Source organism: Luteimonas sp. e5 (assembly GCF_054031035.1).
Genome location: NZ_JBSTRX010000001.1, coordinates 449938 through 505603, shown reverse-complemented (window position 1 = coordinate 505603; position 55666 = coordinate 449938). Strand labels below are relative to the sequence as shown.

The window sequence follows — 55666 nt, the reverse complement described above, 5'->3', positions numbered from 1 at the left end:
GTACTGGTGTTCGGTGCCGGCTCGGTGGTTGCCGCCAGCCAGGGCCTCGACCCCAGTGGCGCACTGCTGTGGCTGGGCGCGGGACTGGCCGCGGCGCTGGTCCTGGCGCCGCCGACCACCGCGACCGCCCTGCGCATCGCCCACAGTGGCGGCTGAGGCGGGAAATCGTCGTTCTCTTGAGCCAAATCAACCAATTCCTAACATCCGTTGCAGGACAATGGCCGCCGACATGCACGGATGACGTTGTCCGCGACGGGGCAGCTGCTCCATCCCGCCTCACGCATCCGGCATGCATATTCCCAAGTACTGGAGATTCCCGATGAAACTGCAATCCACCCTGATCGCCGCTTCGGTCCTGCTGGCCCTGACCGCCTGCAGCAAGCCGGCCGAACCGGCCGCCGAGCCGGTGCAGCCGGCCGCCGAAGCTGCCCCGGCAGAAGCCGCACCGGCCGAACCGGTCGCGTCCGAAACCCCGGCCACCGACAGCGCCGCCCCGGCAGCTGCCAGCGGTGAATGTTCCTTCGACCTCGAAGGCAACGACGCCATGCAGTTCAACGCCAAGAACATCGACGTGCCGAGCAGCTGCGCTGAATTCACCATCAACCTCAAGCACGTCGGCACCATGCCGGTGGCCGCGATGGGCCACAACGTGGTGATCGCCAAGACCGGTGACATCAATGCCATCGCCGCCGATGGCGCCTCGGTGCAGCCCGACCACGTCAAGGCCGGCGACGAGCGCGTGATCGCGCACAGCAGCATGATCGGTGGCGGCGAGAGCACCTCGGTGACCTTCGAAGTGTCGAAGATTGCCGATGGCGGCTTCTCGTTCTTCTGCTCGTTCCCCGGCCATGCGCCGCTGATGAACGGCACGCTGACGGTCAAGTGATCGCCTGATCGCCGTTTTGCCGGACAGCCAGGCTGCCCGGCACCGCGAACGCCCGCCTCGCCGCGGGCGTTCGTCCATCTGTCATACCGCGACTGCCGGGTCGCCGGCTGTTATCCTTTGAGCCCTGATGCGCGGTCGTGCCGCGAGCCCGTCGGCCTGCGTGCCGACCTGTCCCGAAGCCCCGATGAATCCCCTCGTTCGCTGGTTCCACCAACTCGGCTCGCCCCCCTACTTCGATCGCTTCGCGGCGCGCTGGGCGCCGTGGTGCTACGGCGTGGGCTTGGCGGTGATGCTGCTCGGCGTGGCCTGGGCGCTGAACTGGCTGGCCCCGCTGGGCACGCGCTTCCACGTGCCGGCCGATTACCAGCAGGGCGACAGTTTCCGCATCCTCTACATCCACGTGCCGGCGGCGTGGATGAGCCTGGGCGTGTTCGCCGGCATGGCGCTGTATGCCGCCATCGCGCTCATCTGGCGCATCAAGCTGTGCGAAATCCTGGCCATGGCCTGCGCCGCCCCCGGCGCCGCATTCACCGTGGTCACGCTGGTGACCGGGATGATCTGGGGTCGGCCGATGTGGGGCACGTGGTGGGACTGGGATCCGCGCCTGACCACCGAGCTCATCCTGCTGTTCCTCTACCTCGGCGTGATCGGCCTGTACCACGCGATCGAGGATCGCCGCGCCGCCGCGCGCGCCGCCTGCCTGCTGGCGATCGTCGGCGTGGCGCTGCTGCCGGTGATCCGCTATTCGGTGGTGTGGTGGAACTCGCTGCACCAGGCGCAGACCATCCGCGTATTCGGCCAGTCCAGCATGGACTCGAGCATGCTGGCACCGCTGCTGGTGATGACGCTGGGTACCCATGTATGGTTCGTCGGCTCGCTGCTGGCGCGCGCCCGCGCCGACAACCTGCGCCGCGAGGCCGGCAAGGACTGGGTGCGCCGCGCTGCGGAGGCCCGCGCATGAATTATCGCGAATACGTCATCGCCGCCTATGCGGTATTCGCCCTGATGCTGCTGTGGGACTGGTTCGCGCCGCGCCTGCAGATCGCGCGCGCGTTGCGCGCCGCCCGCCAACTGGCGCAACGCCGTGCCGCGCGCACGGCACAAGGAGAGTCACGTCGATGAATCCCGTCCGCAAGCGTCGCCTGATGTATGTCCTGCTGATCCTGGCCGGGGCCGCCATCGCGGTGGCCCTCGGTGCGATGGCATTGCAGCGCAATGTCGCCTATCTGTACACGCCGAGCGAAGTGCTGCGCGGCGAAGCCGGCGAGCATGCACGCTTCCGTCTTGGCGGGATGGTGGCCAAGGATTCCTTCCGTCGCGAGAGCGGATCGATGGAAGCACACTTCCTGGTCGATGACGGGGATGCGCGGCTGCCGGTGGTGTATAGCGGCATCCTGCCCGACCTGTTCCGCGAGGATCAGGCGGTGGTCGCCACCGGCCGCATGCAGGACGGCGTGTTCGTGGCCGAGCAGGTGCTGGCCAAGCACGACGAAACCTACATGCCGAAGGAAGTCGCCGACAAGATGGGCGTGGCGCATCGCAAGCATGGCGTCGATGACGCCCAGGCCGGCAGCGACTGATGCTGCCCGAACTCGGCCATTTCGCGCTGTGCCTGGCACTGCTGGTGGCAGTGCTGCAGAGCGTGCTGCCGTTGCTGGGCGCGCACCGTGGCCGCAGCGACTGGATGGCGCTGGCACGTCCCGCCGCCTATGCGCAACTGGCGCTGATCGCGTTCGCCTTCGCGGTGCTGACCCACGCCTTCATGCGCAGCGATTTCTCGGTGCTGTACGTGGCCACCAACAGCAACTCGCTGCTGCCGATGATCTACCGCATCACCGCGGTCTGGGGCGCGCACGAAGGCTCGCTGCTGATGTGGCTGCTGGTGCTGGCCGGCTGGAGTGCTGCGGTGGCGGCGTTCTCGCGCCATCTGCCGCTGCCGGTGGTCGCGCGCGTGCTCGGTGTGCTCGGCATCGTCGCGGTCGGCTTCCAGTCACTGCTGCTGTTCACCAGTGATCCGTTCGAGCGCCTGCTGCCGGCCGCGCTCGAAGGCCGTGACCTCAACCCGCTGCTGCAGGATCCGGGCATGATCCTGCATCCGCCGATGCTGTACCTGGGCTACGTCGGCTTCGCGGTGCCGTTTGCCTTCGCCATCGCCGCCCTGCTCGATGGCCGCGTCGACGTGCGCTGGCAGCGCTGGACGCGCCCGTGGACCAACATCGCATGGGGCTTCCTCACCCTCGGCATCGGCCTGGGCAGCTGGTGGGCGTATTACGAGCTGGGCTGGGGCGGCTGGTGGTTCTGGGACCCGGTGGAAAACGCCAGCTTCATGCCGTGGCTGGTCGGTGCCGCCTTGATCCACTCGCAGGCGGTCACGGAAAAGCGCGGCAGCTTCGCCAGCTGGACCCTGCTGCTGGCGATCGCCGCTTTCTCGCTGTCCCTGCTCGGCACCTTCCTGGTGCGTTCGGGTGCGATCACCAGCGTGCACGCGTTCGCCGCCGATCCCGGGCGCGGCCTGTTCATCCTCGGCTACCTTGCCGTGGTGGTCGGTGGCTCGTTGCTGCTGTATGCGCTGCGTGCGCCGGGGGCCACGCCGGAAGCACGCCCGTTCGCGCCGTTCTCGCGCGAGGTGCTGCTGCTGATCAACAACCTGCTGCTGGCGGTGGCCACCGCGATGGTGCTGCTCGGCACCCTGTACCCGATGCTGGCCGATGCCCTCGACCTCGGCAAGGTGTCGGTCGGACCGCCCTATTTCTCGCTGATGTTCCTGCTGCTGATGGCACCGCTGGTGCTGCTGCTGCCGCTGGGCCCCCTGACCCGCTGGCAACGTGAGCAGGCGCGGCCGGTCATCGCTGCGCTCGTGCCATGGGCGGTGCTGGCGCTGGTCGCCGGGGCCGTGGCCTGGTGGCTGGCACCGCAGGGCGCGCTCAAGACCGGCGTCGGCGTCGCGGCCGCGGTCTGGGTGCTGGCCGGCACCGGCCACTTCACCTGGCAACGCCTGGCCCGCAGCGGACGCATGACGCGGGAAATGGCCGGCATGGCACTGGCCCACTTCGGCGTCGGCCTGTTCCTCGCCGGCGCGCTGCTCAATGCCGCGCTCAATGAACAGCGCGAACTGGCCATGGCGCCCGGTCAAAGCATCGAACTGCACGGCGACAGCTACCGCTTCGACGGCGTGGAAAGCCGACGCGGCCCGAACTACATCAGTGAACTGGGCAGCGTCACGCTCAGCCGCGACGGGCGCGAGATGGCGGTGCTGCACCCGGAAAAACGCAGCTATGCCAGCGGCGGCCAGGTGATGACCGAGGCTGCAGTGCACGGCGGCCTGCTGCGTGATCGCTACGTGGCATTGGGTGAGCCGCTGGGCGATGGGCATTGGGCGCTGCGCGTGCACAGCAAGCCGATGATGGCCTTCATCTGGCTGGCCGCGATCCTGATTGCACTGGGCGGCTTCGTCACCGCCGCCGATCGCCGCTTCTACCGTTACCGCGAGGAGGATCCGGGCCAATGAAAAGCAACCGCTGGCTGCCATTCGCCATCTTCGCGCTGCTGCTGGCCTTGCTGGCCGCCGGCGTGTGGATGAGCCGCAACCCCGACCGCGACGCCCTGCCCTCGCCGCTGATCGACAAGCCGGCGCCGGAATTCGCCCTGCCCGACCTGTTCGATCCCGGGCGTACCGTGACCCTGGGCGAGCTGCGTGGCGCGCCCTTCCTGCTCAATGTCTGGGGCAGCTGGTGCGTGGCCTGCCGTGACGAGCACCCGGCACTGACCGCATTCGCCGAAACCAAGCGCCTGCGCGTGATCGGCTACAACTGGAAGGACGAACCCGAGGACGCCAAGCGCTGGCTGGAGCAGCTCGGCAATCCCTATTTCATGGTGCTGCAGGACATCGAAGGCCGCACCGCGCTGGACTTCGGCATCTACGGCGCGCCGGAAACCTTCCTCATCGACGGCCAGGGCATGATCCGCTGGAAGCACGTGGGCGTGCTGACCCCGCAGATCATCGAGGAGAAGATGCTGCCGGTGCTGGCACAGGTGGAGCGCGGCAGGTGAAGAAGATGATCGCCCGCATCCTGCGCCAGCCGCACGCCCTGATCGCCTCCCTGCTGCTGGCGTTCGCCATGCTCGGTGGCGCGGCTGCCCTGGCCCAGGTGCAGGGCGACCTGGCACCGCCGGTATTCCGCGACGAGTTCGAGGAGGTGCGCTTCCGCAACCTCACCCATGAGCTGCGCTGCGTGATGTGCCAGAACCAGTCGCTGGCCGACTCCAACGCCGACATCGCCCGCGACCTGCGCAACGAGGTACTGGCGCTGATGCGCCAGGGCAAGACCGATGCCGAGATCCGCGATTTCATGGTCGCGCGCTATGGCGAATTCGTGCTGTACAAGCCGCGCCTGCAAGGGGCCACGCTGTTGCTCTGGTTCGGCCCGCTGCTGCTGTTGCTGGCCGGCGGATTCCTGCTGTGGAAGCTGCTGCAGCGCCATGCCCGACGCACGCCGGCGACGCCCGAGCCGGATCAGGAGTGGTGAGCATGGGTCTGTTCATTGCCGCCGCTGCCGTGCTGGCCGTGCTCACCCTGGGCCTGGTGCTGCGCCCGCTGCGCGGCGATCGCGCGACGGTGCTCGGCCTTGCCGTCGTGCTGCTCAGCGGCAGCGCCCTGCTCTACTGGACCCTGGGAACTCCGGATGCGCTGAATCCGGACAACCTGCGCCCGCCCGAAACACCCGCCGAAGCACGCGCCCTGCTGGAGAAGCGGCTTGCCGAAGTACCCGACGATGCCGAGGCTTGGCGCGTGCTCGGACATATGCACCTTGCCGAAGACCAGGTCGAGGATGCCGCACGTGCACTCGCCCGCGCGGCGGAACTGCAGCCGGACAATCCCGACGTGCTGGTCGAGGCCGCCGAAGTGCGGGCGCGGGCGCGCGAGGATCGTCATTTCGATGCCACCTCGGTGGCGTGGCTGGAACAGGCGCTGCGCCTGCAGCCGCAGCATGCACGCGCACGCCTGTACCTCGGCGTGAGCCAACGCCAGGCCGGTCGCCCCGCTGATGCCGCGGCGACCTGGGAGCCGCTGCTCGCCGGTGCCAGCGGCAATGCCGCCACGGCACTGCGCGAGCAGATCAATGACGCCCGCCGCGAAGCCGGCCTGCCGCCGCTGGCGGAAGAATCCGCCAGCGACCAAGCCGGCCTGCCGATCGAAGTGCGGCTGGCACCGGCCCTGGCTGCACGCAGCGACCTTGGCCCCGACAGCGTGGTGTTCGTCAGCGTGCGTGAAGCCGGCGGCGCGCCGATGCCGGTCGCTGCGCGACGCCTGCGGCTTTCCGAGCTGCCGGCGAGCATCACCCTGGGCGATGGCGACAGCCCGATGCCCACGCGCACGCTCTCGCAGGTGCGCGAAGTCGAGGTCAGCGCGCGCCTGTCGGCCAGCGGCAGCGTCGAGCGCGGCGAGGGCGACATCGAATCCGCGCCCGTGCGCATCACCCTGCCGGCAAGTACACCGGTACGGCTGGAACTGGGCGCCGATTGAGCCCGTGGTGTGGCTTGCTACACTGCCTGCATGCCTGCCCAAGCTCTTTCCCTCACCGATTTCCCCGGCCGCGAGCGGTTGATCGCCGCGGTCGATGATGCGGTCGCACTGGGCAACTGCCCGGCCATCGTGCAGCGCCTGCGCCACAACCTGTGCACCTTGATGCGCGAACAAGCGGTGCACCTGCCGGCCTGCATCCACGATGCCCTGCCCGACCGCTATGCGCGTCGCGAACTGCATCGCAGCCGCGAGCATGGCTATGCCATCGTCGCCATGACCTGGGGCCCGGAACAGGGCACGCCGATCCACGACCACGCCGGCCTGTGGTGCGTGGAAGGCGTGTGGAACGGGCAGCTGGAAATCACCCAGTACGATCCGGTCGAGCGCGAGGGCGATGACGTGCGCTTCATCGACACCGGCAGCCTGATCGCCGGGCCGGGCTCGGCAGGCAGCCTGATCCCGCCGCACGAGTACCACGCCATCCGCAACCCGAGCACCGACGAAGTCGCCGTTTCGCTGCACATCTATGCCGAACCGATGACCGCCTGCGGCGTGTTCGCACCGAGCCCGCGCGGCCCCGGCTGGTACCGCCACGCCGAACGCTCGCTGCAACTGGACGCCGCGGCCTGAGTCACCGATTCGATCGCGACACCCACCCATGGCGCCCGCGCGCCGCTATACTTGCCCTCCGCGCCGGAGTGGCGGAACTGGTAGACGCAGCGGATTCAAAATCCGCCGCCCTTGAAAGCGTGCGGGTTCGAGTCCCGCCTCCGGCACCAGGCCCATGCGCCTGTCTTCGTCGCCGTGGCCGGCGATGCCTGCAACATCCTCTCCCTGCCTTGGCTGCCACTTGCAGCCGCGTCGGCATGTCGGCGCTCACGCAGCAATGCGCGAGTACCCGGTCGCGATCAATCCCGCGCCGGCCACCATGGCCACCAGCCGCGGCCGGTGGCGGCGTAGCGGTCGGCGGCGCGCTCCAGCGGATTGCGCGCGCTGATGCCGCCCAGCAGCAGGTACAGTGGCAGGAACAGCGGGCCCAGCAGCATTGCCTGATGCACATGCGCGCGCTCGTGGTCGCCGAGGCGGATGCGCGGCTCCTCGCAGTGGCCGGCGCGATGGGCATAGGTCAGGCATTGCGCGTCCAGTGCACCGTCGGTGGCGAGGATGCAATTGCCCAGTGTCATCGCTCCGCCCGGCCCCCAAGGGTAGTGCTCGAACACCAGCGCCAGCTCGCGCGCGGACCAGCGCGGACGTGCGCCGAAAGGCAGCGCGAGCAGCCCGGCAAGCAGGCCAAGTACGGTATTGGGCGTGGCCCAGAGCACGCCAAGGATGTGCAACAGGATGCTGCCGAGACGCCGCATCACCAAGTGCAAACGGCGTGACGGGACACGGGCGGGACGGTGTTGCAAACGGTCAGGCCGCCTGTGGCACCTGACCCGTGCATGCAGCCGTCGCCATCACGCCGCGATGCCAGCCATCCGCGCGCCGCGGCAATGCGCGCGCATCCGCACCTGCAGCACGTGCAAGCGGACGCCACGGCTCAGCGTGCGCGCAGCCAGCGGTGGATCGTTTCCGGCACTTCCTTCTGCGCCCGGCTGGACACGTAGATGCCGATGTGGCCACCGCGGAAACTCATCTCGGTGTAGTCCTCGCTGCCGACCAGATCCTTCAGCGGGCGCGAGGCATCCGGCGGCACCAGATGATCCTGCTCGGCAAAGATGTTGAGCACCGGCATGTCGACGAAACCGAGATCGACATCTTCCCCGCCGATCCGCACCCCACCATTGATGAAACCGTTGGCCTGGTAGAACTGCTTGATGAACTGACGGAAGGCTTCGCCGGCCTGATCGGGCGAATCGAAGATCCACTTCTCCATGCGCAGGAAATCCTCCATCGCCTTGGCGTCGTCGAGGATGTCGAGCATGCCGACGTACTTCTGCAGATTGAGACGGAACGGCTTGAGCATCAGGTAGGACCAGTTCATCAGGTCGGCCGGCACGTTGCCCAGCGTGTCCACGAACAGGTCGATGTCGAGCCCGCGGGTCCAGTTGGAAAGCATGTTGTCCGGGGTCTGGAAGTCCACCGGCGTGACCATGGTGATGAGGTTGCGCACCTTGTGCGGATTGAGCGCGGCATAGCACAGCGCCAGCACCCCGCCCTGGCAGATGCCGAGCAGGTTGACGCCGGAGACGCCATGCGCCTCGCACAGATGATCGACCGCGCCGCCGATGAAGCGCTGGATGTAGTCCTCCAGATCAAGCCAGCGGTCGGAGCGGTCCGGGTAGCCCCAGTCGATGACGTAGATGTCCTCGCCGCGCTCCAGCAGGCCGCGCACCAGTGAACGGTTGTCCTGCAAATCGATCATGTAGGGCCGGTTGACCAGCGCATAGCTGACCAGGATCGGCACCCGCGCGGTCGGCGCCCTGGGGCCGACGAAGCGGTACAGCACGGTCTTGCCGTCGCGCCAGACCTCTTCACGCTCGGTGGCACCGTAATCGAAGTCATCCACCTCGCGCAGCGTTTCCAGCCCCGCGGCCAGCTTGGCCTGGATGCGCAGGGCTTCGTTGGCAAGTTCCTCGGGGGTCAGCTTGAGCGGGCTTTTCATTTCAACGGCTCCGTTTCACGGCCTTCGCGGCCTTCTTGCGTACCGGGCTGCGCTTGGCCGCGGTCTTGCGGGCCGCCGGCTGCTTTGCAGCGGCCTTGGCCACCTTGCTTACCTGCTTGCCGGCCTTCTTGGCCACTTTCCGGGTCGCGACCTTGCGCGCCGGCGTCTTGCGCGCAGGTGCTGTCCGTCGTGGCGCGTCCGCGCTTTCGCCGCGCTGCAGGCGGCGCAGCGCGCGCTCCAGTTCGGCGATCTTGCGGTGCGCCGCCTCGATCTCGGTGCGCGTGGGCATGCCGAGCATGCCGGAGAAGCGCTCGATCTCGCCCTGCACGTCCCGGCGCAGTTGCATCTGCGTATTCACCATGCGCCCGTAGACATCACGGTAATCGGGCGAAAGCGCCATCTTCGCGAAGGCATCTTCGGCCGCATCGATCCACAGGTCGAACAAGGCCCGTGCGCTGGTGATTTCCTCGCCCGGCGCTTCATGACGTGCCAGCAGTTCCTCGAAACGACGAAACGCCTCTTCGCTCGACTTGGCCAGCAGCGCATTGTGCTCGGCCAGGCGGTCCTGGTAGTCGAGCTGGGCCTGGAACAGGCGCTGCAGACGCTCCTGGTGTTCGCGCGTCACGCCGAAGGTGGGCATGTCGAGCCAATCGCGTGCTTCGGCGCGCCATTGCGCCAGCATCGGTTGCACGCCCTCGTACCAGTGTTCGAAGCCATGCATCTGCGGCGACTGCATGGCACGGAACATTTCCAGCCAGGCATTGCCGCCCTTGTCCTGCAACATCGCCTTCCAGCGCTCGGCGATCTCGCTGGCGGACAGCGCCTGACCGGCAAGCTGTGCCGACAACACCTGCATGCGTGCGAACCAGTCACCGGCCTGGGCCTGGAAACGGCCCAAGGTGTCATGCACGGTGCCGGCCATGCCCGCCTGTGCAGGTTGTGCGCCGAGCGCCGAGGCCATGCGCGCCCATTGGCCGAGCATTTGCTGCCAGGCTCCCATCGGCGGCATGGCGCCGCCGATGCCGGCGGCAAACGGCGAGCCGGCGAAGGCAGGTGATCCGAAGCCGGGCATCGAGAAACCACCTGACGCGAACGGCGAGCCGCCATCGCCGCCCGCCGCCTGGCGCATCATCTGGTTCCACCCGCTCCAGTACTGCCGGGCCAATGCCTCGAAATCACCAGGCCAATCCGCTTGCATCAGCTCGCTCCGTTCGGTTTGCTCCGGATGCTAGCACGCAGCGATCACGCGCCGATTGCGACCTTCGCCGCACTTCTCCGCGCTCACGGCTTGGGAATGCGCAGGGTCTTGCTGATCATCAAGGAGCCCGACAGCGCGAACATCAGCACCAGTGGATGCAACTGCCACGGCCCCAGGCGCACGACGCCGCCCCACAGGTGCTCGCCGATCGCACCCTGCCAGGCGGCGATGGCCAGCACCACCACCAGCGCAAGGCTGGTCGGGATCGGCGTGCCCTCGAAATACGGCACCTTGCCTTCATCGCCCGCCAGCTGCTCGGCGGTGACGTTGTAACGCGCCAGACGCGACACCCCGCAGCCGACGAAGTAACTCAGCACCACCCAGTCCCAGCCGCCCTGCATGCCGCAGGCATAGGCCAGCGCGGCAGGCGCGACGCCGAAGGAAATCACGTCGGCCAGTGAATCCAGTTCCCGGCCCAGGGTCGAAGCCACCTTGCGCCAGCGCGCCACGCGGCCGTCCAGCGCATCGAAAATGAAAGCCAGCGGGATCAGTGCCATGCCCCACAGCAACATGTCGCGCTGTCCGTCCTGCAGGTAGCGCATCGCGGCGAAGATCGCCCCGGTGCCGCAGAACGCATTGGCCAGGGTGAACCAGTCGGCGAGGTGGAATTCGCGCAACATCGAGAAGTGGCGTTGTTTCATCGTCGATCCGGAGACAGGCCTGCCGGCAGCATAGCGCCGGCTCCGTGCACGCCGCTTCAGCGTTGTGCAGGCGGGGTTTGGGCGACAATGAAGGCATGCCCGTGCCCCGCAAGATCATCCATGTGGACATGGATGCGTTCTATGCCTCGGTCGAGCAGCGCGACGATCCGACGCTGCGCGGCCGGCCGCTGGTGGTGGCCTGGCGCGGTGCGCGTTCGGTGGTCTGTGCGGCCAGTTACGAGGCGCGACGCTTCGGCGTGCGCTCGGCGATGCCGGCGTTGCGCGCCGAGCGGCTGTGCCCGCAGGCGGTGTTCGTGCCACCGGACTTCCCGCGCTACAAGGCGGTATCGCGGCAGATCCGCGCGATCTTCGCCCGCCATACCGACCTGATCGAGCCGTTGTCGCTGGACGAGGCGTATCTGGACGTCACCCGGCCGAAGCAGGACCTGGGCAGCGCCACCGCCATCGCCCGGCGCATCCGCGACGAGATTCGTGCCGAAACCCGGCTGACCGCCTCGGCCGGGATTGCACCCAACAAGTTCCTCGCCAAGATCGCCAGCGACTGGAACAAGCCCGATGGCCAGTTCGTGATCAAGCCGCACCAGGTCGATGCCTTCCTCGCGACCCTGCCGCTGGGCCGCCTGCCGGGCGTGGGCAAGGTCACCGAAAACCGGCTCAAGGCGCTTGGCCTTGCCACCTGCGCCGACGTGCGCGCCTGCGATGCCGAATGGCTGGAGCAGCAGTTCGGCCGCTGGGGCCGGCGCCTGCACCAGCTGGCGCACGGCATCGACTTGCGCCCGGTCGAACCGGAGCGTGCACCGCTGCAGATCAGCAGCGAAGACACCTTTGCCGAGGACCTGCCACTGCAAGCGTTGGACGATGCGATCACGCAGCTGGCGGCAAAGACCTGGGCCGGCTACCAGCGCGAGCGCGAGCGGCGTCCGCAGCGGCATGCGCGCACCGTGGTGCTCAAGCTCAAGACTGCCGACTTCCGCAATCTGACCCGCTCGCTGACCGGCTCCGAGCCACCCGCGGATGCCGCCGAATTGGCCGCGATTGCCGGTGCGCTGCGCCAGCGCGTGGACCTGCCCGCCGGCACCCTGTACCGGCTGGTCGGCGTGGGCTTGGCCGGCTTCGAGGACGAGGACGTCAGCCAGCCATCGCTGCGCTTCGGCTCGCCACAAGGAACGGAAGCGGACTGAATCAGTCCACGGGCGGTTCCTGCGCCTCGCGTGCCCTGGCGCGGTCGGCGGCCTCGATGCGGCGGTCGAAACAGGTGCGGCCGATGCCATGCGCCCAGTCCACACGCACCGGCACCACGCGGCGACCGCCGCGGCGCTCGCCGCTGTCGGTGACGAAGCTGGCACACAGGCGGAAGCGCCCGTCGTCCTCGCGCACGTAACCGTAGGCTTCACCGGTTTGCGGATCGGCAAGGCTGAGGCCGAGGCCGGGGCGTTCGGCCAGTGCCTCGAGGCTTTCAGGCAGTGCGGCGTGGCTGCGGTAATGGCTGCGGATCGCGCTTTCCAGATCCTGCAGGTCGCCGATGCGGCGCATGTCCATGCGCTGGTCGCGCTGCGTGGCCGGGCTGCCCATCAGCAGGAAGCCGCCGATCAGCGCCCCGACCGCAGCGATGCCGGCACCGATCAGCAGGCGCCGGCCCAGCGCATTGACCGCCGGCGCGCTGCCTTCCTCGCGGCGCAGGTCCAGCAGATAGAAGCCGAACACGCTGCCGGCGATCATGCCCACCACCAGCACCTTGAGCACGAAGCGCAGGGTCAATTCGCCGCCGAGCAGGTTGTACACCAGCGCGGTCAGGTCACCGATGATCGCGGCCGCGCTGACGAACAGGGTCAGGTAGGTCAGCCAGCGCCGCACCGGCGAGAAGCGCTTGATCGGCGCCCGCTCGGTCTCGCGGGTCAGGCGCGCGGCCAGCCAGGCGAACAGCGGGAAGGCGATGATCAGCGAGGCGGTGGAAAAGCGGGTCGAGGCAAAGAAGGCATAGTCGCGCTCGCTGGCATCGGGCAAGGCCGCATTGATCAGGTCGAACAGCAGGCTGCCGAGGTGGTAGCAGAGGAAATACAGCAGCGAGAACAGCACCAGGTAGAGAAAGGCATCGCGCGCCGACAGCGATGCGCGCGGGCGCGGCACCGGCACCGGGAAATCGACTTCGGCCCAGTCGTCCAGCACCCCGGCCAATTGCTCGTCGCTCCAGCCGGCCTCGCGCAACGCCGAGCGGATCGCTTCGCGCGATTGCCCGGCCAGCAGTGCATCACGCACGAATCGATCCAGTTCGCTGTTGCCGGCCATGCACCTGCTCCTCGGGAATACGGCGATCACCCTACCCCTTGCCATGCCGCATCGGCAAGCGCTCAGCCACACATGCATTGATGCGGCAGCACGGGCGGCGCAAACGAAAACGGCGGGCCGAAGCCCGCCGTTTTCTGAAGTGGCGCATGCCGATCGGCGCGATTACTCGCTGACGCCCTCGCCTTCCTCGACCGCCTTCATCGACAGGCGGATGCGGCCCTGCTTGTCCACTTCCAGCACCTTGACCTTGACCACGTCGCCTTCGCTCAGCTTGTCGCCGACCTTCTCCACGCGCTCGTTGGAGATCTGCGAGACGTGGACCAGGCCGTCCTTGCCCGGCAGGATGGTGACGAAGGCGCCGAAGTCCATGATCTTGGCGACCTTGCCTTCGTAGATCTTGCCCGGCTCGACGTCCGAGGTGATCTGCTCGATGCGCGCCTTGGCGGCCATCGCCGCGGCATTGTTGACCGAGGCGATGGTGATGGTGCCGTCGTCCTGGATGTCGATCTGGGTGCCGGTTTCCTTGGTGATGCCCTGGATGGTGGCACCGCCCTTGCCGATCACCTCGCGGATCTTGTCCGGGTGGATCTTGATGGTCAAAAGGCGCGGGGCGTACTCGGACAGCTCCTCGCGCGGCGCGGTCAGCGCCTTGGCCATCTCGCCGAGGATGTGCAAACGGCCGTCCTTCGCCTGCGCCAGCGCGGTGCGCATGATTTCCTCGGTGATGCCCTGGATCTTGATGTCCATCTGCAGCGCGGTGATGCCCCGCTCCGAGCCGGCCACCTTGAAGTCCATGTCGCCGAGGTGATCCTCGTCACCCAGGATGTCCGACAGCACCACGTAGTCGTCGCCTTCCTTGACCAGGCCCATGGCGATGCCCGCCACCGGACGCTTGACCGGCACGCCGGCATCCATCAGCGCCAGCGAGGAGCCGCAGACCGAGGCCATCGACGAGGAGCCGTTGGACTCGGTGATCTCCGACACCACGCGCACCGTGTACGGGAACTCCTCCAGGCTCGGCATCATCGCCAGCACGCCGCGCTTGGCAAGGCGGCCATGGCCGATCTCGCGGCGCTTGGGCGCGCCGAAGCGGCCGGTTTCGCCCACCGAGTACGGCGGGAAGTTGTAGTGGAACAGGAAGTTCTCCTTCCACTCGCCACCGACGTCGTCCATGATCTGGCCGTCGCGCGCGGTGCCCAGCGTGGTCACCACCAGCGCCTGGGTTTCACCGCGGGTGAACAGCGCCGAGCCGTGCACACGCGGCAGCACGCCGACCTTGACGCTGATCGGGCGCACATCGGCCAGGCCACGACCGTCGATGCGCTTCTTGGTGCTCAGCACCGACTGGCGCATGGTCTGGTATTCCTGCTCGCCGAACTCCTTGAACAGGTCGGCGATCTTCCAGCCCTCGGCCTCGGCCTTGGGCGAGAGGTGGTCGGCGATGTCCTGGCGCAGCACGTTGATCGCGTCGCGGCGATCCAGCTTGTCGATGATCTGGAATGCCTGCTTGAGCTTGTCGCCGATGTTCTGCACCAGCTCGCCGACCATGCCTTCGTGCTTCGGCGGGGCTTCCCACTCGGCGGCGGTGACGCCGGCTTCGGCGACCATCTCGTTGATCGCGGCGATCGCCGCCTGCAGTTCGCCATGCCCGGCCATGACCGCGCCCAGCATCACGTCTTCGGACAGCTCCCTGGCTTCGGATTCGACCATCAGCACCGCATCGCGGGTGCCGGCGACCACCAGATCCAGCTCCGAGCCTTCCATCTGCGAGACGGTCGGGTTGAGCAGGTACTGGCCGTTCTTGTAACCGACCCGGGCCGCGGCGATCGGGCCCTGGAACGGGCTGCCGCACAACGCCAGTGCCGCCGAGGCACCGATCATCGCCAGCACGTCGCCTTCCACTTCCGGGTTCAGCGACATCAGGGTGGCGATGATCTGCACCTCGTTGCGGTACTCGTCGGGGAACAGCGGGCGGATCGGGCGGTCGATCAGTCGGCTGGTCAGGGTTTCCTTCTCGGTCGGGCGCCCTTCGCGCTTGAAGAAGCCGCCGGGAATGCGGCCGCCGGCGTAGAATTTCTCCTGGTAGTCCACCGTCAGCGGGAAGAAGTCCTGGCCTTCGCGCGCGGCCTTGGCCACCACGGCGGTGGCGAGCACCACGGTGCCATCGCAGGACACCATGACCGCGCCGCCGGCCTGACGGGCGATTTCGCCGGTTTCGAGGGTGACGGTCTTGCCGCCGTACTGGAAGGTCTTGGTGATCTTGGACACTGTGTTTCCTGATGATTCCTGCGGATGAACCGGCGGACCCCTGCCCGCGCGGCGCGATGATGTTGCCTTGGGTGGAACGATGCTGCGATGTTGCGGATGTCGCACAAAACAAACCGCGGCGCTGGATGGCGCCGCGGTCGGTACGGGTCTCAGCGACGCAGGCCCAGCTTCTGGATCAGCGCGCGATAACGCTCGGCATCCTTGCGATGCAGGTAGTCGAGCAGGCTGCGGCGGCGGTTGACCAGCTTGAGCAGGCCGCGACGGCTGTGGTGGTCCTGCTTGTGCACCTTGAAGTGCTCGGTGAGCTGCTGGATGCGGGCGGTCAGCAGGGCGACCTGGACTTCCGGCGAACCGGTGTCGTTGGCGCCACGCTTGTTGTCTTCGATGATCTTGGCGGTGTCGATGGACATGATGTCTCTCTGGGAAGATGCGAAACCGGCAGGAACATCCCACGCCAAAACTAGACGGGACGCACCGCGGGTTCGCCGTGAACGAAAGGTGAGTGTTGCCGTGAAAACGGCGCGCAAATTGTAGCCGCTGCCGCCCCACGCGGCAAGGCGCGGCATGTATGCATCGGCGTTGCAGTGCCGCGGATCATGCGCCGGCTTCAGTCCGGCCCCTGTCCGGCGGCCTGTTGCGCCTGCGCTTTCAGTGCCTCGACCAGGCCGGTCATGTCCCCCTTGAGCAAGGCGCGCCAGCCTTGCGGCGTCCTGCGCAGGCTGACCACATCCATCCTGCTGACGCGCACACCTTGCGCGCTGGCGGTGGAACGGGTCACCACATGGCGCAGATCGTCACCCTCGGCCACGCTGCCGATGATCTGGGCAGCTTCCACCATGCCGCCACTGGTGCGCATCAAGCCGGTCATGAAACTGGCGAAGAACTCCGCATCGCTGACGCCGGACAGCGCGTCGGCCGACTCGACATCAAACAGCGTGCCCAGCAATGCAGCGCGTGCTTCCGCGGGCGTGGTCTCGATCAGGGGCGCCAGCATGGCGCGGAAATCCTGCAATGCCTGCGGGTCGAACCACGCGGCGGCGGCGTTCCAGTCACCCGCCATCATCGAGGTGTTCATCGCCGCTACGACGCTTTCCGGCGTGTCGGTGGTTGCGTGTTGCGCACGCGCAACCGGCAGTCCGAGCGCCAGCACGATGGCCAGCAGAAAGTTCAGGGTTTTCATCAGGAGTCCGGCAGCAGGCTGGCGTGACTATAGCGCGAGTGCCGGAACGGAAGCTCAGGCCGGTGCTTGCTGCCCCGCGGCCCAGATGAACAGGCGTTTGCCGCGCAGCGTGCCCGCCTCGTCCACTTCGGCGATGCCCAGTGCGCGGCCGTCGGCATCGCAGGCGGCCACTTCGCCGCGCTGGCGGAATGGCCCCGGCAACCGCTGGCCCTGCGCGAACCTGAGTTGCTGCGCTTCGCTCAGGCGCACTTCCGGCCATGCCACCATGCCGGCCTCGATCGGCAGCAGACAGGCATCCAGATGGTGCTCGCCACGCTCGGCCATCGCCTGCAGCGCCTCCAGCGTCCACATCCGCGGCTCGCGGAACGGGTCCACCCACAACCGGCGCAGTTCGGCCACGTGCGCGCCGCAGCCGAGCCGCTCGCCCAGGTCACGCACCAGCGCCCGCACGTAGGTACCGCTGCCGCATTCCACGTGCAGGCGCAGCTTGGGTTCGGGATCGAGCAGGTCGGCGGCCGATTGCAGGCTGAACTCGTGGACGTCGACCTCGCGCGGCTCCAGCTCGATCGGCTCGCCGCGGCGCGCCTTGGCATACAGCGGCTCGCCGCCTCGCTTGAGCGCGGAGTAGATCGGCGGCACCTGGCGGATGCGCCCGCTCAGTTCGGCCAGCGCCGCGTCGATGCGCGCGATGTCCAGCGCCGGCACCGGGCGGCGGCGCAGCACCTCGCCTTCGGCATCATCGGTATCGGTGGTCACGCCCAGCCGGGCCACGGTTTCGTAAGCCTTGCGCGCGCCGAGCAGACCGCCAGCGATCTTGGTCGCCTCGCCGAAGCAGATCGGCAACAGGCCGGTGGCCAGCGGATCCAGCGCGCCGGTATGTCCCGCTTTCTCGGCACGGAACAGGTGGCGCACGCGCTGCAGGGCCTGGTTGGAACTGGGGCCACGGGCCTTGTCCAGCAACAGGATGCCATGCAACTTGCGGAAGCGATGGCGCGTACGCGGCTTGCTCATGGCGCCATTGTAGGCAGCCGGCACGCCGCGCAAACCCGCGTCAGCCTGCTACAGCGGCGCGACGCCGAACAGCCAGCGGTGCAGATACAGCGCGAACAGCAGATAAAAGCCGAGCCCCAGCACGATGGTCACCAGCGTCATCGACCCGCGTGCATTGACGGCATCCACCTGCAGCGGGCGCCGCCGTGCTTCGGCGTAGCCGAGCACTGCCCACAACGCGAAGCCCGCGCACAGCAGCACCATGTGCAGCTTGCCGCTCAGCATCAGGTGCGCCAGCGCCCACAGCGCGGTGCCGAGCAGCATCGGATGCCGCAGCCGCGCGCGGATCGCGTTGTGCGGCACATAGGCCGCCGTGAGCAGGACGAAGGCCAGTGCCAGTAGCGCGAACGCGGCATGGCGCAGCGAGGCCGGCGGCTGCCACAGCCATTGCGGCTGCCGCCCGAGTTGCGCAAAGCCCCAAGCCATGGCGATGAAGGCGAGCAGCGAAATCAGGCTGAACAGCCCCTTCCAGCGCTTCTCGCCGAGCCGCGCCAGCTGTGCCTGACGCCAGCGCGGTGCCAGCATTCGCAGCGAATGCAGGCCGAGGAAAACCACCAGGCCCAGCAGGAACAGCCCCATGACGCACCCCGTGATGGCGAGGCTCACACGCTAGCGCACTTGCCTTCCGCCAGCCAGCGGGCCGGCGCCGGAAACGACCGGGCCGCCTTGCGGCGGCCCGATCTCGCGCGGCAATGCGGTGAATCACCAGATGCGCACCCGCTCCTCGGGCTTGATGTACAGCGCATCACCCGGCTTCACGTCGAACGCCTGGTACCAGGCATCGATGTTGCGCAGCGGGGCGAACGCGCGGATCTGGCCCGGCGAATGCGGCCCGTTGACCAGCTGCTGGCGCAGGGCGTCATCGCGCCACAGGGTGCGCCACACCTGGGCCCAGCCCAGGAACAGGCGCTGTTCGCCGGTGAAGCCGTCCAGCACCGGTGCCGGCTTGCCGCCGAGCGAGCGGCGATAGGCCTCCAGTGCCACGCTGAGCCCGCCCAGGTCGGCGATGTTCTCGCCCATCGAAACCCGGCCATTGATGTGCATGCCGGGCAGTTGCGGGAACTCGTAGGCTTCGTACTGCGCACCCAGGCGGCTGGCCTGGGCTTCGAACTTGGCCGCGTCCTCGGCCGTCCACCAGTCGCGCAACATGCCCTCGCCATCGGACTTGCGGCCCTGGTCGTCAAAGCCGTGGGTGATCTCGTGACCGATCACGCCACCGATGGCGCCGTAGTTGACCGCCGGGTCGGCATCCGGATCGAAGAACGGCGGCTGCAGGATCGCCGCGGGGAACACGATCTCGTTCTTGACCGAGTTGTAATAGGCATTCACCGTCTGCGGCGTCATGCCCCACTCGCCCTTGTCGACCGGGCCGCCAAGACGGCCACGACGCCAGTTCCACTCGAATGCCTGCGCACGCAGCGCATTGCCGAACACGTCGCCGTTGCGCACTTCCAGCGCGGCGTAATCGCGCCACTTGTCCGGGTAGCCGATCTTGAGGCCGAAGTTGCGCAGCTTGGCCTGCGCCTCGCGCTTGGTGTCCGCGCCCATCCAGTCAAGCTGGTCGATGCGTGCACCCATCGCCGCCTTCACGTTGCTCACCAGGGCGTCCATCTTGGCCTTGGCATCCGCAGGGAAGTACAGGGCGACGAAGTCGCGCCCGATCGCCTCGCCCATGATGCGCTCGGCGTACTCGACCCCGCGCTTCCAGCGTTCGCGCTGCTCCGGCTGGCCGGACATGAACTTGCTGCGGAACTCGAAGTTGGCATCGACGAAGCGCCTGGACAGCAGCGGCGCGGCGCTGTCCGCGGTCTGGAACGCGGCCCAGGCCTTGAGCGTGTTCAGCGGCGTGTCGGCGAAAATCTGCGCCAGCTTGGGCAGCGCGGTCTTCTGCCGCACCACCACCACCGGCGCGTGGCCGAGCCCGGCGGCGGCGAAATACGCCGGCCAGTCCATGCCCGGGGCATAGGCGGCGAACTCCGCCATCGGCACCGGGTTGTAGGTCTTGTCGCGGTCGCGGCTCTCGGCGCGGGTCCAATGCGCCTCGGCGATGCGCATTTCCATCGCCATGATGTCGCGCGCGCTCTTTTCCGGCTGCGCCCAGCCGACCATGCCCAGCATCTGCGCCATGTAGGCGAGGTAGCGCTCGCGCTGCGGGGCGAACTTCTCTTCCAGATACATCTGGCGATCGCCCAGGCCAAGGCCGGACTGGCTCATGTACAGGGTGTAGCGGTCGGGGTCGCGCTGGTCGTCGGAGACGCCGACGCCGAAGAAGCTGCCGCCGAAGCGCTCGTTCGCGCGGCCCATCAGCGCGGCGATGCCGGCCTTGTCGCGGATCGCGGCGATCGCGGCGATTTCAGGCTTCAGCGGCGCATCGTCGAGCTGTTCGACGGTGGCCTCGTCCATGAAGCCGCGATACAGCGCGGCGATCTTGGCGGCATCACCATCGCTGGCCGGATTGCCCGGCGCATAGCCTTCCACCAGGTCGCGCAGGCGTGCTTCGGAAAGATCGCGCAGGCCGTGGAACACGCCGAAATTGGAACGATCGGCGGGAATCGGCGTGTTGCGCGCCCAGGCCCCGTTGGCGTACTCGAAGAAGTCCTCGCCCGGCTTCACGTTGCGGTCCATGCCGGCCAGATCCACGCCCCACTCGCCGAAGCGGGGAGCGGCGACGGCCGGATTGCCAGTGCCGGCCTGGGCTTCGGCTGCGAACAGCATGCGCTCGAGGCAGGCATCGTCGATGCAACCTGCGCCGGCGGCAGGCGAATGGGCGGAAAGTGGGGCCGAAAAGGCGGTGCAGACGCCAATGGCGGTGGCAAGCAGTGTCTTGTTCAAGCGGAACGGTCCTCGTCCTGATGAAATGAAGGCATGACATGGCGCCGCGCGTAACATGCGGCAACTGTCCAATCAACGCTCGGGCGGGCGCCAGGTTGACTGCGCAACTTAACCCCACGCGACGCGGCCTGCATATGCCGTTGGCCATGGTCCGAATGGCCACTTGCCAGTCGGGCGTTGCCGCCGGATCCTGTCACCGTCTGCCGCATGCCCCTGCCATGAAGAAACCCGTCACAGTCCTGTCATTGCTGCTGGCCCTGGCCGGAGTCCTCCCACGCGCAGCCGTCGCTGCCGATGCCCCGCAACCGTTGAGTGCGCAGCAGTCACTGGCCAGCTTCGATGCGGCCTGGAAACTGGTTGGTGAATCGCCGTATGACGTGCGTGGCAAGGGTCTGGACTGGGACGCCATCGGCACGCGCTACCGTGCGCAGGCCGAGGCGGTGCGCGACCGCGAGGGCCTGCACCGGGTGATCAATGCGATGCTGGACGAGATCGGCGAGTCGCACTTCGGCCTGATACCGGCCACCCTGGTCGAACTCGGCGACTCGCTGCAACAGGCGCAGGAACAATCCGCGGCACCGATCGCACCCGGCTTCCATGACAGCGGCATCGAGGCCCGCATCATCGATGACGCGATGCGCATCGTGCGCGTGCGCGCGGATTCGGCCGGGGCGCAGGCAGGCATCCGCCCCGGCTGGCGCATCGAAACGGTGGATGGCGTCCATCTGGGCGAGGCACTGGAAAAGCTCCTGAAACTGCCCGCCGACCACCAGCGCCTGCCGCGCCAACGTCTGGAGGCGCTGGTGCGCGCACGCCTGGGCGCACAATCCCCGGCGGCCCCGGCGCGCCTGCAGTTGCGCGATGCCGACGACCAGCCGCACGAGCTGCGCCTCGAGCCGGGCCCGACCCCGGGCACCCTGGTCAACGTGCCGATGCTGCCGCCATTGATGTTCCACCTGGAATCGAGCCGTCTGGGCGATCCCGGCGATTGTGTCGGCTTGATCCGCTTCAACGTCTGGGCCCCGGCGCTGGCCGAAGCGTTCCCGCGCGCACTTGACCAGGTGCGCGACTGCGGTCGGCTGCTGATCGACTTGCGCGGCAACCCCGGCGGCGTGATCGGCACCGCCATGGGCGTCGGCGGCTGGCTGGTGGAAACCGCGACCCCGCTGGGCGAGATCCGCGCCGGCGGCTCCGCCGCGCGCCTGCCCGCCCTGCCGCGCCGGGTGGGTGACGATGGCACCCCGCGCGAACCGTACACCGGCCCGCTGGCGATCCTGATCGACGGCCACTCGGCCAGCACCTCGGAAGTGTTCGCCTCGGGGATGCAGGTCGCCGGACGTGCGGCCATCGTCGGCACCGCCTCCTCCGGCATGGCCCTGCCCTCGCAGATCGCGCGACTGCCCTCCGGCGACCAGCTGCTGTACGCGGTGGCCGACCTCGTTGCACCTGATGGCGAGCGCCTGGAAGGCCGCGGCATCCAGCCCGACATCAGCGCAAGCGACAGCGCTGCCTCGTTGCGCGCCGGCCACGATCGCGCCCTCGAGGCCGCGCTGGCATGGCTGCGCGCGCCCACTCCGTTGTCTCCCTCCACTGCAAAGGAATGACCCGATGAAAATGAAATCCCTCCCGCTGGCACTGGCCCTTGCCTGTGCCGTGTTCCCGGCCACGCTGCTGGCCGACGAAAGCGCCCCCTCGCCGCGCGCGGTGGTTGACCGCTACATCGAGGCGCTGGGCGGCATGGAGGAGGTCACCCGACGCGGGATTCGCTCCGCCTACGGCACCTTCAGCATGCCCGCCGCCAACGTCAGCGGGGCGATGCAGGCGTTCGCCAACGGAAGGGACAAGATCAGCGCGAAGGTCGAGCTGCCGGGCATCGGCGAGATCCGCTCGGGCATCAATGGTGACGTGGTGTGGGCGATGGATCCGTTCCAGGGCCCGCGCCTGCTGGAAGGCGTCGAGCGTGCCCGCGAGCTGGAGAACGCCGACCCGGACGCACTTGCCCGCAGCGATGCCTTCGTCGAGGCGATGCATGGCGAAGGGCGCGCCGAATTCGACGGCAAGGCGTGCTGGAAGGTGCGCATCGAATGGAAATCCGGGCGCGAAAGCTGGGATTGCTATGGCGTCGATGACGGCCTGCTGTTGGCCAGTGGCGGCAAGACCCCCTCGCCGATGGGCGAGATCGAGACCACCGCGGTGATCAAGGAATACCGCGAGATCGGCGGCTATCCGGTCGCGACCCGGATCGAAATCACCTCGATGGGCCAGCAGCAGATCCTGGCACTGGACCGCATCGAGCAGAGCGCGCCCGATGACGCGGTGTTCGAGCTGCCCGCGGCGATCAAGACCCTGGTCGAACAGCAGGCGGCGAAATCCCGCTGAGCCTGCTGCCAACGCGCGCGAGGCGCTCGCCTCCGCGGAGGCCTGCCGCGTCCGGCTCAGCGCCGGGCGCGGCTGACCACCTCACCCTCGATCACCACGCCGATGACGTGGCTGCCGTACTCGAACGGGTCACCATCGAACAGCACCAGATCGCCATCCTTGCCCGCCGCCAGCGAACCCACCCGGCGTTCGATGCCGAGGATGCGCGCGGCGTCGCGGGTGATGCTTGCCAGTGCCGCCTCGCGCGGCAGGCCGTTGGCCGCGGCGATCGCCGCCTCCCACAGCACCACCCGCGTCTTCGGCACATAGCCCTCGTAGCCCGATTGCAGGGCGAACGGAATCCCGGCCTGGTGCAGCCTGGCCGCAGTGGTGAAGCTGGCGTTCTGCAGCTCGCCGCTTTGCCGCGCCATGCTCGGATGCAGCAGCACCGGCACACCGCTGCGCTTGATCGCGTCCAGCAGCAGGTAACTCTCCGCGGCGCCATCGAGCACGATGTCGATGCCGAATTCGTCCTTCAGCCGCAGCGCGCTCATGATGTCCTGCGCCTGCCAGGCGGTGATCAGCAGCGGTATGCGCCGCTGCAACACCGCGCGCCAGGCCTCCTGTTCGAGGTCGCGGCTGCCCGCCGATGGCTCTTCGCCACGGCGCCGCTGCGGCTCGGCTTCGGGCTGCAGGCCCATTTCCTCTTCCCAGGCCTGCTCCGAATCGGCACTGGCCGCGCTGCGCCGGGACTCGCCGGCGGCGGTGCCCGATGTCTTGCCCGCGCCATCACGGGCCTTGATCAGCGCCGCACGCAACAGCGCCATCTGCTTGGCGCGGGTGCCCGGTGACTTGCCGCGCTCGGCCAGCGCGCCGGGGCCGAGCTCGGCGGCGATCATCGCCCGCGGCCGCAGCAGCGCGGCTTCCACGCTGTTGCCACGGGTCTTGACCAGCATGGTCTGCCCGCTGACCAGTGCGCCCGGGCCATGCCCGGTGTGCAGCGTGGTCACGCCCAGCTCGCGTACCCAGCCGACCAGTGGCTCGCGCGGGTTGTAGGCGTCGATGGCGCGCAACTGCGGCTGCACCGGGACGGAGGCTTCCAGCTGATCCTGGTCATGCGGCTGGTTCATGTAGCCGGCAAGGCCGACCACCGAATGGGCATCGATCAGGCCCGGCGTCACCACCGCCGCCTGCAGCACCTCGATGCCTTCGGGAATCGTCACAGTCGCCGCCGGGCCGACCGCGGCGATGCGTCCGTCGCGGATCAGCACCACACCATCGGCAATCGGCTCGCCTTCCATGGTGTGCAGCAGGCCCGCACGCACCGCCACATCGCGCGCGGCGGCCGGCAAGGCCAGACACAGCAGGGCCAGGCCCGTCAACAGGATGCGCGCGTTCAATGCCCGTCCTCCATCATGATCACGTCCCAGGCGATGCCGTCACGGCTCGCGCCCCAGCCACCTTCGGCCAGCAGCGCGTCCTCGGGCCGACTGCGTTCGAACATCAGGCGTCCCTCCACCCAGGTTTGCTGCACCTTGCTGTACACGCTCAAGGGATCGCCGTCGAGGACGATGAAGTCGGCGTCCTTGCCCGCCTCCAGCGAACCGATGCGCGCGTCCAGCTCCAGCATCTTCGCGCCGCTCAGGGTCAGCGCCTGCAGCGCCGCATCGCGCGACATGCCGCCGCGCACCGCCAGTGCCGCCGAGCGCAGCATCAGACGTGAATCGGTGATCGGGTCATCGCTGTGGAACGCGGTCAGGATCCCCGCGCGCTCCAGCACGGCGCCGCTTTGCAGCGAGAAATCCATGGTTTCGAGCTTGCCGCCGGGTGCATCGAGCACGATCGAGGACACCGGCACACCCGCTGCCGCGATCTCGTTGGCCACCATCCACGCATCGGTGCCGTGCTGGATCACCACCTTTAGGTTGAATTCGCGCGCCAGCCGCAGCACGGTCATGATGTCGTCGTGGCGGTGGGTGTGGAAATGCACCACCCGCTTGCGCGCGAGGATGTCGCACAGTCCTTCCTTGGCCAGATCGCGGCTTTTGGGCGGCCGCGCGCAGTATTCGCGCCCGGCGACCAGCGCGGCGCGCATCATCGCCGCGGACTTTCCGCGGGTGCCGGGAAACGGCCCTTCGCGACGCATCGGATTGGTGCCGTTGGCCATCTTCACCCCGCCGGCGTGGCTGCCGTCGGGCAGACGGATGGTCAGGTCTTCGATGGTGGTCGCCGGACGCAGCTTGAGATAGAGGGTCTGCCCGGAGAGCAGGTGCCCGGAGCCGGGCATGACGTTGACCGTGGTGACGCCGCCGGCGCGCGCCTTGGCGATGCCGCTGTGGCGCACGTTGATCGAGTCCAGCGCACGCACATCGGGCTGGATCGCGCCGCTGCCATCGGCACCGGCGACCTGGCCCACGTGCGAATGGGTATCGACGATGCCGGGCATGATCACCTTGCCATCCAGCGCGCGGCGCTCGGCATCGGCCGGAATCGCGACGTCACGGCCCACCGCGACGATGCGTCCCTTGTGCACCAGCAGCACTGCATCTTCCACCGGTGGCGAGCTGATCGGCAGCACGGTGGCGCCGGTGAAGGCGATCGGACGCTCCTGCGCCGCGAGCGGTGGCAACAGCAAAGCGAGGGACGTGGCCACCAGGCCGGTGAACAAACGGTGGATCGACAACAACGCCATCAGCTTCCCCATGCAGGCAATCCGGTGAATGGACTGAATCGAACGTTAACCCTGCCACGCGGAGCGCGCCAGTGCCCGGCCCCTGCAAGCGGGTGCAGACGGGGCGCAAGGTATAAAAGGGCATCCCCATGTTCCGGAGTGCGCCATGCCCCGCCCCGCCACCTTCGCCCTGCTGCCCCTGCTCGCCAGCCTTGCCGCCTGCGCGCCCGCACCGTCCGCCGATCCCCAGGCCGCTGCCGCCACGCCGGTGGCGGATACCGATGCGGCGGCGGCACAGAACCCGCCAGCCGCCAGTGATGGCCTGCTGCAGGCCGGCCAGCCGGCACCCGACTTCAAGGCCGATGCCTGGCTGTCCGGCGAGCCGTTTGCCTTCGATCTGGCCGAGGCGCGCGGCAAGGGCCCGGTGGTGGTGTATTTCTTCCCCGCCGCCTACACCCCCGGCTGCAACATCGAGGCACGCCTGTTTTCCGAGGCCATCGAGCGCTTCGCCGCGGCCGGCGCCAGCGTGATCGGCGTCACCGCCGGCAACCGCGACCAGCTGGCGCGTTTCTCCGCCGACAACGAAAGCTGCGCCGGCAAGTTCCCGGTCGCGGCCGACCCGGATGCGCGGATCGCCGCCGAATACGGTGCGCGCATGGAGCGCAAGCCGGAATGGTCGAACCGCAGCTCGTTCGCCATCGACCGCGATGGCCGGATCCTGGCGGTGCATTCGGATCCGGCGCCGGAAGGCCACGTCGAGGCGATGCTGGCGGCGGTCGGCGCCGCGCGATGAGGCGGCCGCGGCCCCGCGCGAACCGTGCGCGACGGGATTCACGCGCATGAGCGCAAGCTTCCTGTTCTACGACCTCGAGACCTTCGGCACCGACCCGCGTCGCAGCCGCATCGCGCAGTTCGCCGCGATCCGCACCGATGCCGAACTCAACGAGATCGATGCACCACTGGACTTCCTGATCGCGCCGGCGCATGACCTGTTGCCGACGCCCGCGGCGACCCTTGTCACCGGCCTGGCGCCGCAGCGCGCCGCGCGCGAGGGCATCAGCGAAGCCGAGGCGATGGCGCGCATCTTCGAGGAGATGAGCCGTCCCGAAACCTGCACCGTCGGCTACAACTCGCTGCGCTTCGACGACGAATTCGTGCGTTACGGCTTCTGGCGCAATTTTTTCGATCCGTATGAGCGCGAATGGCGCGGCGGCAATTCGCGCTGGGATCTGCTCGACGTGATGCGTCTGGCGCATGCGCTGCGCCCCGACGGCATCGTCTGGCGCCAGCGCGAGGATGGCGGCGGCACCAGCTTCAGGCTCGAGCACCTGGCCGAGGACAATGGCCTGCGCGAGGGCATGGCACACGAAGCCCTGTCCGATGTGCGCGCATTGATCGGCCTGGCGCGCACGCTGAAAGCGGCGCAACCACGGCTGTGGGAGTACGCGCTGGGCCTGCGCGACAAGCGCGCGGTGATGCGCATGCTGGACGCCTTCGCGATGCAGCCACTGCTGCATGTTTCGCAGCGCTTTCCGGCTGCGCGCCTGTGCGCGGCGCCGGTGATCCCGCTGACCCGGCATCCGCAGATCGACAGCCGGGTGATCGTGTTCGACCTTGGCCAGGAGATCGAACCGCTGCTGCGCCTGGATGCCGAGGGCATCGCCGACCGGCTCTACGTCAGCCAGCGCGATCTTCCCGCCGGCGAGACGCGCATCGCGCTCAAGGAAGTGCATGCCAACCGCTGCCCCGCACTGGTCGAATGGGGCCATCTGCGCGAAGCGGATTTCGAACGCCTCGGCATCGATCCGGCCGTGGTCGAAGCGCGCGCCGCCGAGCTGCGCCGGCACGGGCCGAAACTCGCGGAGAAGATCCGCCAGGTGTTCGCGCGCCCGCGTGACTGGAGCGACGCCGATGCCGACGGCGCCCTGTACGACGGCTTCGTCGGTGACGGCGACAAGCGCCTGATGCCGCAGCTGCGCGCGATCCCGCCCGAACGCTTCCGCGAAGGCGACATCGAGTTCCGCGATGCACGCCTGAACGAGCTGCTGTGGCGCTATCGGGCGCGCAACTGGCCGCAGCACCTCACCTTCGACGAGCAGGAGCGCTGGTACGACTATCGCCGCCGACGCCTGCTGGAGGACAGCGGCCTTGGCGAAATGGCCCTGCCGCAGTGGCGCGCCGAGATCGCCGCCTTGCGCGAAGCGCATGCCGACGACACGCAGGCACTGCATCTGCTCGACCAGTTGCAGGCCTGGGGCGACATGCTGGAGGCGGAGGTGGCGTGAGCAGCTACTTTTCCCCCGCGTCGTTCCGCTTTCTGCGCGCATTGGCGCGCAACAACCGGCGCGACTGGTTCCACGCGCACAAGGCCGAATACGAGGCCGATGTGCGCGAACCGTTCCGCCGCCTGCTCGACGACCTGCAACCGGCGCTGGCCGCGATCAGCCCGCATTTCCGCAGCGATTCCGGCCGCGTGGGCGGTTCGCTGTTCCGCATCCAGCGCGATACCCGCTTCGCCCACGACAAGTCGCCGTACAAGTCCTGGCAGGGCGCACGCCTGTTCCACGAACGCCGCCGCGAAGTGCCGGCGCCCTCGTTCTATCTGCACCTGCAACCGCGGGCCAGCTTCATCGGTGCCGGTCTGTGGCACCCGCAGACGCCAACCCAGCGCCGCGTGCGCCAGTTCATCTTCGACAATCCGGCCGGCTGGGCACGCGCCGCGCATGATGCGCGCCTGCGCAGGCGCTTCGACATGGCGTCCGAGGACATGCTGCTGCGGCCACCGCGCGGCTTCCCGGCCGATTTCGTGCATCTGGACGATCTGCGCCATCGCAATTTCGCCCTGCTGCGCCCGCTCGCCGATGGCGACATGACCTCGCCCACCCTGCTGCGCATGGTGGAAGCCGACCTGCGCGCGCTGGCACCCTTCGTCGACTATCTGTGCGCCGCACTGGATCTGGAGTTCTGAGCATGAACACGACCCTGCGCCGCCTGCTGGCCCTGACCGTGCTCGGCCTCGTGCTGCTGCTCGCCTGGCTCCTCGCCGGACCGTGGCTGGCTCTGCGCGGCATCGACCAGGCCCTGGCCAGGCGCGATGTTTCGAAACTGGCCCGGCACGTCGACTATCCCGCCCTGCGTGCCAACCTGCGGGCGCAGATGGAGGATCGCCTGGCGCGCGAAATCGACGCCCGCTTCGGCAGCGGCAGCACCGGCGTGGCAGCCGCCGCTGCCGCGCGCATGCTGTCCGACAGCGCGATCGACGCGGCGGTATCACCTGCCGGCCTGGCCGTGCTGCTGCAAGGCCATGCGCTGCTGCAACGGGCCACCGGCAATACCGACCCCGAAGGCGGCGTGCTCGGCGGCCCGGTGCCCTGGCAACCGATGCAGGATGTCAGCACGCGTTTCGAATCGCCCTCGCGTTTCGTCGCCAGCAGTGCACGCGAAGATGGCTCGCGCATCGATTTCATCCTCGAGCGCCAGGGCCTGCGCTGGCGGCTGGTGGACGTGCGCCTGCCAGCGGCGGCGACACCACCCGCAGCCGCGACGCCGGATTGAGGCCATCCCGGCGATGCCCGGGCAGCGTCGGCAGGCTGCCTCGCGGGCAGCGCCGTACGCCAACGCATCGCCCCATCCATTAGACTGAAGGGTCTGTCCAACTGGCCGCGTGACTTGGCGCACATGAATTCCAATTACCTCGATTTCGAGCAGCCGATCGCCGATCTGGAAGCGAAGATCATGGATCTGCGCAAGGCCAGCGACGGCCAGGCGGTGGACATCGATGACGAACTCAAGGCGTTGCAGGACAAGCTGCGCCAGCGCACCGCGCACATCTTCCGTGACCTTTCGCCCTGGCAGGTGTCGCAGATGTCGCGTCATCCGATGCGGCCGTACACCAACGACTACATCAAGATCATGGCCAGCGAGTTCCAGGAGCTGGCCGGTGACCGCGCATACGCCGATGATCCGGCCATCGTCGGCGGCCTGGCGCGCATCAACGGCCGCAGCGTGCTTATCCTCGGCCACCAGAAGGGGCGCGACACCAAGACCAAGGTGCGGCGCAACTTCGGCATGCCGCGCCCGGAGGGCTACCGCAAAGCGCTGCGCCTGATGAAGCTGGCCGAGCGCTTCGGCCTGCCGGTGATCACCTTCATCGACACCCCGGGCGCCTACCCCGGCATCGGCGCCGAGGAGCGCGGGCAGTCCGAGGCGATCGCGCGCAACCTGCTGGAAATGGCCGAACTGAAGGTGCCGATCGTGTGCAACGTGATTGGCGAGGGCGGCTCCGGCGGCGCGCTGGCGATCGGCGTCGGCGATGTCACCAACATCCTCGAATACGGCACCTATTCGGTGATTTCGCCCGAAGGCTGTGCATCGATCCTGTGGAAGGACGCGGCCAAGGCGCGCGACGCGGCCGAGCAGATGGGCATCACCGCACCGCGGCTGAAGGCACTGGGCCTGGTGGACAAGGTGGTGCGTGAGCCGATCGGCGGCGCACACCGCAATCCGCGGCAGATGGGCCGCCGGCTGAAGGCGGTGATCATGAACCAGCTAGACGAACTGGAGAAGCTGCCGCTCGAGGAGCTGCTGGAGCGCCGCTACCAGCGCCTGCGCGGTTACGGCGCCTACGCCTGAGCACGCCAGAAGCCGTGCGAATCCCCTAAGCTTGAAGCCGCCGGCAATCGGCCGGCATGGGGAGATCATGATGGTCATCAAGCGTATCGACGTTCTGTCCGCCGGCAAGATCGCCGGCATCATCGCCGCGGCATTCGGCCTGCTGGCGGGGCTGATTTTCTTCCTCCTCGGCAGCGTGATGGGGGGCATCGCGGGTGCCGCAGGGGGCGACAGCGGCTTCGGCGTGATGGGGGGCATGATCGGCGGCGTGTTCGGCATCATCGTGCTGCCGATCATGTACGGCCTGTTCGGCTTCATCGGCGGCATGCTGCAGGCGCTGATCTACAACATCGCCGCCGGCGTGATCGGCGGCATCCGCATCGAAACCGAGTGAGCCCCGGCCGTGCGACCCGCGCGCCCGGGTCGCACGGCCCGAACCATGTCCGCGCCCCTGCCCGCCACCTTCCCACTGCCGCCTGACACCGCGGATCCGGGGCGGCGCTACCTGCTCGGCTACAGCGGCGGGCTGGATTCGAGCGTGCTGCTGCATGCACTGGCCGCACTCGCGCGCGGACGCCTGCGCGCGATCCACGTGCACCACGGACTGCAGGCCGGGGCCGATGCCTGGGCCGCGCACTGCGCCGGGGAATGTGCGGCGCTCGGAGTGCCCCTGCTGACCGAACGGGTCCAGGTGCACGACGAGGGCCACGGCCCCGAAGCGGCGGCGCGCGAAGCGCGCCATGCCGCCTTCGCCCGTCACCTGCGCCCGGGCGAGATCCTGGTACTGGCCCATCATCAGGACGATCAGGCCGAAACCTTCCTGTTGCGCGCGCTGCGTGGCGCCGGTCCGGACGGACTGGCCGCGATGCGGCCGTGGCGCGAATACGCTGCGGGCGCGCTGTGGCGTCCGCTGCTCGACACCCCGCGCGACGCACTGCTCGCGCATGCGCGCGCGCATGGGCTGCGCTGGATCGAGGATCCGAGCAATGCCAGCGCCGACTTCGATCGCAACTGGCTGAGACTCGAACTGATGCCGCGGCTGCGGCAACGCTGGCCGCATGCCGCGGCCGGCCTCGCGCGTGCGGCGGCCTTGCAGGCTGAAGCCGTGCAGCTGCTGCAACAGGACGAGCGTGAACACGCGCTGCCGGCGGACGCCGATCACGTGGCGCTGGAAGCCCTGCGTGCCGTGCCGCGACCCCGCCGTGCACGTCTGCTGCGCGAGTGGCTGCAGGCACGCGGCTTGCCGCCGCTGCCGGCCGAGGGCGTGCGCTGGCTGGAGCAGGAACTGACGCGGCCGCCGAGCGATGGCGCCAGCCGGCTGCACTGGGCCGGCACGCAGTTGCTGCGCTGGCGCGACGCGCTGTACCTCGATCCGGGCGTGGCAGCGTTGCCGCACGGCTTCCACTGCGAATGGGACGGTCGCGCGCCGCTGCACCTGCCCAATGGCCTGCTGTGGCGGCTGCATGGTGCCAGCGCGTTCGATGCACCCTTGCAGGTGCGCGCACGCCGTGGCGACGAACGCATCCGCCTGCCCAATCGCAGCCACCATCATCGGCTCAAGCATGCGCTGCAGGCGGCCGGTGTGCCGCCCTGGTGGCGCGCGGCCTGGCCGCTGCTGCAGGATGCCGATGGCACGCTGCTGGCCGCGGGCCGGCTGCATTCGGCAGCACTCGCGACCTGGCTGCAGCAGCGCGGGGCGTGGCTGGAACTGGCGGACACACGCCCGGAACCGGACACGGCGATGATTGACCCATCACCCGGTGCACCGCACACTTGAGCCATGACACGCAAGCGAACCGAACCCGAGGCCAGCTCCCCGGTCGCCGATTTCGAGCGCTCGCTCGACGAACTCGAGCAACTGGTGGAAAAGATGGAAACCGGCGACATGTCGCTGGAGGATTCGCTGTCCGCCTATGAACGCGGCGTGGGCCTGTACCGGCGCTGCCAAGGTGCGCTGGAACAGGCCGAGCTGCGCGTACGCCTGCTGTCCGACCCGCAGGACCCGGACAGCGCCGAAGCGTTCATCGACGACGCCGATGCCTGAGCATGCCCTCGCCGCGCGCCTTGCCGCATGGCAGGCGCGCATCGAAGCCGCGCTCGAGCGCGTGCTGCCGCCCGCCTCGGAGGAACCCACGCGCCTGCATGCGGCGATGCGGCATGCCGCGCTCGCCGGCGGCAAGCGCATCCGTCCGTTGCTGGTTCATGCCACCGGCAATGCCTTCGGCGCAGCCGACGACGCATTGGACGATGCCGCGCTCGCGGTGGAACTGATCCACTGCTATTCGCTGGTGCATGACGACCTGCCGGCGATGGACGATGACGACCTGCGCCGCGGCCGGCCCACGGTGCACATCGCTTTCGACGAGGCCAGCGCGATCCTCGCCGGCGACGCGTTGCAGACGCTCGCCTTCGCACGCATCGCCGAAGCACCGCTGGCCGCGGACACGCGCATCGCCATGCTGCGCGAGCTCGCCACCGCCAGCGGCCATGCCGGCATGTGCGGGGGACAGGCACTGGACATCGCCGCCACCGGCCAGGACATCGACCTGCCCCGCCTCGAGCGCCTGCATGCACTCAAGACCGGCGCCCTGCTGCGCGCCTCGGTGCGTCTGGGCGCACTCGCGGCAGGTGTCGATCGCGCCCGCAGCGAGCAACTGGATCGCTATGCCGATGCGCTCGGCCTCGCCTTCCAGATCAAGGACGACCTGCTCGATGTCGAATCCGACAGCGCGACGCTGGGCAAGACCGCCGGCAAGGACCAGGCACAGGACAAGGCCACCTTCCCCGCGCTGATCGGCCTGGACGCCTCGCGCCGGCGCCTGGCCGAACTCGGCACGCGGATGCAGGATGCCCTCGCCGCGCTGGATGCCGACACCCGCGTGCTGGCCGAACTGGCGCGCCGGGTCATCGAGCGCCGGCACTGAGCCGGCGCCCGCGCTCAGCGCAACAGGCGGATGGTCAGCGGATAGCGATAGCGCTCGCCGCTCCAGGCCTTGACCGCGGCAATCACGGTGAACACCAGCCAGGCCAGCGCCAACGCCAGCCACAGCGGCAACGCGACCAGCAGCCCGATGCCGAGAGTGAACACCACCAGCAGGATCGAGACCACGGCGTAGATCAGCATGCTGAGGTTGAAGTTGAAGGCTTCGGCAGCATGTGCGGTGGCGAACGGGTGGCGGCCACGCACCAGGAACCAGACCAGCAACGCCGCCAGCGCACCGGCGACGCCGGCGAACCAGCTGGTGGCGAACGCCGCGACCAGCGCGCCGACATGGGCCCCGGCCGCCCACAGGCGTTCTTCGGAGGACGGCTCGCCGACGGCCAGGTCGCGGGGTTGATTGGAAGACATCGCAAACTCCGTGAATCGGGATCTGTCACTGATATCGGGACGCCGACCCTCACCCGCAAGGCAGCGATCGGGCAGCGCAGACGACGATGCCCGGCACGGGCCGGGCATCGCGGTCGGAAAACGATGGCGTTGGCTTACTTGATCAGCCGCAGTGCGAACGGGTAGCGATAGGCCACGCCATCGTTCGCCTTGATTCCGGCGATGATCGCGAAAATCAGGCCGACGAGGCCCGCCACCATGTTGATCAGCGCGCCGATCAGGATGATCGAAAGGATCACGCCGATGATGTAGATGATCAGCAGGGTGATCTGGAAGTTGAGCGCTTCCTTCGACTGGTCGGTGACGAAGCTCTTTTCCGGCTTGTCCTTGTTGATCAGCCAGATCACCAGCGGGCCGATGAAATTGGTGAGGATGCCCAGCAGATGCGCCAACATGGCCATGGTGCGGTCTTCGGAGGGAATCGCGGGACTGTCGATGTTTTCATTCATGGCATGGTCAGCCTGTGTGTGGATGCGTCCCGACTGTACCTTGTGCGGATTACCGACGCCATCCCGGATCACGAATCCGGGCGAGGCGGGCCACTTACTCCCCGGCCACGGTCATCCGCCCGACCAGGATCGGGCCGGTGCGCACATGCGAGCGCGGGTCGACATCCGCGCCGACCGCTTCGATCGCGGAGAACATCTGCCGCAGGTTGCCGGCAATGGTGATGCCATCGACCGCGTGCGCGATGGCACCGTTCTCGATCAGGAATCCTGCCGCCCCGCGCGAATAATCGCCGGTCACCGGATTGACACCCTGCCCCATCAGTTCCGTCACCAGCAACGCGCGCGGCAGGCCGGCGATGATCGACTGCAGGTTGTCGGCATTGGCCGCCACCTGCAGGTTGTGCACACCACCGGCATTGGCGGTGGTGGCAAGCCCGAGTTTGCGTGCCGAGTAACTGCCGAGCAGATAGCGTTGCAGGATGCCGTCCTCCACCAGCGGCGCGCGTCGCGTGGCCACGCCCTCCGCATCGAAGGAGGTGGAACGGAAACCGCGCGGCATGAACGGATCTTCCAGCAGCGAGAACCAGGACGGGAACAGCGCCGTGCCCGCCGCATCGCACAGGAAGCTCGCGCGCCGGTACAGTGCGCCACCGGACACCGCAGCCAACAGGTGGCCGATCAGGCCACGTGCCGTTTCGGCGCTGAACAGCACCGGCATGCTGGCGGTACCGAGACGACGCGGGTCGAGCCGTGCCAGTGCGCGGCGCGCGGCATGGCGGCCCACCTCGACCGCCGGCTCCAGTCCGCCAAGGTCGAGCGCGGTGCTGTACCAGCCATCGCGCTGCATCGCCTCGCCGCTGCCGGCAATCAGCGCGCAGCCCAGGGTGTACTGGGTATCCCGCTCGCGGCCGACGAAACCGTGCGAATTGGCGTACACGCCAAGCGCTTGCGCGCTGCCGAACGAGGCGCCATCGGAGTTGCCGATGCGCGGGTCCAGCTCACGCCCGGCCTCCTCGCATTCGAGTGCACGCGTGATCGCCTCTTCGGCGGTCACCGGCTGCGGGTGCCAGGTGTCGAATTCGCGTATGTCCCGCGCCATCAATTCGGCATCGGCCAGGCCCGCCGCGTCATCTTCCTCGGTATGGCGGGCGATCGCGCAGGCCTGCTCGACCGTGGCTGCCAGGCTGTCCGCGCGCAGGTCGCCGCTGCTGGCGCTTCCCTTGCGGCGGCCGAAGTAGACGGTGACGGCCACCCCGCGGTCACGGGTGGATTCGACGGTTTCCACTTCGCCCATGCGCACCGCGACCTGCAGACCGCTGCTGTCCGAGCAGCTCACCTCGGCCTGGCTGGCGCCGCGCGCACGCGCCAGGTCCAGCACTTCCCGCGCGGTGTCCTCCATTGCCTGCAGGCGGCTCAGGCTGTCGTCATGGGCAAGATCAAGGGCGGGCATGAATTATCCTGTGTGCAGCAATACGGAAGACGAACACGATGCGCGGACACGATCCGGAAACCGGCGAATTTCTTTCCCCCAGCCGCAGCCAGCGGCGGCGCGATGCACTGGACGTGCTGGCACTGGCCCAGGTGCTGGTGGAAAAGAGCCCGGCCGAACTGGAAAAGCTGCCGCTGGACGAGGGCCTGCGCGAGCATGTGCTGGAGGCACGACGGGTGGCTTCGCCGATCGCACGCAAGCGCGCGGTGGCGTTCCTCGCCAAGCAGATGCGCAAGCAGGACGAAGAGGCGCTGACCGCGATCCGTGACGCCATGGATGCCAGCAGCGAAGGTGCGCGCCGCCAGGTGGCGGCGATGCATCGCGCCGAGAGCTGGCGCGACCGGCTGCTGGAAGGCGGCGACGAGGCGCTGGCGGAGTTCATCGCCGAACACCCGCGCGCCGATCGGCAGCGCTTGCGCCAGTTGGTGCGCAACGCGGGCGAAGAGGCGCGCCGCAACAAGCCGCCACGTGCCTTCCGCGAGCTGTACCGCGAAATACTGGCCGCGGGCGAACCCGCCACGGACGAGGAAACGCAAGCATCCTGAGCGCCGACTTGCCAGGCAAGCCGACCCGGCTCATGCACGGGTACCACCCACGGTCAGTTCACTGATCTTGAGCGATGGCTGGCCGACGCCGACCGGCACCGATTGCCCGTCCTTGCCGCACACGCCCACGCCTTCGTCGAGCGCCAGGTCGTGGCCGATCATGGTCACCTTCTGCATCGTTTCCGGGCCATTGCCGATCAGCGTCGCGCCCTTCACCGGCGCCGTGATGCGCCCATCCTCGATCAGATAGGCCTCGGTGGCCGAGAACACGTACTTGCCGCTGGTGATGTCGACCTGGCCTCCGCCGAAGTTCACCGCGTACAAGCCGCGCTTGACCGAGCGGATCATGTCCTCGGGATCGTCCTGCCCGGCCAGCATGTAGGTATTGGTCATCCGCGGCATCACCAGATGGGCGAATGATTCGCGGCGACCATTGCCGGTCGGCGCCATGCCCATCAGGCGCGCGTTCAGCGTGTCCTGCATGTAGCCGGTGAGCACCCCGTCCTCGATCAGCGGCGTGCAGCGCGTCGGCGTGCCCTCGTCATCGATGTTCAACGAGCCGCGACGACCGGGCAGCGTGGCGTCATCGACGATGGTCACGCCCGGCGAGGCCACGCGCTGGCCCATGCGCCCGGCATAGGTCGAGGTGCCCTTGCGGTTGAAGTCGCCTTCCAGGCCATGCCCGACCGCCTCGTGCAGCAGCACGCCGGTCCAGCCGTTGCCGAGCACCACCGGCATCACGCCGGCCGGGGCATCGACCGCTTCCAGGTTCAGCAAGGCCTGGCGCAGCGCTTCACGGGCGAACTGCTCGGGGCGCCCGTCGCCGAGCAGTTCGGCATAGGCGTGGCGACCACCGAAACCGGCATAACCGGATTCACGACGACCGTCCTGCTCCACGATCACCTGGATGTTCATGCGCACCAGCGGTCGCACGTCGGCGGCCAGCACGCCGTCGCTGCGCGCCACCAGCACCGTGTCCAGTGCCGCCATCAGGCTGACCATCACCTGGCGCACACGCGGGTCGGCTGCGCGCAGCAGCGCATCGACGCGACGCAGCGCTTCCACCTTGGCTTCATTGCCCAGCGCATCGATCGGGTCCTGCGCGCGATACAGCGCATTGCCATCGCCGACGACCAGCGCCTGTGCCTGCACCGGGCCGCCATCACGCGCAATCGCGCGTGCCACCCCGGCGGCGTTCAGAAGTGCCGGCGCGTCGATCTCGCCGGAATAGGCAAAGCCGGTCTTCTCGCCACTGATCGCGCGCACGCCCACGCCCTGCTCGATCGCGTGCGCGCCGTTCTTGACGATGCCGTCCTCCATCGACCAGCTCTCGCGGCGCGAGTGCTGGAAATACAGGTCGCCGAAATCGGCGCCACCACCGAGCAGGGTGGAAAACGCGCGTTCGATGTCGGCAAGCGCCAGGCCCGTGGGCGCCAGCAGACGGGATTGGGCCAGACTCAGGGCTTGGGTCATGCATCACCTTCCATGCGGGGCGACGCGCTCAGGGCGACGCACCATTGCGGGCACTGGCCTGCGGACGGGCCAGCACTTCAACCTTGGGATTGTCCCACGGTCCGGTCACGCGGTAGGTCCTCGCCCCGACCTCGCTGAGCGGCTTCTTCAGCACCGCATTGGCCACCGCGCCCACCGCCGCACCGACCGGGCCGCCGGCCAGTGCGCCGGCCACGGTCAGCAGGTTGCCGGTTCGCGGTTTGACTTCGATGGTCTGATCGAAACGTTGCGCTCGCAGGTCGGTCTGACCGCTGATCTCGATCCGTGCGGCCGGCCCTTCGATGCTGAAGTCCTCGCTGCGTGCCTGCCCCCCGCTGAAGTCCAGGTGGCCACGGATGCGGTCGAAGGCGAAGCCCTTGTCGAAGAAGTCGCGGAAGTCCAGCGTCAGGCGCTGCGGCAGCCGGGCCAGGCTGAGCAGGCCGAGCACACGCCCGGCGCCGGGTTCGAGCTCCACCAGCTGGCCGTCGCGGATGTCCAGATCCAGCGTGCCCTGCAGCGAGGTCGGCGAGAAGTCGGCCGGTGCCCCGGTCCAGGTCAGTTCGCTGCGCACTTCGCCATGGCCCTTGCGCACCTGGCCGTCGATGCCGAGACGGCTCGCCAATGCACCGAAATCGCTGCTGTGCACGCGCGCCTGCAATCGGGTGTGCGTCTGCTCGCCCTGCCCGCTCCACAGCCCGGAAACATGCAGCGACTGCCCCGGTGCATCCACGGTCAAGGCTTCGATCTGCATCCCCGCGGCTTGCGGGCGTGTATGCAGTGCCATCCGGCCCAGCGCCTTGCCGTTCAGACGCAATTCGTCCACGGTGATGTCGAGCGGCGGCACCTTGGCCGGTTCGATGTCGTTTGCTTCGCCGTGCGTCGGTCCTGCCGGCCCCGTCTGCACCCGCGCCAGCGCGAAATCGGCACGTTGGAAACGGCCGATGATCGGCGCAGCGCTGGCGCGCGGGATATCCAGGCGCCCACTCAGGCTGGCCGCATCGACCTGCAGCTGGCGGCCGGCGGCCGAGGGTGACAGTTGCAGGCGCGCATTGGCATGGCGCTGGCCGAGCAGCAGCAGCTGGCCGGCCCGCACATCGACATGCACCGGTCCCAAGCCCGGCCCTTCATTGTCCGCGCCGACCCAGCTCGCCCAGGCCAGCGCATCCAGCTGCTCGGCCCGGCCGGTCACCACCAGGCCGTGCGCAGGCGCGGGCTCGGCCACCGCACCACCGCCGAGGCGTGCGCGGATGCCGTTGCGGCCCTGCCGGCTGCGCGCGCGCAGGGCGATGCGCTGACCCAGCCGCACATCGACCTCGCCACTGTCCAGCGGCATCGGCAGCGAAACCTGCGTTGCCAGCGGCTCGGCCGCCGGTTTGCCCAAAGGCGCCGGCAGATCGATCGCGGTGCCGACGAGATTTGAACTCAGGCGCAGCTGGCTGGGCCGCGCGCGCGCCGCATCCGCTTCCAGTGGCAGCGCGACATCCACGTTCCATTGCGAGTGCCCACGAAGCCACGGCTTGAGCCACTCCAGATCCGGTGCCTGCGCGAGCAAGGCCTCCACGCCCAGTCGCGCCGAGAGGTCGGCTTCGAAGGCATGGCCGCGCTCACGCACATGGCCCACGCCCGCGCGCAGGCCCAGTTGCCCCGGCTGGCTTTCATGGCGCACCGCCAGCCCTTCGGCACTGAACCCGTTGCCGTCGTAGCGCGCCCTGCCACGCACATCGTGGAACACCAGCCCGAGTTCGCGCTCGCTCAGGGTCACGCCATCCAGGCGGACTTCGCCATCGATGCGCTGCGGCGGCGCGCCTTCATGGAAAGGCTGGAACAGGTTGAAGCTGGCCTGTGCCGGGCCGCTGGCCGCGACCCGCGCCAGGGTCGGGCCGAGACTCTTCTCCAACGGGCTGGCGCGCAACAGCGCCAGCATGCGTGCCGCGTCGCCCTGCCCGCGCGCAGCGATCTCCAGCCCATCGCGCTCGAAATTCGCGATGCGCGCACTCACCTCATCCACGTTCACGCCGGCCAGGCTGCCACTGCCGCTGATCGCCATCCCCGGACCGATGAAGGCCGCATGCAGGCGCGCAGCCTCGACCGGCGGCCAATCCGGCTGGAAGCGCAGGTGCCCGCCCTCGATGTCGGCACGCGCCTCGAAGCGGCCATTGGCCGCGGTGAACGGCCAGTCGTCCAGGTCGCCACTGACGATCGCACGCGCATTGCGCACGCGCCCGCCGAGCAGCGCCATGTCCAGCCACTCGACCGCCTCGCGCGGCATCAGGTGGCGAATCCAGAACTTCTTCGCCACCGGTACCGCGGCTTCGTCGATGCTGGCGGCAATGTCGATCCACGGCCGGCTGCCATCGTTCTGGAACCACAGCCCGCCACGCGCGTGGCCGCGATAGCCATCACCGTCGATGTCGAGCGCCTCAGTGCCCAGGCGCACGCCCGCGCCCTCGCGCCACAGTGTCACGCGGCCGCGGGCGCGCAGCGGGTGCGCCGGGCCGAATCCGCTCGGCCAGTCGAACACCATGCCTGCCTCGGGATCGAGTTCGAGGCTGAGCCCATCGCCATCGCCGCGCAGGTTGCCGGCGACACCACTCAGGCCCGGCGCATCGCCAACCGGCTTGAAGCCGAACCCGCTGGCCTGCGCGTGCAACAGATCCAGCCGGCCTTGAGTTCCACGCACTTCCAGATCATGCAGTTCGCCTTGCGGCTGCGCGCGTCCCAGCCAGTGACGCAGGCCGGTGGGCAGGCGATCGCTGAGATCGAGCACCGCCAGCAATGGCCCCACGGCCAGATGCGGTGCCCGGCCCGCCCACTGCTGGCCATCCGCGCGCATCTGCAGGCCATCCATGCGCAGTTCGCGGCCCTCCATGCGCCAGGCCAGCTCCGGTGCCGCCAGCATCCAGCCTTCACCCTCGCGCGCGAAGCGCATGCGCTGGCGCAGGCGCTCGATGCCGACCTCGGCCAGCGCACCCGGCGCCGGATCCACCGGCTGCAACGCGACATCGCGCAGGTCGGCACGGGTGGTGACCGCCTGCACCCGGCGCGCGGCCAGCTCCATCCACGCCTCGGCACGCCCCTGTCCGGCCACCAGTTGCACACCCTGCCAGCGCAGCAGCTGCGACCAGCCGGCCAGATCCAGGCGACGTGCACCGAGGTATACCCGGCCATCGCCGCGCTCGCGATCCATGTCCAGGCTGCCCTGCAGCGGTGCGCCGTTCTCTTCCGGCCAGGCACGCACCCCGGCGCGCAGGCGCGACCCGCTCACCTGCAGGCGCAGATCGATGCGTGGCACGCTGACATCCACGCCACGCGCCAGCACCCGCAGCCGCCCACCGATCACCTGCAATTCGCCCAGTGCCTCGAGGCGGTCGAGTGCATCACCGTCACCGGCTTGTTGCCCGGGCAGGCCATGCACGCGCCACTCGCCGGCATCATCGCGCTCCAGCGTCAGCGACAACCCATGCAGACGCAGTTCGGTCAGGCGCCGCCCCGGCAGCCAGCCGGCATAGGGCGCGACCAGCACTTCGGCCTGGCCCACCGGAATCGCTTCGGATTCGGCCCCGACGCGCAGGTCGGACAACTGCAGCAGCGGCCCGCGCCGGGTCCATTGCCCACGCAGGCCGGAAAATGCGATCGGCTGCCCCGCCTTGTGTGAAAGCCACGCAGCCACCCGCGCCGGGTGTGCCTCCAGCCAGCGCAATCCCTGAGTCGCCGCACCCACGGCCAGCGCCAGCAACAACGCCAGCACGGCAAAGCCGTACCAGGCCGACTTGCCGGCCACGCGCAATCCGCGACGTACCCGGGTCGGCATCAGCTGGCCCTCGCGATGCCGTGTGCAGTGCAGCGGCGGCATTCGAAGCTGTGCACGACGGCGCGCGAGCGGGCCGGCAGCGGCGCGCTAGAGCAGCACCACATCGTATTGCTCCTGCGAATACTGCTCGTCGGCCTGGAAACGGATCGACTTGTCGAGGAACTCCTCCAGCTCGGCAACCGCGGCCGACTCCTCCTCGGTAATGCGATTGACCACGTGCGAGGACGCGATCACCAGCAGGCGATCGGCCTCGAACTGGCGCACCGCGCGGGTGATCTCGCGGAAGATCTCGTAGGTCACCGTTTCGGCGGTCTTCAGCGTACCGCGACCGCCGCACTGGCCGCATGGCTCGGACAGCTGCCGTTCCAGGCTTTCCACCGTGCGCTTGCGGGTCATTTCCACCAGCCCCAGTGGCGAGAAGTCATGCACGCTGGTCTTGGCGTGGTCCTTGGCCAGCGACTTCTCCAGCATGCGCAGCACCTGACGACGGTGCTCGGGCTCATGCATGTCGATGAAGTCGATGATGATGATGCCGCCCAGATTGCGCAGACGCAGTTGCCGCGCCAGCGCCTGTGCCGCCTCCAGATTGGTGCGATACACCGTTTCCTCCAGCGTGCGCTGGCCGAGGAAACTGCCGGTATTGACGTCGACCGTGGTCATCGCCTCGGTCTGGTCGATGACCAGGTAACCGCCGGATTTGAGCGGCACTTCCTTCTGCAAGGCGCGCTGGATCTCGTCCTCGACGCCGTACAGGTCGAAGATCGGGCGTGCGCCGGTGTAATGCTCGATCCGCACCGCCAGGCTTTCCGTGTTGTCCGCCGAGTCATCCGGGCCCGGCATGTACTGCGCAGCGAAGGCACGCAGACGCTCGAAGGTTTCGCGCGAATCCACGCGCACCTTTTCCACGTCACGGCGGATCAGGTCACGCACCGCGCGCAGCGGCAGGCTGAGATCCTCGTACACGCACTCGCCGACCTGCGCCTCGCGCGCACGCCGCTCGATCAGTGCCCAGACCCGGCTCAGATAGGCAATGTCCTCGGCCAGTGCCTCGGAGGACTGGCCCTCGGCATTGGTGCGCACGATGTAGCCGGCGGCCGCCGACAACGACAGCTCGGCGACCAGGGTCTTCAATCGCGTGCGCTCGATCTCGTCCTCGATCCGCGCCGACACGCCGATCACCCGCGATTGCGGCAGCAGCACCAGATAGCGCGAGGGGATGCTGATCTGCGTGGTCAGGCGCGCACCCTTGCTGCCGATAGGATCCTTGAGCACCTGCACCACGATGTCCTGGCCATCACGCAGCAACTCGGTGATCGGGCGCGGGGCGGTCAGCGTCGGTGGTTCTTCCAGATGCTCCTCATCCTTGCCCACCGCGACCGTGGGCCGGTGGATGTCGTTGGCGTGCAGGAAGGCCGCGCGCTCCAGGCCGATGTCGACGAACGCCGCCTGCATCCCCGGCATCACCCGCTGCACGCGGCCCTTGTACAGGTTGCCGACCACGCCGCGACGCCAGCCGCGTTCAATGTGCAGCTCCTGCAACATGCCGTTCTCGACCACCGCCACCCGCGTTTCGCGCGGGGTCACGTTGACCAGGATTTCCTCGCTCATGCGGCGACCCCGAATTCCCGCAACAGCCGCGCGGTCTCGTTCAATGGCAGGCCCATGACCCCGGAGTGACTGCCCGACAGATGCCGCACGAAGGCCTCGGCGGCGCCCTGGATGGCGTAACCGCCCGCCTTGCCGCGCCACTCACCGCTGGCAAGGTAGCGATCGATGCGTGCCGCATCCATTTCGTCGAAGCTGACCTCGGACACCGACACGGCACGCGCCTCGCGCCCGGCCGACAGCAGCCACACCGCGGTGGCCACCTGGTGGGTGCGGCCGGACAAGCGGGCCAGCATCGCCGCGGCCGCCGCGGCGTCGGCCGGCTTGCCGAACACCTCGTCATCGAGGATGACTTCGGTATCGGCGGCGAGCACCAGTGCACCCGGTGCGCCGAGTACCTGCAACAGCCCGGCGCCGGCCTTTTCCCGGGCCACCCGTGACACGTAATCCAGCGCCGGCTCGCCCGGCCCGCGCTGCTCGGGCAGGTCGAGTTCCAGGCGGCCGAAATCCAGCCCGAGACGGGCCAGCAGTTCGGCGCGGCGCGGGGAGCGTGAGGCAAGATGCAGCATGTGGGCAGGATAACCCGGCGAAGCTGGCTGGCAGGCGTCCGGCAGCGCGCGGGCATGAACGGACGGCAACCACAGGCCGCGACACGACCCCGATTGCAATCACGAACCGTTAACCGCTGCGATTCCACCCTTGTTCCCCATGCTCAGGAGTATCACGTGAAACCACGTTCGCTGTTGCTTGCCTTCGCCCTTGCCGCCGGAGCCTCCATGCCCGCCGCCCATGCCCAAACCCCCGCCGCGATCGCCAGTGCCGACGGCACCCTGCTTTCGGTCAGCGCCGAAGCCAGTGCCAAGCGCGTCCCCGACGTCGCCACCATTTCCACCGGCGTGGTCACGCGCGCGGCCGACACCAGCACGGCGATGAACCAGAACGCCGAGCAGATGAGCAAGGTGATGGCGGCACTGAAGCAGGCCGGCATCCCCGAGCGCGACATCCGCACCAGCGGCATCAGCCTCAACCCCGATTACCGCTACCGCGAAAACGAGCCGGCGCAGATCGTCGGCTACCAGGCGCGCAATACCGTGAGCGTCAAGGTGCGCGATATCCGCAAGCTCGGGCGCATCATCGACACGCTCGTGGCGCAGGGTGCCAATGAAATCAACGGGCCGAGTTTCGAGATCGACAAACCCGACGAGGCGTATGACGAAGCGCGCCGCGCGGCGCTGGAAAAAGCACAGGCACGTGCCGAAATGTATGCCAAGACACTCGGTCTGCGCGTGCGCCGCATCGTCAGCATCGACGAGAGCAGCGGCGGCTACCGCCCGCCGGTGCCGATGATGCGGGCGATGGACTCGGCCGTGGCGGCGCAGGCGGAAACCGCGGTGGCGCCGGGCGAAAGCAGCCTTTCGGTCACCCTCAACCTTGTTTTCGAATTGGGCCGCTGAGAACGATGAACACACCACGCAAACCCGATGAGCGCTCCGGCTACGCCGAGAAAACCCCACGCGACCGCAAACAGGCGCAGCAACCCGAGCCACGCGCGCCGCGCAATCCGGACGAAGGCGGGCTGGATCGCGATCCCGAACCGGAAGTCACCCGCGACGACACGGACTGAAACCCCGATCCATCGCCCGGACATGCCGAGGGCCGCCATGCGGCCCTCCTTCCTTGCCCGCCGCAAACCCCATCCGCCGCACTCATGCGTTCTTCCTGACAAGCCCTCTTGCAAGGAAACGCCATGATGACTCGGCCTGCCCCCGTCCACGCCCGGCACATGCGGCCGGATGCAGGACCTCGCCTTGACCCCACGCGCATTGCCGCCAGCAGCGCGGCCATCGCGGTGCATCTGATCGCATTCGGGCTGCTGCTGGTCCCGCTGGCACCGCGCATCGCGCCCATCGGCGATGCAGTGCGCATGCCGGTGGTCTGGATCGAGCCGAAACCCGAACCCGTCACCGAGCCGCCACCGGAAGTGCCGCTCGAGGAGCGGCTCGACAAGCCAGCACCGACCCGGCCGTCGCGTCCGGACCTGCCCCTGCGCAGCGACAGCCCGCAGCACAGTGCGGCGCCGGCGATCATTGCCCAAGCCCCTGCCTCGCTGCCTGCGGCGGTGGGCGAGAGCATCGCCGACAGCTTGCCCGGTACGGCCTCTCCGGCGATTGACGCTGCTGCCATGCCCGTCGGCATCGCGCTGCAATACCGGGTCAATCCCTCACCCGCCTATCCGCGCGAAGCCCTGCGCAACCAATGGCAGGGCACCGTGGTGCTGCGCGTGCTGGTCGACGAGCGCGGCCATCCGCTCGAAGTGACGGTGGAAAGCAGCAGCGGACAGCGTGTGCTCGACCGCGCCGCACGCGATCAGGTGTTGCGCCATTGGCGCTTCGTTCCGGCGCAGCGTGACGGCCGGCCGATCCGCGCCATCGGCCGGGTGCCGGTCGCCTTCGTGCTCAACGGATAGGGCCGGCAATGCCGCGCGCACCGACGCGCGCGGCGCTCTGCTGCGCGACTCAGCTGCGGTGGTAGGGATGGTTGCCGAGCATCGACACCGCGCGATAGAGCTGCTCGGCCAGCACCAGCCGCACCAGCATGTGCGGCAGGGTCAACGGGCCCAACGACCAGCGCTGGTCGGCGGCGGCCAGCACCTCCGGCGCGTGCCCATCCGGGCCACCGATGAGGAAAGCGAGCTCACGGCCCTGGCCACGCCAACGCTCCAATTGCCGCGCCAGTTCCTCGGACGACCAGGCCTGACCACGCCCGTCCAGCGCCACCACCCATGCGCCCTTGGGCAAGGCCGACAGCACCCGGCTGCCCTCCTCGGCCATCGCGCGTGCAGGATCGCGGCCCTTGCCGCGTATCCCCGGGGTGATTTCGATCAGTTCCAGCGGCAGGCCATGGGCCAGGCGCTTGCGGTATTCGGCGAAGCCCTCGGCGACCCAGCCCGGCGCGCGCTCCCCCACCGCGATCAGTCGGCATTTCATGGCCCTGTCGACGACGACACGCGGTCAGCGACGTGCATCCGGCTGCATGAGCCGACGGCTGCGCCCACCGGCACTCAGGGCGCTTCTTCGGGGGGCTCGTCGCCTACCGTCCACAGCCGTTCCAGCGCGTAGAACTCGCGTACCCGCGGCAGCATCACGTGAACCACCACATCGCCGAGGTCGACCAGCACCCACTCGGCCTCCTGCTCGCCCTCGATGCCCAGCGGCTGGTAGTCGAGCCGCTTGGCGAACTTGACCACTTCCTCGGCGATCGACTTCACGTGCCGGGTCGAGGTGCCGGATACCACCACCATGTAATCGCAGACGCTGCTCTTGCCGCGCACGTCCAACTCGGCGATGTCCTGGGCCTTGATGTTGTCCACCGCTTCGAGCACGGTCTTGAGCAACACCTCGACCGGCGGCACGGGATCGGGGGAACGGGTCTTGATGACTTGGGCTTGGTTGGCCAAACGGATTTTCTCGACTGGGTTTCCGGCGATTCTAGCGCGTCGGCGCTGCTGCGCCGTAGAGCGCATGGCGGCGGATGTAGTCCGCGACGGCCGGCGGCGTCCACGCCTGCCAGTCATCGCGTGAAGCGATGCGTCGCCGCAGCTCACTGGACGATTCGCGGCGCAAGGGCATTTCCAGCTGCAGCAGGCGACCTCCCGGCGTGGCGTGCAGGTGATCCGCCTGCGCCGTCCAGCGCCCGGCGGTGGCCGCGGCGAGCTCCGGCGGGAGCCGCGCCGGTTCGATGTCACTGCCCGGTCGCCCGACGATCACCAGGTGCGCCAGTTCGACCAGTTCGCGCCAGCGGCGCCAGCCCGGCAGGCCGAGGAAGCTGTCGGCGCCCAACAGCAGGGCGAGCGGCGTGCGTGTGCCCAGCTCGCGGCGCAGCTCCAGCAGGCTGTCGATGGTCCAGGAAGGGCCGTCGCGACGCAGTTCGCGCGCATCCACCGCCAGCCCCGGCTCAGCGGCCACCGCCAGTTCCAGCATCGCCAGGCGCTGCATGGCATCGGCGCGGGTCGGGCCCTTGTGCGGCGGGTCGGCCGCCGGCATCAGCCAGACCTGCGCCTTGAGACGGTCACGCGCGCAACGCGCCACCGCCAGGTGCCCGTTGTGCAGCGGATCGAAGCTGCCGCCGTACTGGATGCGCAGATCGTGCTTCACGCGGCCAGCAGGCGCAGCGCACGCGGTTCGGCCACCGCCACCAGCAGGCGTTCCAGCGCCAGCCAGGCATCGCCCGCCTCGCGTCCCTTGGCGATGCGATCGACACGCCCGGCTTCGGCGAGCAGGCGTGCCCAGCGGCTGGCATCGTGGCGCTTGAGCGCGCGCAGGAACAGGGCCTGCTTGGCATCCCAAATGCGCTGTGCCTTGAACTCGGCATTGAGGTTGCCGCCCCGTGCCTGCACCTGGGCCAGCTTCTGCGCGGTATTGAGGGTATTGACCACCATGCCGAGCAGGGCTGGCACGGCGTCGCCTTCGGCACGCAGGCCGGCCAATATCCGCGAGACTTGCGCCGGCTGGCCATTGAGCGCGGCGTCGGTCAGGCGGAATACGTCGAAGCGCGCAGCATCGGCCACCAGTGCCTGCATCTGTTCCACGTCGAGCACGCGCCCTTCGGCCAGCAGCGCCAGCTTGTCCACCTCCTGTGCGGCGGCCAGCAGGTTGCCCTCGACCCGTGCGGCCAGCAACGCGATGGCATCGCGGTCGGCGCGCACACCGCGACTGCGCAGACGCCGCTCGACCCAGTCGACCAGTTCATGCGGCTTCACCGGCCAGGCCACCGCGACATGGCCGACGCGGGCGACGGCTTCGCTCCACTTGCCGGCATGCGTGCGACTCCAATCGCCGCCCACCAGCAGCAGGGTGACACCCTCGACCGGCGCCGCGCAGTATTCGCTGATCAGCTTTGCCCCGGCCACGCCCGGCTTCCCGGCGGGCAGCCAGACCTCGATCAGGCGCTGCGGGCTGAACAGGCTGGGCGCATGCAGGCTGGCCTCGAGCCCGCCCCAGTCCCAGCTGCGTGAATCACCCTCGAAGTTGTGCACTTCGCGCTCGGCGCAGCCATTGGCACGCGCGTGCGCGCGGATCGCATCCACGGTTTCGAGCACCCGCAGCGGCTCGCCCCCCGCCACCAGGTACACCGGGCGCAACGGCTCCTGCGTCAGTTGCGCGACCAGTTGCTCGGGCTTGAGCTCCACCGCCGCCCTGCCCGCTCAGTCGACCGGATCGGGGACGATGTCGATCGCCTTCGCATCCCCGTCCTGCAAGGATCGCGTGGCGACATGGATGCGGCGCAGGATTGCCGCGGTCATCTCGCGACGCATTTCGTTGGCCAGCAGCTCGCGCTCGTTGGCAGTGCCGACCGTCTCGCTGGGCGAGGAAATGTAGTCGCGGGAAAGTTCGATCACTTGCCGCGGCACCACATCGCGTCCGTCGCCATCACGCAATGCGAACACGGTGGCGTAGTGCAAGCTGAACTCCAGGCCGCGGCCACGCGCGTCGATGCTCACCGGCAGGTCGCCCCAGCGCTCGGAAATGATCTCCAGCCGGGCCACGCCGGTGGTGGCGGATGGGTCGGCCGGCGCCGCGGCGCCGGCGCGGGTCAGCGCCTCGGACAGGTTTTCGGCCAGCGGGCTGTAGGGGTTGGACGACACCACTCGCACTGGACCGATGTCCTGCGGCAGCGCCAGCGGCTTGCGCAGATGGAAGCCGCAGCCGGCCAGCAGCACGACCAGGGCGGGGACGAGGATTCGTTTCATCCGCGCAGTCTGGCGGAGCGATGCGCGCGGGGCAAGCGCGACACGCAGGCATCGGCCGTGGCGCCGCCGTCACGTTCATCTGCCATTTGCCGCCGTGCGGCACGCATCCCCGGCATGCGGCTCAGACCACGATGTTGACCACCCGGCCCGGCACCACGATCACCTTCTTCACCGCCTGGGTGCCAAGGAACTCGGCCACCGAGGGCACCGCCAGCGCGGCGGCCTCGATGTCCTCGCGCGCGGCATCGGCGGCGATCTCCAGCTGGCCGCGCAGCCGGCCGTTGACCTGCACCGCCAGGGTCACCGCATCGCTTTGCAGGGCCTCGGCATCGGGCTGCGGGAACGGCACGTCCTCGAGCACGGTTTCGGCATGGCCGAGCACCTGCCACAGCGCATGGCTGATGTGCGGGGTGATCGGATTGAGCATCAGCACCAGGGCTTCGAGGGCCTCGTGGCGCACCGCGCGCCCTTGCGCGCTCGCGCCGTTGAACTTGCCCAGGTGATTGAGCAGCTCCATGCACGCGGCGATGGCGGTATTGAAGGCATGCCGGCGCTCGTAGTCGTCACCCACCTTCTTCAACGTCTGGTGCAGCTGGCGACGCAGCGCCTTCTGCGCGGGATCCAGCGCGCCCGGCTCGAGCGCCGGCGCGGCACCCTGCGCGGCATGCGCATGGACATCGCGCCACAGCCGGCGCAGGAAGCGGCTCATGCCCTCGACGCCGGCCTCGTTCCATTCCAGCGACAGCTCCGGCGGCGCGGCAAACATCGAGAACAGGCGCACGGTGTCAGCGCCGTACTTGTCGACCATCGCCTGCGGATCGACGCCATTGTTCTTCGATTTCGACATCTTCTCGACCGAACCGACGAACACCGGCTGACCGTCCGCCTTCAGCCGCGCGCCGACGACCTTGCCCTTCTCGTTGCGCTCGACATCGACTTCCGCCGGATTGAACCAGTCGCGGTTGCCGCTGGGCTCCTCGCGGTAATAGGTGTCCGCGACCACCATGCCCTGGGTCAGCAGGCGGCGGGCCGGCTCGTCGCTGGACACCATGCCGGCGTCACGCAACAGCTTGTGGTAGAAGCGGAAATACATCAAGTGCAGGATCGCGTGCTCGATGCCGCCGATGTACTGATCCACCGGCAGCCAGTAGTCGGCGCGGGCATCGACCATGTCAGCGGCACCCGGCGAGGCGAAGCGCGCGTAGTACCAGCTCGACTCCATGAAGGTGTCGAAAGTGTCGGTTTCGCGCTCGGCGGGGCCGCCGCAGCCCGGGCAGGTGGTCTTGCGCCATTCGGGATCGGCCTTGATCGGGCTGACCACCTGGCCACTGGCGAAGGCATCGGCGACATCCTCCGGCAGCACCACCGGCAGCTGGTCTTCCGGCACCGGCAGTGCGCCGCAGTCCGGGCAATGGATCACCGGGATCGGGCAACCCCAGTAGCGCTGGCGCGATACGCCCCAGTCGCGCAGGCGGTAATTGACCCGGCGCTTGCCGCTGCCCTCGGCCTCGAAGCGCGTGGCCAGCGCCTCGAATGCGTCGCGGAAACCCAGCCCGTTGTATTCGCCCGAATTGATCAACGCGCCGTAATCGACATACGCGCCCGCGTCGTTGATCGAGTCCAGGTATTCACGCACCACGTCCACCGCCGCATCGGTGTCGTACACGTCCAGCGCCCCCTGCCGGCCCAGTGCGGCCTGCATCGGGTCGGCGTGCTCGGCGACATCGTCGGCGATGTCGAGCAGTGCATCACGCACCGCCGGTGGCGCGATCACCGGCTTGATCGGCAGGCCATAGGCCTTGGCGAACTCCCAGTCACGCTGATCGTGCGCCGGCACGCCCATCACCGCGCCGGTGCCATAGCCCATCAGCACGAAGTTGGCGACGTAGATCGGCAGGTCTTCGCCGGTCAACGGATGGCGCGCCCACTGCCCGGTGGCCATGCCACGCTTCTCCTGCACCTCCAGCTCGGCCTCGGACACCCCGCCCTTGGCCAGTTCGGCAATGAATTCGGCCAGCTGCGGATTGCCCTGCGCGGCCTTGCGCGCCAGCGGATGCTCGCCGGCGATGGTGAGGAAAGTGACGCCGAACAGGGTGTCCGGGCGCGTGGTGAACACGGTCAGCGGGGTGTCCTCGCCATCGACCGCGAAGCCGATTTCCAGCCCCTCGCTGCGCCCGATCCAGTTGCGCTGCATGATCTTGACCGGCTCGGGCCAGCCCTCCAGCGTGTCCAGACCCTGGAGCAGCTCATCGGCATAATCGGTGATGCGCAGGAACCACTGCGGAATCTCGCGCTTTTCCACCAGCGCACCGGTACGCCAGCCGCGGCCGTCGATGACCTGCTCGTTGGCCAGCACGGTCTGGTCCACCGGGTCCCAGTTGACCACCGCGTTCTTGCGGTAGGCGATGCCCTTCTGCATCAGGCGCACGAACATGCGCTGCTCGTGGACGTAATACTCCGGAGCGCAGGTGGTCACCTCGCGGCTCCAGTCATAGGCGAAGCCCAGGCGATCAAGCTGGCCGCGCATGTGGCGGATGTTGGCGTAGGTCCATGCCGCCGGCGCGGTCTTGTTGCGGATCGCGGCGTTTTCCGCCGGCAGCCCGAACGCATCCCAGCCCATCGGCTGCAGCACGTTGTGCCCGGTCATGCGCTTGTGGCGGCTGATCACGTCGCCGATCACGTAGTTGCGCACGTGGCCCATGTGCATGGCGCCACTGGGGTACATGAACATCGACAGGCAGTAGAACTTGGGCTTGTCGCTGGCCTCGTCCACTTCGAACGCGCGCACCTGCTGCCAGTGCTGCTGCGCGGCGGCCTCGACGGAGGCGGGGTCGTAGGCGGGAATCGGGCTGGAGTCTGAGGACATGGCGGTGCCACAAGCGAAGCGGGAATGAGACTTCGCAGACTACCGCAGCGCAGCATGTGCGTCATCCGCCCGGTGCCATTTCGCACGCCCGCGCCAGGCATTGCCCATGCGCGTGATAGCCTTGCGTCTCTTCAGGGAGCGCCCATGTTCAAACTGTTCGCAGCGATCATGCTTGGCGGTGCGTTTTCAAACGCTTTTGCAGAAGGCACCCTGGACGACAAGCTTGCAGACCTTGAATCCCGATACGGTGCAAGGATCGGGGTTGCACTGACCGATCATCACGGAAATCTCCTTTACGGCTATCGAGCCGATGAACGCTTCGCCATGTGTTCGACGTTCAAGCTGCCGTTGGCAGCGCTTGCGATGCATGCGGCGGATATCGGCGAGCTCGATGCAAATGAACAGCTGCATTACACGGAAAGTGAAATCGATCAGTACGCACCTGCCGCGAAGCGTTATCTGGCCACGGGTTTCATGACCGTTCGCGAGGCGAACCTCGCCTCACTCCAGTTGAGCGACAATACGGCGGCAAACTTGCTGCTGGCGAGGCTCGGCGGCCCAGGTTCGGTGACGAAATTCTTCAGGCTGCTTGGGGACAACGTCAGCCGACTGGACCGAAACGAGCCTGCTCTGAACAGCAATCTGGACGGTGATGTGCGCGACACGACCACGCCCGGCTCGATGTCTCGAAACGTGGCACGGCTTGTTTACGGGGATGTCCTGCACTCCCGTTCTCGCGAGGAACTTGCGCGCATGCTGGTTGGCAACACCACGGGCGACTCGACGATTCGGGCAGGCCTTCCCCGGGACTGGATCGCAGGTGACAAAACGGGATCGTGTGCCAAGGGCGGACGCAATGATGTGGCATTCCTGATTGCGCCAAGCGGAAACAAGTATGCATTGTCCGTTTATCTGAATGCCCCTTCCTCGAAAGAGGATGAGCGCAATGCAGTCATTGCGACGACGGCAAACCTTCTGCAAGCGTCCTTCAAGTAGTCCCACGCACAGCTCCGCCCGTCCAGGCCGACCCGTTTCGTGACCCCTCAACTCAAGTGTTACCGTGCGCGCAGGCTTCCCCTGCGAGCATGCCCATGTCCCTGGAATGGATCGGCTATCTGGCCGCCACGTTGACCACGCTGGCGTTCGTCCCACAAGCATTGAAAACCATCCGCAGCCGCGATACCTCGGGCATATCGCTGGGCATGTACGTGGTGTTCCTGCTTGGTATCGCCTGCTGGTTCGGCTACGGGCTGGTGCTGGGTTCGTGGCCGATGATCCTCGCCAACCTCGTTACCTTCGCACTGGCCTCGATCATCCTGCTGTTGAAGCTGCGCCACGGCTGAGCACCTGCGTCAGCCATGCACACAACACCAGCCACGCCGCGACCCCGAGGCGTTGCGCCAGGCCCGGCGGCCACAGCGCGGGGGCGCCCAGCATCAGCAGCGGCACGCACGAGGCGAGCAGCAATGCGCCAAGACGCAGGCTGCGCGGCAGTTCGCGCGCCACAACCAGCAGCAGCGCCGACAGCGCCCAGGCCAGCTGCCACAGCATCCACGCCAGGGCATGCAGGCGGTTGCCCGCCTCATCCGCCACCTGCGCCAGGTCGAGCACGAACACGCCCTGCAATGCATACGCCAGCGCGGCCAGCAGCCCGGTTTGCAGGGCCATCCGCAGCCACCAGCCGGCACCTTGGCGCAGACGCCCGCGCAGGCGCCATTGGTTGATGGCGAGCAGCACGCCGGGCAGCAGGAACAGCAGTGCATTGGCCACGCCCGCGGCCGGCATGCCACGTGCCCCCAGCACGCCCAGCGCATGACGCAGATGCGAATAGCCCTCCAGCCGCGCGCCCTGCAGCCACGCACCAAGCAGCACGCTCACAACCGCGAGCAATACCAGCCACGCCCTCATCGCGCCCCCGCCTGCTTGCAAAACACGCTCGCCGTCGCCATTGATAGAGCCGTACCCGCGATTGAACGGACGCCATGATGACCGATTCCCTGCTCGACCCCCACGCCGACACCGCCGCCGCGACGCATGTGTTCGATGCCACCGCCGCGAATTTCGAAGCGGATGTGATCCAGGCCTCGTTGCAGATGCCGGTACTGGTCGACTTCTGGGCCACCTGGTGCGGCCCGTGCAAGACCCTGGGGCCGATCCTCGAGAAGCTGGCCGCCGAATACAACGGTGCCTTCCGCCTGGCCAAGGTGGACGTGGACCAGGAGCAGCAACTGGCCGCCGCGTTCCAGATCCGCTCGGTGCCGACGGTGATGCTGGTCAAGGACGGACAACTGGTCGATGGCTTTCCCGGCGCGCTGCCCGAGGGCGAGCTGCGCCAGTTCCTCGCCTCGCATGGCATCCAGCCCGCCGCGGGTGGCGATGCGGCACAGCTCGAGCCCGAAGCACCGCGCGACCCGCAGCAGGAAGTGCAGCGCCTGCGCAAGCAGGTCGAGGCCCATCCGCAACAGGACGAGCACAAGCTGGACCTGGCCGTGGCGCTGCTCGCCATCGGCGCCGCCGACGAGGCAAAGGCGTTGCTCGATGCCCTGCCCGCCAACCTCGCCACCGACGACCGCGCCATCACGGCGCGTGCACGGCTGGGCTTTGCTGCCCTGCTCAAGGACGCGCCGCCACGCGAGGTGCTGCAGCAGGCGATCGCCGCCAACCCGGGCGACCTCAAGGCGCGCCACCTGCTCGGCGTGCAGGAAATCGTCAGCGGCGACCCGGCCGCAGGGCTGGAACAGTTCATGGAGATGCTGCGCCGTGACCGCCAGTTCGAGGACGGCTTGCCGCGCACCGCCTTGATCGATGCCTTCCGCATCCTCGATGACCCGACCCTGGTGTCCCGCTACCGCCGTCAGATGTCCTCGTTGCTGCTGAGCTGAAGGCGTCGCGCCGGATTGTTGCCCGCGGCTTGATTCCCGCCATTCGCATGCGTATTGTTCGCCGGTCGCCGCCTGTCGCGGCGCTGTGACCCCTGTTTCCATGCAAATGACCCCTCGCCTGCTGCGCATGGGCATGAACCTGTGGCCGCCCTACCTGTTCAGCGGCATCCACGTGACCCATATCGGCGCGGACTGGCGCAGCGCGCGGGTGGAGCTGCGCCTGCGTCCATGGAATCGCAATTACGTCGGTACCCAGTTCGGCGGCAGCCTGTTCGCCATGACCGACCCGTTCTGGATGCTGCTCGCGCTGCATGCGCTACCGCGTGACTATGTGGTCTGGGACAAGGCCGGCGAGATCGAATTCGTCAAGCCCGGTCGCAGCACCGTGCATGCCGAGTTCCGGCTGCAGCAGTCCGTCGTCGATGAGCTCATCGCCGCCGCGGCGGACGGCGACAAGGTCCTGCGCTGGTTCGACACCGACGTGATCGATGCCGAGGGCGAGCTCGTCGCCCGCGTGCGCAAGCAGCTTTACGTGCGCAAGAAGCGCGGGCGTTGAAGTCCGGCCACTCAATCCCCGTCGACACGCGAACCGGGCAACGGGATCAGCCAGCTCGGCGATTCCGCGTACTGCGCCGAGATCAGCGACAAGCGGATCGCGCGTGCCTGCTCATCGAGTTCAAGCACGTGGGCCGGGGCACGGCTGTGGCTCGGCAATGAATCGATCAACCCGGGCCCTTGCGCCAACACCTCGGGATGCTCGCGCAGCCATACCAGCCCGCCCATCAGGCGCAGCAACGCGGCATGGTCGCGCACCCGCTCGCCGTAATCGGACAGACCATGGGCAGCCCCCGCGACGATGCAGCCCATCCAGTTGGCAACGCACGGCAAGCGCAGCCTGCGAAACTCGCCCGTGGCCGGCATCGGCTGGTCGGCGGCGAGGCGCGCGATGTTGTCCGCTTCGCAATACGCGGCCAGTTCGGTGGCCAGCATGGCGCGGGTGCTGGCGGGATCGAAGATCAGGCCGATGTTGGTGCCCGACTTCCTCGCCTCGTCGAGGGTGATGTCCACGGCCTGCGCGCGCACCGCGAACTCACCGCGCATCGCTTGGCACAAGGAGGTATCCGCCGGCTGCAGCGGGGCGAAGGCCTGCCGGCATTCATCCGGCAAGGGAGCATCGAGCGGCATCTCCGCCAGCATGTC

At 68.3% G+C, this 55666-nt stretch carries 58 protein-coding genes and 1 tRNA gene (2 of these 59 running past the window's edge); 31 read left to right on the top strand and 28 right to left on the bottom strand.

Features of this window, described 5'->3' with window-relative positions; translation table 11 throughout:
- From ccmB to ACW11F_RS02455, 11 genes are all read left to right on the top strand, one after another.
- A protein-coding gene (ccmB, locus tag ACW11F_RS02505; protein WP_456995335.1) for a heme exporter protein CcmB crosses the window boundary here: on the top strand, nt 1–156 show its 3' portion. It extends 519 nt beyond the left edge of the window; 156 of the gene's 675 nt are visible here — the last part of the coding sequence; the start codon falls outside the window, past its left edge; the stop codon is at nt 154–156.
- A gap of 163 nt (nt 157–319) precedes the next feature.
- The gene (gene azu / locus ACW11F_RS02500; RefSeq protein WP_456995334.1) at nt 320–886 is read left to right on the top strand and encodes an azurin; all 567 of its coding nucleotides are present in this window, start codon (nt 320–322) and stop codon (nt 884–886) included.
- 184 nt (nt 887–1070) lie between these two features.
- A complete protein-coding gene (ccmC, locus tag ACW11F_RS02495) occupies nt 1071–1847 on the top strand; it encodes a heme ABC transporter permease CcmC (RefSeq protein ID WP_456995333.1) in 777 nt (258 codons plus the stop codon).
- Nucleotides 1844–2008, top strand: a complete 165-nt coding sequence (locus ACW11F_RS02490) for a heme exporter protein CcmD (protein WP_456995332.1) — start codon at nt 1844–1846, stop codon at nt 2006–2008. The genes ccmC and ACW11F_RS02490 overlap by 4 nt, the downstream gene beginning before the upstream one ends.
- On the top strand, nt 2005–2466 hold the full coding sequence (ccmE, locus tag ACW11F_RS02485; protein ID WP_456995331.1) for a cytochrome c maturation protein CcmE: 462 nt from the start codon (nt 2005–2007) through the stop codon (nt 2464–2466). Before ACW11F_RS02490 ends, ccmE begins: the two co-directional genes overlap by 4 nt.
- Nucleotides 2466–4394 (top strand): heme lyase CcmF/NrfE family subunit, encoded by a 1929-nt coding sequence (locus tag ACW11F_RS02480; RefSeq protein ID WP_456995330.1) that lies wholly within the window; start codon nt 2466–2468, stop codon nt 4392–4394. The genes ccmE and ACW11F_RS02480 overlap by 1 nt, the downstream gene beginning before the upstream one ends.
- A complete protein-coding gene (locus tag ACW11F_RS02475) occupies nt 4391–4936 on the top strand; it encodes a DsbE family thiol:disulfide interchange protein (protein WP_456995329.1) in 546 nt (181 codons plus the stop codon). Before ACW11F_RS02480 ends, ACW11F_RS02475 begins: the two co-directional genes overlap by 4 nt.
- A 68-nt stretch (nt 4937–5004) precedes the next feature.
- The gene (locus ACW11F_RS02470; RefSeq protein WP_456995870.1) at nt 5005–5412 is read left to right on the top strand and encodes a cytochrome c-type biogenesis protein; all 408 of its coding nucleotides are present in this window, start codon (nt 5005–5007) and stop codon (nt 5410–5412) included.
- Between the two features lie 2 nt (nt 5413–5414).
- The gene (locus ACW11F_RS02465; protein WP_456995328.1) at nt 5415–6410 is read left to right on the top strand and encodes a tetratricopeptide repeat protein; all 996 of its coding nucleotides are present in this window, start codon (nt 5415–5417) and stop codon (nt 6408–6410) included.
- A gap of 30 nt (nt 6411–6440) precedes the next feature.
- Nucleotides 6441–7040, top strand: a complete 600-nt coding sequence (locus ACW11F_RS02460; RefSeq protein ID WP_456995327.1) for a cysteine dioxygenase — start codon at nt 6441–6443, stop codon at nt 7038–7040.
- A gap of 62 nt (nt 7041–7102) precedes the next feature.
- Nucleotides 7103–7189, top strand: a tRNA-Leu gene (locus ACW11F_RS02455).
- Between the two features lie 129 nt (nt 7190–7318).
- Here the strand turns inward: ACW11F_RS02455 and ACW11F_RS02450 are convergent.
- The 4 genes from ACW11F_RS02450 to ACW11F_RS02435 all read right to left on the bottom strand — a co-directional run bounded on the left by ACW11F_RS02450 (nt 7319) and on the right by ACW11F_RS02435 (nt 10914).
- A complete protein-coding gene (locus tag ACW11F_RS02450) occupies nt 7319–7771 on the bottom strand; it encodes a hypothetical protein (protein WP_456995326.1) in 453 nt (150 codons plus the stop codon).
- Nucleotides 7772–7950: 179 nt separating this feature from the next.
- Nucleotides 7951–9015, bottom strand: coding sequence for a class III poly(R)-hydroxyalkanoic acid synthase subunit PhaC (locus ACW11F_RS02445; RefSeq protein ID WP_456995325.1), 1065 nt, complete (start codon nt 9013–9015; stop codon nt 7951–7953).
- Nucleotide 9016: 1 nt separating this feature from the next.
- Complete coding sequence (phaE, locus tag ACW11F_RS02440; protein ID WP_456995324.1) at nt 9017–10213, bottom strand: class III poly(R)-hydroxyalkanoic acid synthase subunit PhaE; 1197 nt, start codon at nt 10211–10213, stop codon at nt 9017–9019.
- Nucleotides 10214–10296: 83 nt separating this feature from the next.
- Nucleotides 10297–10914: a CDP-alcohol phosphatidyltransferase family protein gene (locus ACW11F_RS02435; protein WP_456995323.1), complete on the bottom strand. Its 618-nt coding sequence runs from the start codon at nt 10912–10914 to the stop codon at nt 10297–10299.
- Between the two features lie 95 nt (nt 10915–11009).
- Between ACW11F_RS02435 and dinB the strand changes: the two genes are divergently transcribed.
- Entirely contained in the window at nt 11010–12116 is a 1107-nt protein-coding gene (gene dinB / locus ACW11F_RS02430; protein ID WP_456995322.1) for a DNA polymerase IV, read from the top strand.
- Between the two features lies 1 nt (nt 12117).
- On the opposite strand, the gene ACW11F_RS02425 is transcribed toward dinB, so the two are convergent.
- From ACW11F_RS02425 to ACW11F_RS02395, 7 genes are all read right to left on the bottom strand, one after another.
- Nucleotides 12118–13221: a DUF5671 domain-containing protein gene (locus tag ACW11F_RS02425; RefSeq protein ID WP_456995321.1), complete on the bottom strand. Its 1104-nt coding sequence runs from the start codon at nt 13219–13221 to the stop codon at nt 12118–12120.
- 162 nt (nt 13222–13383) lie between these two features.
- Complete coding sequence (pnp, locus tag ACW11F_RS02420; protein WP_456995320.1) at nt 13384–15489, bottom strand: polyribonucleotide nucleotidyltransferase; 2106 nt, start codon at nt 15487–15489, stop codon at nt 13384–13386.
- Nucleotides 15490–15638: 149 nt separating this feature from the next.
- On the bottom strand, nt 15639–15899 hold the full coding sequence (gene rpsO, locus ACW11F_RS02415; RefSeq protein ID WP_456995319.1) for a 30S ribosomal protein S15: 261 nt from the start codon (nt 15897–15899) through the stop codon (nt 15639–15641).
- Nucleotides 15900–16096: 197 nt separating this feature from the next.
- Nucleotides 16097–16669: a hypothetical protein gene (locus ACW11F_RS02410; RefSeq protein WP_456995318.1), complete on the bottom strand. Its 573-nt coding sequence runs from the start codon at nt 16667–16669 to the stop codon at nt 16097–16099.
- A 54-nt stretch (nt 16670–16723) separates the two neighbouring features.
- A complete protein-coding gene (gene truB, locus ACW11F_RS02405; protein WP_456995317.1) occupies nt 16724–17680 on the bottom strand; it encodes a tRNA pseudouridine(55) synthase TruB in 957 nt (318 codons plus the stop codon).
- Nucleotides 17681–17728: 48 nt separating this feature from the next.
- Entirely contained in the window at nt 17729–18298 is a 570-nt protein-coding gene (locus ACW11F_RS02400; RefSeq protein WP_456995316.1) for an NnrU family protein, read from the bottom strand.
- Between the two features lie 123 nt (nt 18299–18421).
- A complete protein-coding gene (locus ACW11F_RS02395; RefSeq protein WP_456995315.1) occupies nt 18422–20551 on the bottom strand; it encodes a M13 family metallopeptidase in 2130 nt (709 codons plus the stop codon).
- A 218-nt stretch (nt 20552–20769) separates the two neighbouring features.
- Here ACW11F_RS02395 and ACW11F_RS02390 point away from each other — a divergent pair, with 218 nt between their 5' ends.
- Both ACW11F_RS02390 and ACW11F_RS02385 read left to right on the top strand, forming a co-directional pair.
- Nucleotides 20770–22155: a S41 family peptidase gene (locus tag ACW11F_RS02390; RefSeq protein WP_456995314.1), complete on the top strand. Its 1386-nt coding sequence runs from the start codon at nt 20770–20772 to the stop codon at nt 22153–22155.
- A gap of 4 nt (nt 22156–22159) precedes the next feature.
- The gene (locus ACW11F_RS02385; protein ID WP_456995313.1) at nt 22160–22930 is read left to right on the top strand and encodes a hypothetical protein; all 771 of its coding nucleotides are present in this window, start codon (nt 22160–22162) and stop codon (nt 22928–22930) included.
- Between the two features lie 56 nt (nt 22931–22986).
- Here the strand turns inward: ACW11F_RS02385 and ACW11F_RS02380 are convergent, their stop codons facing one another.
- Nucleotides 22987–24309 carry an amidohydrolase family protein gene (locus ACW11F_RS02380; protein ID WP_456995312.1) on the bottom strand — a complete coding sequence of 441 codons (1323 nt, stop codon included), beginning with the start codon at nt 24307–24309 and terminating at the stop codon, nt 22987–22989.
- On the bottom strand, nt 24306–25613 hold the full coding sequence (locus tag ACW11F_RS02375) for an amidohydrolase family protein (protein ID WP_456995311.1): 1308 nt from the start codon (nt 25611–25613) through the stop codon (nt 24306–24308). Before ACW11F_RS02375 ends, ACW11F_RS02380 begins: the two co-directional genes overlap by 4 nt.
- Before the next feature lie 133 nt (nt 25614–25746).
- On the opposite strand from ACW11F_RS02375, the gene ACW11F_RS02370 reads away from it, so the two are divergent.
- From ACW11F_RS02370 to ispA, 9 genes are all read left to right on the top strand, one after another.
- The gene (locus tag ACW11F_RS02370; RefSeq protein WP_456995310.1) at nt 25747–26373 is read left to right on the top strand and encodes a peroxiredoxin; all 627 of its coding nucleotides are present in this window, start codon (nt 25747–25749) and stop codon (nt 26371–26373) included.
- A 46-nt stretch (nt 26374–26419) separates the two neighbouring features.
- Nucleotides 26420–27865: an exodeoxyribonuclease I gene (gene sbcB, locus ACW11F_RS02365; RefSeq protein ID WP_456995309.1), complete on the top strand. Its 1446-nt coding sequence runs from the start codon at nt 26420–26422 to the stop codon at nt 27863–27865.
- Nucleotides 27862–28548 (top strand): DUF2461 domain-containing protein, encoded by a 687-nt coding sequence (locus ACW11F_RS02360; RefSeq protein WP_456995308.1) that lies wholly within the window; start codon nt 27862–27864, stop codon nt 28546–28548. The genes sbcB and ACW11F_RS02360 overlap by 4 nt, the downstream gene beginning before the upstream one ends.
- Nucleotides 28549–28550: 2 nt before the next feature.
- Complete coding sequence (locus ACW11F_RS02355) at nt 28551–29135, top strand: DUF2939 domain-containing protein (protein WP_456995307.1); 585 nt, start codon at nt 28551–28553, stop codon at nt 29133–29135.
- Between the two features lie 123 nt (nt 29136–29258).
- A complete protein-coding gene (locus tag ACW11F_RS02350; RefSeq protein ID WP_456995306.1) occupies nt 29259–30212 on the top strand; it encodes an acetyl-CoA carboxylase carboxyltransferase subunit alpha in 954 nt (317 codons plus the stop codon).
- 70 nt (nt 30213–30282) lie between these two features.
- On the top strand, nt 30283–30585 hold the full coding sequence (locus ACW11F_RS02345) for a hypothetical protein (protein WP_456995305.1): 303 nt from the start codon (nt 30283–30285) through the stop codon (nt 30583–30585).
- 45 nt (nt 30586–30630) lie between these two features.
- Nucleotides 30631–31968: a tRNA lysidine(34) synthetase TilS gene (tilS, locus tag ACW11F_RS02340; RefSeq protein WP_456995304.1), complete on the top strand. Its 1338-nt coding sequence runs from the start codon at nt 30631–30633 to the stop codon at nt 31966–31968.
- 3 nt (nt 31969–31971) lie between these two features.
- Nucleotides 31972–32235 (top strand): exodeoxyribonuclease VII small subunit, encoded by a 264-nt coding sequence (locus ACW11F_RS02335; RefSeq protein WP_456995303.1) that lies wholly within the window; start codon nt 31972–31974, stop codon nt 32233–32235.
- A complete protein-coding gene (gene ispA, locus ACW11F_RS02330) occupies nt 32228–33115 on the top strand; it encodes a (2E,6E)-farnesyl diphosphate synthase (RefSeq protein ID WP_456995302.1) in 888 nt (295 codons plus the stop codon). The genes ACW11F_RS02335 and ispA overlap by 8 nt, the downstream gene beginning before the upstream one ends.
- A 14-nt stretch (nt 33116–33129) precedes the next feature.
- Here the strand turns inward: ispA and ACW11F_RS02325 are convergent, their stop codons facing one another.
- The 3 genes from ACW11F_RS02325 to pmbA form a co-directional block, all read right to left on the bottom strand.
- On the bottom strand, nt 33130–33540 hold the full coding sequence (locus ACW11F_RS02325) for a DUF4870 domain-containing protein (RefSeq protein ID WP_456995301.1): 411 nt from the start codon (nt 33538–33540) through the stop codon (nt 33130–33132).
- Nucleotides 33541–33674: 134 nt separating this feature from the next.
- On the bottom strand, nt 33675–34028 hold the full coding sequence (locus ACW11F_RS02320) for a DUF4870 domain-containing protein (RefSeq protein ID WP_456995300.1): 354 nt from the start codon (nt 34026–34028) through the stop codon (nt 33675–33677).
- A gap of 94 nt (nt 34029–34122) precedes the next feature.
- Nucleotides 34123–35478: a metalloprotease PmbA gene (pmbA, locus tag ACW11F_RS02315; protein ID WP_456995299.1), complete on the bottom strand. Its 1356-nt coding sequence runs from the start codon at nt 35476–35478 to the stop codon at nt 34123–34125.
- Nucleotides 35479–35516: 38 nt separating this feature from the next.
- On the opposite strand from pmbA, the gene yjgA reads away from it, so the two are divergent.
- A complete protein-coding gene (yjgA, locus tag ACW11F_RS02310) occupies nt 35517–36062 on the top strand; it encodes a ribosome biogenesis factor YjgA (protein ID WP_456995298.1) in 546 nt (181 codons plus the stop codon).
- 30 nt (nt 36063–36092) lie between these two features.
- Here the strand turns inward: yjgA and tldD are convergent, their stop codons facing one another.
- From tldD to ACW11F_RS02290, 4 genes are all read right to left on the bottom strand, one after another.
- Nucleotides 36093–37535, bottom strand: a complete 1443-nt coding sequence (gene tldD / locus ACW11F_RS02305; protein WP_456995297.1) for a metalloprotease TldD — start codon at nt 37533–37535, stop codon at nt 36093–36095.
- A 28-nt stretch (nt 37536–37563) separates the two neighbouring features.
- On the bottom strand, nt 37564–41364 hold the full coding sequence (locus ACW11F_RS02300) for a YhdP family protein (protein WP_456995296.1): 3801 nt from the start codon (nt 41362–41364) through the stop codon (nt 37564–37566).
- Nucleotides 41365–41451: 87 nt separating this feature from the next.
- Nucleotides 41452–42972, bottom strand: a complete 1521-nt coding sequence (gene rng / locus ACW11F_RS02295) for a ribonuclease G (protein WP_456995295.1) — start codon at nt 42970–42972, stop codon at nt 41452–41454.
- Nucleotides 42969–43538, bottom strand: a complete 570-nt coding sequence (locus ACW11F_RS02290; protein WP_456995294.1) for a Maf family protein — start codon at nt 43536–43538, stop codon at nt 42969–42971. The genes rng and ACW11F_RS02290 overlap by 4 nt, the downstream gene beginning before the upstream one ends.
- Nucleotides 43539–43745: 207 nt before the next feature.
- Here ACW11F_RS02290 and ACW11F_RS02285 point away from each other — a divergent pair, with 207 nt between their 5' ends.
- The 3 genes from ACW11F_RS02285 (at nt 43746) to ACW11F_RS02275 (ending at nt 45436) form a co-directional block, all read left to right on the top strand.
- The gene (locus ACW11F_RS02285; RefSeq protein ID WP_456995869.1) at nt 43746–44423 is read left to right on the top strand and encodes an SIMPL domain-containing protein; all 678 of its coding nucleotides are present in this window, start codon (nt 43746–43748) and stop codon (nt 44421–44423) included.
- Nucleotides 44424–44428: 5 nt separating this feature from the next.
- The gene (locus ACW11F_RS02280) at nt 44429–44593 is read left to right on the top strand and encodes a hypothetical protein (protein ID WP_456995293.1); all 165 of its coding nucleotides are present in this window, start codon (nt 44429–44431) and stop codon (nt 44591–44593) included.
- Nucleotides 44594–44719: 126 nt separating this feature from the next.
- Entirely contained in the window at nt 44720–45436 is a 717-nt protein-coding gene (locus ACW11F_RS02275; protein ID WP_456995292.1) for an energy transducer TonB, read from the top strand.
- Between the two features lie 49 nt (nt 45437–45485).
- Here ACW11F_RS02275 and rlmH read toward each other — a convergent pair whose 3' ends face one another.
- From rlmH to leuS, 6 genes are all read right to left on the bottom strand, one after another.
- Nucleotides 45486–45956, bottom strand: coding sequence for a 23S rRNA (pseudouridine(1915)-N(3))-methyltransferase RlmH (gene rlmH, locus ACW11F_RS02270; RefSeq protein WP_456995291.1), 471 nt, complete (start codon nt 45954–45956; stop codon nt 45486–45488).
- 74 nt (nt 45957–46030) lie between these two features.
- Complete coding sequence (gene rsfS, locus ACW11F_RS02265) at nt 46031–46426, bottom strand: ribosome silencing factor (RefSeq protein WP_456995290.1); 396 nt, start codon at nt 46424–46426, stop codon at nt 46031–46033.
- Nucleotides 46427–46457: 31 nt separating this feature from the next.
- Nucleotides 46458–47123 carry a nicotinate-nucleotide adenylyltransferase gene (gene nadD / locus ACW11F_RS02260; RefSeq protein ID WP_456995289.1) on the bottom strand — a complete coding sequence of 222 codons (666 nt, stop codon included), beginning with the start codon at nt 47121–47123 and terminating at the stop codon, nt 46458–46460.
- On the bottom strand, nt 47120–48157 hold the full coding sequence (holA, locus tag ACW11F_RS02255; protein ID WP_456995288.1) for a DNA polymerase III subunit delta: 1038 nt from the start codon (nt 48155–48157) through the stop codon (nt 47120–47122). The genes nadD and holA overlap by 4 nt, the downstream gene beginning before the upstream one ends.
- 15 nt (nt 48158–48172) lie before the next feature.
- On the bottom strand, nt 48173–48718 hold the full coding sequence (locus ACW11F_RS02250) for an LPS-assembly lipoprotein LptE (protein WP_456995287.1): 546 nt from the start codon (nt 48716–48718) through the stop codon (nt 48173–48175).
- A 121-nt stretch (nt 48719–48839) separates the two neighbouring features.
- Nucleotides 48840–51584, bottom strand: coding sequence for a leucine--tRNA ligase (leuS, locus tag ACW11F_RS02245; protein WP_456995286.1), 2745 nt, complete (start codon nt 51582–51584; stop codon nt 48840–48842).
- A gap of 144 nt (nt 51585–51728) precedes the next feature.
- Here leuS and bla point away from each other — a divergent pair, with 144 nt between their 5' ends.
- Entirely contained in the window at nt 51729–52580 is an 852-nt protein-coding gene (bla, locus tag ACW11F_RS02240) for a class A beta-lactamase (protein WP_456995285.1), read from the top strand.
- A gap of 95 nt (nt 52581–52675) precedes the next feature.
- Nucleotides 52676–52927 (top strand): SemiSWEET transporter, encoded by a 252-nt coding sequence (locus ACW11F_RS02235; protein ID WP_456995284.1) that lies wholly within the window; start codon nt 52676–52678, stop codon nt 52925–52927.
- Here the strand turns inward: ACW11F_RS02235 and ACW11F_RS02230 are convergent.
- Nucleotides 52896–53492, bottom strand: coding sequence for a DUF998 domain-containing protein (locus ACW11F_RS02230; RefSeq protein ID WP_456995283.1), 597 nt, complete (start codon nt 53490–53492; stop codon nt 52896–52898). The genes ACW11F_RS02235 and ACW11F_RS02230 overlap by 32 nt on opposite strands.
- A gap of 77 nt (nt 53493–53569) precedes the next feature.
- On the opposite strand from ACW11F_RS02230, the gene trxA reads away from it, so the two are divergent.
- Both trxA and ACW11F_RS02220 read left to right on the top strand, forming a co-directional pair.
- On the top strand, nt 53570–54466 hold the full coding sequence (gene trxA, locus ACW11F_RS02225; protein WP_456995282.1) for a thioredoxin: 897 nt from the start codon (nt 53570–53572) through the stop codon (nt 54464–54466).
- Nucleotides 54467–54572: 106 nt separating this feature from the next.
- A complete protein-coding gene (locus tag ACW11F_RS02220) occupies nt 54573–55022 on the top strand; it encodes a DUF4442 domain-containing protein (RefSeq protein ID WP_456995868.1) in 450 nt (149 codons plus the stop codon).
- Nucleotides 55023–55033: 11 nt separating this feature from the next.
- On the opposite strand, the gene ACW11F_RS02215 is transcribed toward ACW11F_RS02220, so the two are convergent.
- On the bottom strand, nt 55034–55666 hold the 3' end of the coding sequence (locus tag ACW11F_RS02215; protein ID WP_456995281.1) for a hypothetical protein. 699 nt of this gene lie beyond the right edge of the window; the window shows 633 of its 1332 coding nt (coding positions 700–1332); the start codon falls outside the window, past its right edge; its stop codon occupies nt 55034–55036.

Coding starts and splice junctions, on each gene's coding strand:
- azu (WP_456995334.1), top strand. CDS start 320: ATGAAACTGCAATCCACCCTGATCGCCGCTTCGGTCCTGCTGGCCCTG.
- ccmC (WP_456995333.1), top strand. CDS start 1,071: ATGAATCCCCTCGTTCGCTGGTTCCACCAACTCGGCTCGCCCCCCTAC.
- ACW11F_RS02490 (WP_456995332.1), top strand. CDS start 1,844: ATGAATTATCGCGAATACGTCATCGCCGCCTATGCGGTATTCGCCCTG.
- ccmE (WP_456995331.1), top strand. CDS start 2,005: ATGAATCCCGTCCGCAAGCGTCGCCTGATGTATGTCCTGCTGATCCTG.
- ACW11F_RS02480 (WP_456995330.1), top strand. CDS start 2,466: ATGCTGCCCGAACTCGGCCATTTCGCGCTGTGCCTGGCACTGCTGGTG.
- ACW11F_RS02475 (WP_456995329.1), top strand. CDS start 4,391: ATGAAAAGCAACCGCTGGCTGCCATTCGCCATCTTCGCGCTGCTGCTG.
- ACW11F_RS02470 (WP_456995870.1), top strand. CDS start 5,005: ATGCTCGGTGGCGCGGCTGCCCTGGCCCAGGTGCAGGGCGACCTGGCA.
- ACW11F_RS02465 (WP_456995328.1), top strand. CDS start 5,415: ATGGGTCTGTTCATTGCCGCCGCTGCCGTGCTGGCCGTGCTCACCCTG.
- ACW11F_RS02460 (WP_456995327.1), top strand. CDS start 6,441: ATGCCTGCCCAAGCTCTTTCCCTCACCGATTTCCCCGGCCGCGAGCGG.
- ACW11F_RS02450 (WP_456995326.1), bottom strand. CDS start 7,771: ATGCGGCGTCTCGGCAGCATCCTGTTGCACATCCTTGGCGTGCTCTGG.
- ACW11F_RS02445 (WP_456995325.1), bottom strand. CDS start 9,015: ATGAAAAGCCCGCTCAAGCTGACCCCCGAGGAACTTGCCAACGAAGCC.
- phaE (WP_456995324.1), bottom strand. CDS start 10,213: ATGCAAGCGGATTGGCCTGGTGATTTCGAGGCATTGGCCCGGCAGTAC.
- ACW11F_RS02435 (WP_456995323.1), bottom strand. CDS start 10,914: ATGAAACAACGCCACTTCTCGATGTTGCGCGAATTCCACCTCGCCGAC.
- dinB (WP_456995322.1), top strand. CDS start 11,010: ATGCCCGTGCCCCGCAAGATCATCCATGTGGACATGGATGCGTTCTAT.
- ACW11F_RS02425 (WP_456995321.1), bottom strand. CDS start 13,221: ATGGCCGGCAACAGCGAACTGGATCGATTCGTGCGTGATGCACTGCTG.
- rpsO (WP_456995319.1), bottom strand. CDS start 15,899: ATGTCCATCGACACCGCCAAGATCATCGAAGACAACAAGCGTGGCGCC.
- ACW11F_RS02410 (WP_456995318.1), bottom strand. CDS start 16,669: ATGAAAACCCTGAACTTTCTGCTGGCCATCGTGCTGGCGCTCGGACTG.
- truB (WP_456995317.1), bottom strand. CDS start 17,680: ATGAGCAAGCCGCGTACGCGCCATCGCTTCCGCAAGTTGCATGGCATC.
- ACW11F_RS02400 (WP_456995316.1), bottom strand. CDS start 18,298: ATGGGGCTGTTCCTGCTGGGCCTGGTGGTTTTCCTCGGCCTGCATTCG.
- ACW11F_RS02390 (WP_456995314.1), top strand. CDS start 20,770: ATGAAGAAACCCGTCACAGTCCTGTCATTGCTGCTGGCCCTGGCCGGA.
- ACW11F_RS02385 (WP_456995313.1), top strand. CDS start 22,160: ATGAAAATGAAATCCCTCCCGCTGGCACTGGCCCTTGCCTGTGCCGTG.
- ACW11F_RS02375 (WP_456995311.1), bottom strand. CDS start 25,613: ATGGGGAAGCTGATGGCGTTGTTGTCGATCCACCGTTTGTTCACCGGC.
- ACW11F_RS02370 (WP_456995310.1), top strand. CDS start 25,747: ATGCCCCGCCCCGCCACCTTCGCCCTGCTGCCCCTGCTCGCCAGCCTT.
- sbcB (WP_456995309.1), top strand. CDS start 26,420: ATGAGCGCAAGCTTCCTGTTCTACGACCTCGAGACCTTCGGCACCGAC.
- ACW11F_RS02355 (WP_456995307.1), top strand. CDS start 28,551: ATGAACACGACCCTGCGCCGCCTGCTGGCCCTGACCGTGCTCGGCCTC.
- ACW11F_RS02350 (WP_456995306.1), top strand. CDS start 29,259: ATGAATTCCAATTACCTCGATTTCGAGCAGCCGATCGCCGATCTGGAA.
- ACW11F_RS02345 (WP_456995305.1), top strand. CDS start 30,283: ATGGTCATCAAGCGTATCGACGTTCTGTCCGCCGGCAAGATCGCCGGC.
- tilS (WP_456995304.1), top strand. CDS start 30,631: ATGTCCGCGCCCCTGCCCGCCACCTTCCCACTGCCGCCTGACACCGCG.
- ACW11F_RS02335 (WP_456995303.1), top strand. CDS start 31,972: ATGACACGCAAGCGAACCGAACCCGAGGCCAGCTCCCCGGTCGCCGAT.
- ispA (WP_456995302.1), top strand. CDS start 32,228: ATGCCTGAGCATGCCCTCGCCGCGCGCCTTGCCGCATGGCAGGCGCGC.
- ACW11F_RS02325 (WP_456995301.1), bottom strand. CDS start 33,540: ATGTCTTCCAATCAACCCCGCGACCTGGCCGTCGGCGAGCCGTCCTCC.
- ACW11F_RS02320 (WP_456995300.1), bottom strand. CDS start 34,028: ATGAATGAAAACATCGACAGTCCCGCGATTCCCTCCGAAGACCGCACC.
- pmbA (WP_456995299.1), bottom strand. CDS start 35,478: ATGCCCGCCCTTGATCTTGCCCATGACGACAGCCTGAGCCGCCTGCAG.
- yjgA (WP_456995298.1), top strand. CDS start 35,517: ATGCGCGGACACGATCCGGAAACCGGCGAATTTCTTTCCCCCAGCCGC.
- tldD (WP_456995297.1), bottom strand. CDS start 37,535: ATGACCCAAGCCCTGAGTCTGGCCCAATCCCGTCTGCTGGCGCCCACG.
- ACW11F_RS02300 (WP_456995296.1), bottom strand. CDS start 41,364: ATGCCGACCCGGGTACGTCGCGGATTGCGCGTGGCCGGCAAGTCGGCC.
- rng (WP_456995295.1), bottom strand. CDS start 42,972: ATGAGCGAGGAAATCCTGGTCAACGTGACCCCGCGCGAAACGCGGGTG.
- ACW11F_RS02290 (WP_456995294.1), bottom strand. CDS start 43,538: ATGCTGCATCTTGCCTCACGCTCCCCGCGCCGCGCCGAACTGCTGGCC.
- ACW11F_RS02285 (WP_456995869.1), top strand. CDS start 43,746: ATGCCCGCCGCCCATGCCCAAACCCCCGCCGCGATCGCCAGTGCCGAC.
- ACW11F_RS02280 (WP_456995293.1), top strand. CDS start 44,429: ATGAACACACCACGCAAACCCGATGAGCGCTCCGGCTACGCCGAGAAA.
- ACW11F_RS02275 (WP_456995292.1), top strand. CDS start 44,720: ATGACTCGGCCTGCCCCCGTCCACGCCCGGCACATGCGGCCGGATGCA.
- rlmH (WP_456995291.1), bottom strand. CDS start 45,956: ATGAAATGCCGACTGATCGCGGTGGGGGAGCGCGCGCCGGGCTGGGTC.
- ACW11F_RS02250 (WP_456995287.1), bottom strand. CDS start 48,718: ATGAAACGAATCCTCGTCCCCGCCCTGGTCGTGCTGCTGGCCGGCTGC.
- leuS (WP_456995286.1), bottom strand. CDS start 51,584: ATGTCCTCAGACTCCAGCCCGATTCCCGCCTACGACCCCGCCTCCGTC.
- bla (WP_456995285.1), top strand. CDS start 51,729: ATGTTCAAACTGTTCGCAGCGATCATGCTTGGCGGTGCGTTTTCAAAC.
- ACW11F_RS02235 (WP_456995284.1), top strand. CDS start 52,676: ATGTCCCTGGAATGGATCGGCTATCTGGCCGCCACGTTGACCACGCTG.
- ACW11F_RS02230 (WP_456995283.1), bottom strand. CDS start 53,492: ATGAGGGCGTGGCTGGTATTGCTCGCGGTTGTGAGCGTGCTGCTTGGT.
- trxA (WP_456995282.1), top strand. CDS start 53,570: ATGACCGATTCCCTGCTCGACCCCCACGCCGACACCGCCGCCGCGACG.
- ACW11F_RS02220 (WP_456995868.1), top strand. CDS start 54,573: ATGACCCCTCGCCTGCTGCGCATGGGCATGAACCTGTGGCCGCCCTAC.